This is a genomic window from uncultured Aquimarina sp. (assembly GCF_947492965.1).
In the GTDB taxonomy this organism is placed as follows: domain Bacteria; phylum Bacteroidota; class Bacteroidia; order Flavobacteriales; family Flavobacteriaceae; genus Aquimarina.
The window spans coordinates 57,672-115,342 of record NZ_CANLOZ010000012.1; the positions used below are offsets into that span (position 1 = coordinate 57,672).

At 32.5% G+C, this 57,671-nt stretch carries 57 protein-coding genes (2 of these 57 cut by a window edge); 26 read left to right on the top strand and 31 right to left on the bottom strand.

All coding sequences use genetic code 11. The features are described from left to right. On the top strand, positions 1–308 hold the 3' end of the coding sequence (locus Q1B37_RS21720) for an aldo/keto reductase (RefSeq protein WP_299902472.1). 724 nt of this gene lie to the left of the window's left edge; only the last 308 of its 1,032 coding nucleotides appear in the window; its start codon lies off the left edge, out of view; it ends in the stop codon at positions 306–308. A 3-nt stretch (positions 309–311) separates the two neighbouring features. Here Q1B37_RS21720 and radA read toward each other — a convergent pair whose 3' ends face one another. From radA to panC, 5 genes are all read right to left on the bottom strand, one after another. Continuing rightward, a complete protein-coding gene (gene radA, locus Q1B37_RS21725; RefSeq protein ID WP_299902477.1) occupies positions 312–1,679 on the bottom strand; it encodes a DNA repair protein RadA in 1,368 nt (455 codons plus the stop codon). Positions 1,680–1,799: 120 nt separating this feature from the next. Then, positions 1,800–2,948, bottom strand: coding sequence for an alpha/beta hydrolase-fold protein (locus Q1B37_RS21730; protein WP_299604883.1), 1,149 nt, complete (start codon positions 2,946–2,948; stop codon positions 1,800–1,802). Between the two features lie 108 nt (positions 2,949–3,056). After that, positions 3,057–4,034, bottom strand: a complete 978-nt coding sequence (locus tag Q1B37_RS21735; RefSeq protein ID WP_299902480.1) for a lysylphosphatidylglycerol synthase transmembrane domain-containing protein — start codon at positions 4,032–4,034, stop codon at positions 3,057–3,059. A gap of 4 nt (positions 4,035–4,038) precedes the next feature. Then, a complete protein-coding gene (gene panD / locus Q1B37_RS21740; RefSeq protein WP_299604885.1) occupies positions 4,039–4,389 on the bottom strand; it encodes an aspartate 1-decarboxylase in 351 nt (116 codons plus the stop codon). Positions 4,390–4,408: 19 nt separating this feature from the next. Beyond that, positions 4,409–5,260 (bottom strand): pantoate--beta-alanine ligase, encoded by an 852-nt coding sequence (gene panC, locus Q1B37_RS21745; RefSeq protein WP_299902482.1) that lies wholly within the window; start codon positions 5,258–5,260, stop codon positions 4,409–4,411. Positions 5,261–5,368: 108 nt separating this feature from the next. Here panC and Q1B37_RS21750 point away from each other — a divergent pair, with 108 nt between their 5' ends. From Q1B37_RS21750 to Q1B37_RS21795, 10 genes are all read left to right on the top strand, one after another. After that, positions 5,369–6,178, top strand: a complete 810-nt coding sequence (locus Q1B37_RS21750) for a glycogen/starch synthase (protein ID WP_299606336.1) — start codon at positions 5,369–5,371, stop codon at positions 6,176–6,178. A 13-nt stretch (positions 6,179–6,191) separates the two neighbouring features. After that, entirely contained in the window at positions 6,192–7,928 is a 1,737-nt protein-coding gene (locus Q1B37_RS21755; RefSeq protein ID WP_299902484.1) for a DUF4270 domain-containing protein, read from the top strand. Between the two features lie 18 nt (positions 7,929–7,946). After that, the gene (gene glmS / locus Q1B37_RS21760; RefSeq protein ID WP_299604888.1) at positions 7,947–9,794 is read left to right on the top strand and encodes a glutamine--fructose-6-phosphate transaminase (isomerizing); all 1,848 of its coding nucleotides are present in this window, start codon (positions 7,947–7,949) and stop codon (positions 9,792–9,794) included. Between the two features lie 200 nt (positions 9,795–9,994). Next, positions 9,995–12,670, top strand: a complete 2,676-nt coding sequence (locus Q1B37_RS21765; RefSeq protein ID WP_299902486.1) for a TonB-dependent receptor — start codon at positions 9,995–9,997, stop codon at positions 12,668–12,670. Between the two features lie 294 nt (positions 12,671–12,964). Continuing rightward, entirely contained in the window at positions 12,965–15,730 is a 2,766-nt protein-coding gene (locus Q1B37_RS21770) for a TonB-dependent receptor (protein WP_299902489.1), read from the top strand. A 22-nt stretch (positions 15,731–15,752) separates the two neighbouring features. After that, positions 15,753–17,225, top strand: coding sequence for an SGNH/GDSL hydrolase family protein (locus Q1B37_RS21775; RefSeq protein ID WP_299902491.1), 1,473 nt, complete (start codon positions 15,753–15,755; stop codon positions 17,223–17,225). Positions 17,226–17,581: 356 nt separating this feature from the next. Then, the gene (atpD, locus tag Q1B37_RS21780; RefSeq protein ID WP_299604892.1) at positions 17,582–19,090 is read left to right on the top strand and encodes a F0F1 ATP synthase subunit beta; all 1,509 of its coding nucleotides are present in this window, start codon (positions 17,582–17,584) and stop codon (positions 19,088–19,090) included. An 83-nt stretch (positions 19,091–19,173) separates the two neighbouring features. Next, a complete protein-coding gene (locus Q1B37_RS21785) occupies positions 19,174–19,449 on the top strand; it encodes a F0F1 ATP synthase subunit epsilon (protein WP_219010889.1) in 276 nt (91 codons plus the stop codon). A gap of 425 nt (positions 19,450–19,874) precedes the next feature. Beyond that, positions 19,875–20,594, top strand: a complete 720-nt coding sequence (locus Q1B37_RS21790; protein WP_299902494.1) for a phosphatase PAP2 family protein — start codon at positions 19,875–19,877, stop codon at positions 20,592–20,594. Between the two features lie 82 nt (positions 20,595–20,676). After that, the gene (locus tag Q1B37_RS21795; protein WP_299902497.1) at positions 20,677–22,191 is read left to right on the top strand and encodes a glycosyltransferase family 39 protein; all 1,515 of its coding nucleotides are present in this window, start codon (positions 20,677–20,679) and stop codon (positions 22,189–22,191) included. 10 nt (positions 22,192–22,201) lie between these two features. Here Q1B37_RS21795 and Q1B37_RS21800 read toward each other — a convergent pair whose 3' ends face one another. Genes Q1B37_RS21800 through Q1B37_RS21810 form a run of 3 tightly spaced genes read right to left on the bottom strand, consistent with a single transcriptional unit; the run spans position 22,202 to position 25,539 of the window. After that, positions 22,202–23,674, bottom strand: coding sequence for a glycosyltransferase family 39 protein (locus Q1B37_RS21800; protein ID WP_299902499.1), 1,473 nt, complete (start codon positions 23,672–23,674; stop codon positions 22,202–22,204). A gap of 49 nt (positions 23,675–23,723) precedes the next feature. Continuing rightward, the gene (locus Q1B37_RS21805) at positions 23,724–24,605 is read right to left on the bottom strand and encodes a lysylphosphatidylglycerol synthase transmembrane domain-containing protein (protein WP_299902501.1); all 882 of its coding nucleotides are present in this window, start codon (positions 24,603–24,605) and stop codon (positions 23,724–23,726) included. Beyond that, complete coding sequence (locus Q1B37_RS21810; protein ID WP_299902504.1) at positions 24,565–25,539, bottom strand: glycosyltransferase family 2 protein; 975 nt, start codon at positions 25,537–25,539, stop codon at positions 24,565–24,567. The genes Q1B37_RS21805 and Q1B37_RS21810 overlap by 41 nt, the downstream gene beginning before the upstream one ends. Before the next feature lie 195 nt (positions 25,540–25,734). On the opposite strand from Q1B37_RS21810, the gene Q1B37_RS21815 reads away from it, so the two are divergent. Further along, a complete protein-coding gene (locus Q1B37_RS21815; protein ID WP_299902507.1) occupies positions 25,735–27,408 on the top strand; it encodes a glycosyltransferase family 39 protein in 1,674 nt (557 codons plus the stop codon). A gap of 22 nt (positions 27,409–27,430) precedes the next feature. Here the strand turns inward: Q1B37_RS21815 and Q1B37_RS21820 are convergent, their stop codons facing one another. Further along, positions 27,431–28,483, bottom strand: a complete 1,053-nt coding sequence (locus tag Q1B37_RS21820) for an NAD-dependent epimerase (protein WP_299902510.1) — start codon at positions 28,481–28,483, stop codon at positions 27,431–27,433. Positions 28,484–28,514: 31 nt separating this feature from the next. Next, entirely contained in the window at positions 28,515–29,129 is a 615-nt protein-coding gene (locus Q1B37_RS21825; RefSeq protein ID WP_299902513.1) for a dual specificity protein phosphatase family protein, read from the bottom strand. 311 nt (positions 29,130–29,440) lie between these two features. Here Q1B37_RS21825 and Q1B37_RS21830 point away from each other — a divergent pair, with 311 nt between their 5' ends. Next, positions 29,441–30,442: a hypothetical protein gene (locus Q1B37_RS21830; RefSeq protein ID WP_299902516.1), complete on the top strand. Its 1,002-nt coding sequence runs from the start codon at positions 29,441–29,443 to the stop codon at positions 30,440–30,442. Between the two features lie 172 nt (positions 30,443–30,614). After that, the gene (locus Q1B37_RS21835; protein ID WP_299902519.1) at positions 30,615–33,485 is read left to right on the top strand and encodes a prolyl oligopeptidase family serine peptidase; all 2,871 of its coding nucleotides are present in this window, start codon (positions 30,615–30,617) and stop codon (positions 33,483–33,485) included. Here Q1B37_RS21835 and Q1B37_RS21840 read toward each other — a convergent pair. The 3 genes from Q1B37_RS21840 to Q1B37_RS21850 form a co-directional block, all read right to left on the bottom strand. Next, on the bottom strand, positions 33,466–34,002 hold the full coding sequence (locus tag Q1B37_RS21840; protein WP_299902522.1) for a GNAT family N-acetyltransferase: 537 nt from the start codon (positions 34,000–34,002) through the stop codon (positions 33,466–33,468). The two genes, Q1B37_RS21835 and Q1B37_RS21840, sit on opposite strands and share 20 nt — an antisense overlap. Positions 34,003–34,067: 65 nt before the next feature. Continuing rightward, positions 34,068–34,271 carry a helix-turn-helix transcriptional regulator gene (locus Q1B37_RS21845; RefSeq protein ID WP_299902525.1) on the bottom strand — a complete coding sequence of 68 codons (204 nt, stop codon included), beginning with the start codon at positions 34,269–34,271 and terminating at the stop codon, positions 34,068–34,070. Positions 34,272–34,273: 2 nt separating this feature from the next. Then, entirely contained in the window at positions 34,274–34,777 is a 504-nt protein-coding gene (locus Q1B37_RS21850; RefSeq protein ID WP_299902528.1) for a DUF2975 domain-containing protein, read from the bottom strand. Positions 34,778–34,932: 155 nt separating this feature from the next. Here Q1B37_RS21850 and Q1B37_RS21855 point away from each other — a divergent pair, with 155 nt between their 5' ends. From Q1B37_RS21855 to bioA, 3 genes are all read left to right on the top strand, one after another. Continuing rightward, a complete protein-coding gene (locus Q1B37_RS21855) occupies positions 34,933–36,087 on the top strand; it encodes a pyridoxal phosphate-dependent aminotransferase family protein (RefSeq protein ID WP_299902531.1) in 1,155 nt (384 codons plus the stop codon). A 73-nt stretch (positions 36,088–36,160) separates the two neighbouring features. Then, positions 36,161–36,793 (top strand): dethiobiotin synthase, encoded by a 633-nt coding sequence (gene bioD / locus Q1B37_RS21860; RefSeq protein WP_299902534.1) that lies wholly within the window; start codon positions 36,161–36,163, stop codon positions 36,791–36,793. After that, positions 36,790–38,055, top strand: a complete 1,266-nt coding sequence (gene bioA, locus Q1B37_RS21865; protein WP_299902537.1) for an adenosylmethionine--8-amino-7-oxononanoate transaminase — start codon at positions 36,790–36,792, stop codon at positions 38,053–38,055. The genes bioD and bioA overlap by 4 nt, the downstream gene beginning before the upstream one ends. Here bioA and Q1B37_RS21870 read toward each other — a convergent pair. The 3 genes from Q1B37_RS21870 to Q1B37_RS21880 form a co-directional block, all read right to left on the bottom strand. Next, positions 38,048–39,070: a hypothetical protein gene (locus Q1B37_RS21870; protein ID WP_299902539.1), complete on the bottom strand. Its 1,023-nt coding sequence runs from the start codon at positions 39,068–39,070 to the stop codon at positions 38,048–38,050. The two genes, bioA and Q1B37_RS21870, sit on opposite strands and share 8 nt — an antisense overlap. Positions 39,071–39,086: 16 nt before the next feature. Next, positions 39,087–39,524: a cytochrome c oxidase assembly factor Coa1 family protein gene (locus tag Q1B37_RS21875; protein ID WP_299902542.1), complete on the bottom strand. Its 438-nt coding sequence runs from the start codon at positions 39,522–39,524 to the stop codon at positions 39,087–39,089. Positions 39,525–39,586: 62 nt separating this feature from the next. Beyond that, on the bottom strand, positions 39,587–40,546 hold the full coding sequence (locus tag Q1B37_RS21880; protein ID WP_299902545.1) for a hypothetical protein: 960 nt from the start codon (positions 40,544–40,546) through the stop codon (positions 39,587–39,589). Between the two features lie 207 nt (positions 40,547–40,753). On the opposite strand from Q1B37_RS21880, the gene Q1B37_RS21885 reads away from it, so the two are divergent. The 8 genes from Q1B37_RS21885 to Q1B37_RS21920 all read left to right on the top strand — a co-directional run bounded on the left by Q1B37_RS21885 (position 40,754) and on the right by Q1B37_RS21920 (position 47,962). Beyond that, on the top strand, positions 40,754–41,833 hold the full coding sequence (locus Q1B37_RS21885; RefSeq protein ID WP_299902547.1) for a histidine kinase: 1,080 nt from the start codon (positions 40,754–40,756) through the stop codon (positions 41,831–41,833). After that, positions 41,830–42,543, top strand: coding sequence for a LytTR family DNA-binding domain-containing protein (locus tag Q1B37_RS21890; RefSeq protein WP_299902550.1), 714 nt, complete (start codon positions 41,830–41,832; stop codon positions 42,541–42,543). The genes Q1B37_RS21885 and Q1B37_RS21890 overlap by 4 nt, the downstream gene beginning before the upstream one ends. An 82-nt stretch (positions 42,544–42,625) precedes the next feature. Then, complete coding sequence (locus tag Q1B37_RS21895; RefSeq protein ID WP_299902591.1) at positions 42,626–43,789, top strand: beta-ketoacyl synthase N-terminal-like domain-containing protein; 1,164 nt, start codon at positions 42,626–42,628, stop codon at positions 43,787–43,789. A 111-nt stretch (positions 43,790–43,900) separates the two neighbouring features. Beyond that, positions 43,901–45,004 carry a biotin synthase BioB gene (bioB, locus tag Q1B37_RS21900; RefSeq protein WP_299604940.1) on the top strand — a complete coding sequence of 368 codons (1,104 nt, stop codon included), beginning with the start codon at positions 43,901–43,903 and terminating at the stop codon, positions 45,002–45,004. A gap of 54 nt (positions 45,005–45,058) precedes the next feature. Continuing rightward, entirely contained in the window at positions 45,059–45,922 is an 864-nt protein-coding gene (locus tag Q1B37_RS21905; protein ID WP_299902553.1) for a cupin-like domain-containing protein, read from the top strand. Positions 45,923–46,109: 187 nt separating this feature from the next. After that, positions 46,110–46,778, top strand: a complete 669-nt coding sequence (locus tag Q1B37_RS21910) for a hypothetical protein (RefSeq protein WP_299902555.1) — start codon at positions 46,110–46,112, stop codon at positions 46,776–46,778. Between the two features lie 161 nt (positions 46,779–46,939). Next, entirely contained in the window at positions 46,940–47,122 is a 183-nt protein-coding gene (locus tag Q1B37_RS21915) for a hypothetical protein (RefSeq protein ID WP_299902558.1), read from the top strand. A gap of 129 nt (positions 47,123–47,251) precedes the next feature. After that, entirely contained in the window at positions 47,252–47,962 is a 711-nt protein-coding gene (locus tag Q1B37_RS21920; RefSeq protein ID WP_299902561.1) for a GLPGLI family protein, read from the top strand. A 27-nt stretch (positions 47,963–47,989) separates the two neighbouring features. On the opposite strand, the gene Q1B37_RS21925 is transcribed toward Q1B37_RS21920, so the two are convergent. The 15 genes from Q1B37_RS21925 to Q1B37_RS21995 all read right to left on the bottom strand — a co-directional run bounded on the left by Q1B37_RS21925 (position 47,990) and on the right by Q1B37_RS21995 (position 56,957). After that, positions 47,990–48,421 (bottom strand): regulatory protein RecX, encoded by a 432-nt coding sequence (locus Q1B37_RS21925; RefSeq protein WP_299902564.1) that lies wholly within the window; start codon positions 48,419–48,421, stop codon positions 47,990–47,992. Between the two features lie 76 nt (positions 48,422–48,497). Further along, positions 48,498–48,974: a hypothetical protein gene (locus Q1B37_RS21930; RefSeq protein ID WP_299902567.1), complete on the bottom strand. Its 477-nt coding sequence runs from the start codon at positions 48,972–48,974 to the stop codon at positions 48,498–48,500. A 101-nt stretch (positions 48,975–49,075) separates the two neighbouring features. Then, a complete protein-coding gene (locus Q1B37_RS21935; protein WP_299604967.1) occupies positions 49,076–49,279 on the bottom strand; it encodes a hypothetical protein in 204 nt (67 codons plus the stop codon). Positions 49,280–49,313: 34 nt separating this feature from the next. Continuing rightward, on the bottom strand, positions 49,314–49,523 hold the full coding sequence (locus Q1B37_RS21940; protein WP_299604968.1) for a hypothetical protein: 210 nt from the start codon (positions 49,521–49,523) through the stop codon (positions 49,314–49,316). Between the two features lie 288 nt (positions 49,524–49,811). Next, positions 49,812–50,030: a hypothetical protein gene (locus tag Q1B37_RS21945; protein ID WP_299604969.1), complete on the bottom strand. Its 219-nt coding sequence runs from the start codon at positions 50,028–50,030 to the stop codon at positions 49,812–49,814. A gap of 160 nt (positions 50,031–50,190) precedes the next feature. After that, positions 50,191–50,415, bottom strand: a complete 225-nt coding sequence (locus Q1B37_RS21950; protein ID WP_299604970.1) for a hypothetical protein — start codon at positions 50,413–50,415, stop codon at positions 50,191–50,193. Between the two features lie 71 nt (positions 50,416–50,486). Next, a complete protein-coding gene (locus Q1B37_RS21955; RefSeq protein WP_299604971.1) occupies positions 50,487–50,663 on the bottom strand; it encodes a hypothetical protein in 177 nt (58 codons plus the stop codon). Between the two features lie 160 nt (positions 50,664–50,823). Beyond that, positions 50,824–51,168 carry a CPBP family glutamic-type intramembrane protease gene (locus Q1B37_RS24255; RefSeq protein ID WP_366944337.1) on the bottom strand — a complete coding sequence of 115 codons (345 nt, stop codon included), beginning with the start codon at positions 51,166–51,168 and terminating at the stop codon, positions 50,824–50,826. A 318-nt stretch (positions 51,169–51,486) separates the two neighbouring features. Then, positions 51,487–51,654 (bottom strand): hypothetical protein, encoded by a 168-nt coding sequence (locus Q1B37_RS21965; protein ID WP_299604972.1) that lies wholly within the window; start codon positions 51,652–51,654, stop codon positions 51,487–51,489. Between the two features lie 80 nt (positions 51,655–51,734). Next, on the bottom strand, positions 51,735–51,932 hold the full coding sequence (locus Q1B37_RS21970) for a bacteriocin (protein ID WP_299902570.1): 198 nt from the start codon (positions 51,930–51,932) through the stop codon (positions 51,735–51,737). Positions 51,933–51,975: 43 nt separating this feature from the next. After that, positions 51,976–52,167, bottom strand: a complete 192-nt coding sequence (locus tag Q1B37_RS21975; protein WP_299902573.1) for a hypothetical protein — start codon at positions 52,165–52,167, stop codon at positions 51,976–51,978. An 879-nt stretch (positions 52,168–53,046) separates the two neighbouring features. After that, positions 53,047–53,199: a hypothetical protein gene (locus Q1B37_RS21980; RefSeq protein WP_299902577.1), complete on the bottom strand. Its 153-nt coding sequence runs from the start codon at positions 53,197–53,199 to the stop codon at positions 53,047–53,049. Between the two features lie 16 nt (positions 53,200–53,215). Next, on the bottom strand, positions 53,216–53,548 hold the full coding sequence (locus Q1B37_RS21985; RefSeq protein WP_299604976.1) for a hypothetical protein: 333 nt from the start codon (positions 53,546–53,548) through the stop codon (positions 53,216–53,218). 45 nt (positions 53,549–53,593) lie between these two features. After that, on the bottom strand, positions 53,594–55,777 hold the full coding sequence (locus tag Q1B37_RS21990) for a peptidase domain-containing ABC transporter (RefSeq protein ID WP_299604977.1): 2,184 nt from the start codon (positions 55,775–55,777) through the stop codon (positions 53,594–53,596). Between the two features lie 10 nt (positions 55,778–55,787). Further along, positions 55,788–56,957: an HlyD family efflux transporter periplasmic adaptor subunit gene (locus Q1B37_RS21995; RefSeq protein ID WP_299902579.1), complete on the bottom strand. Its 1,170-nt coding sequence runs from the start codon at positions 56,955–56,957 to the stop codon at positions 55,788–55,790. Positions 56,958–57,405: 448 nt separating this feature from the next. Between Q1B37_RS21995 and Q1B37_RS22000 the strand changes: the two genes are divergently transcribed. Beyond that, a protein-coding gene (locus tag Q1B37_RS22000; protein ID WP_299902582.1) for a helix-turn-helix domain-containing protein crosses the window boundary here: on the top strand, positions 57,406–57,671 show its start. Its footprint extends 1,504 nt past the window's final position; only the first 266 of its 1,770 coding nucleotides appear in the window; the start codon lies at positions 57,406–57,408; the stop codon falls past the right edge of the window.

Genomic DNA, 57,671 nt, shown 5'->3' on the forward strand with positions numbered 1-57,671 from the left:
AGTACCTAGATGAAATCCCTAAGAACTCTAGAGTTGATCTTTTTCCGAATTACAATCGATATATGAATGAAAATAGTTATAGAGCTACTCGATTGTACAATGAAATTGCAAAGAAGTATGATATGAGTTTAACCCAGATGTCATTGGCTTTTGTGAATCAACAACCATTTGTTACTAGTAATATCATTGGAGCGACTTCGATACAGCAATTAGAAGAAAATATAGGGAGTATTGATTTGGTATTGTCTGATGAAATACTCAATGAAATTAATGGAGTTCATGCGCAAATTCCGAATCCAGCTCCTTAAGAATCACCCAAATAAATACTCAACAACATCTTCAATTTTACCAACAAGTTGAATATTTATACTGCTATCAGGATTCGAAATTTTATTGTATTTAGACACAAAAATGGTAGAGAAACCTAGTTTTTCGGCCTCCTGAATTCGTTGTTCTACTTTTGTAATTGGTCTAATTTCTCCGGCAAGTCCAACTTCTGCAGCAAAACAAAAATCCTTGGCAATAGGGATGTCTTCATTGGATGAGAGTATTGCCGTAACCACCGCTAGATCAATCGCTGGATCATCCACAGAAATACCACCAGTAATATTAAGAAATACATCTTTAGCTCCTAATCTAAATCCGGCACGTTTTTCTAATACTGCCAAGAGCATGTTTAATCGTTTTAAGTTATATCCAGTAGCACTGCGTTGTGGAGTTCCGTACACTGCGGTACTCACTAATGCCTGAATTTCTATCATTAAAGGACGCATACCTTCAACCGTAGCGGCGATGGCAGTTCCGCTTAGTTCTTCTTCTTTCTTGGAGATCAGAATTTCACTCGGATTAGTAACTTCTCTAAGGCCACTTCCTAGCATCTCATATATTCCCAGTTCTGAAGTTGATCCAAAACGATTTTTTAATGCTCTAAGTATTCGATAGACATGATTACGATCTCCTTCAAACTGAAGGACAGTATCTACCATATGTTCTAATATCTTAGGTCCTGCTATATTTCCATCTTTGGTGATATGACCAATAAGAATTACAGGAGTAGCGGTTTCTTTTGCAAACTTTATTAACTCCGTAGTGCATTCTCTGATCTGAGAAATACTTCCAGCACTACTTTCTATATAATCACTATGAAGGGTTTGAATAGAATCAATAATTACAATATCAGGTTCTGTAGCTTCGATTTGTCTAAAGATATTCTGAGTTTTCGTTTCTGTAAGGATTAAACAATTATCTGTTTTAGACTGAATACGTTCCGCTCGCATTTTTATTTGTTTCTGGCTTTCCTCTCCAGATACATATAAAGTTTTATAGGGTAATTTTAGACTAATTTGTAATAGTAATGTACTTTTTCCAATACCAGGTTCGCCACCTAATAACGTAAGAGACCCTGGTACTAATCCACCACCAAGAACTCGGTTTAATTCTGAATCATCGGTATTGTATCTTGCTTCGTGACTCGTATCAATTTCTGAAATTTTGAGTGGTTTCGAAACTCTACGTTCTTTAGTTGAAGTATTAGGGTCTTTCCAATCATTTTTTGAAGCCTTTTGAACTACTTCTTCCGCAATGGTATTCCATTCCTTGCAAGAAGTACATTGTCCTTGCCATTTGGCATATTGTGCACCACAATTCTGACAGAAAAAAATAGTTTTTGTTTTGGCCATATCTTATTAATTGAAGGTAAAAATACTATTATTTATATTGTCTTTTCAAAAAGTATAAAAAAGAAAAGACCCCAAAATAGGGATCTTTTTATTCTTTAGTTTTAAAAGTAGAGATTTCTACTAATAACCAAAATCTTCTTTGATTTTATTTACTTTTTCTAACATATAATCCTTGGTAAGAAATGCGATTTCGTTTAACAAGAATCCATTTTCATAAGCTCGCATTGCTTTTTTAGGTTCTCCAAGTTGTTCGTAACCTAAACCAAGATAATAGTATCCTAACATAGTCTCAGGATGTTCTTTGATGGCTAATTTACCTAAAGGCTCTAGTTCTTCCCACAATTCTTTTTTCTCTATTGCCGTAGAAATTGCAATGAAATCATTAATTCTAATTTGTCGTTTGAATCCATATAATTTTTCGGTAGTATCATATATATCCACAAGATGATCATATAAGGAAGTCTCTAAAGTAAGAATGTCTTCTTTGTATGTTTTCTTACTAATTGGGCGATACATCTCAAAAATGGTTTCTAAAGCTTTTGGAATCGCTCTACCTACCAAAGTGTAATGAGAAGATTCGTCGAAATTGTCGAAGAAATAATTAACCTCTGGATTCTCTATAGTGGATAGCTTTTCATCAACTTTTACTAGATTCTTTTTTATAACCTCTGCATCATTGGTTGCTGTAGCTAAATAGTACCACATATCCGATTTTGCACTGCTTAATACATTAAAGATACGTTCTTCCATTGGTGGTGCTAACTCAGGACTAAGATTAATATATGCTTGAAAAATAGGATTGTCTTTAAAAAGAAAATAATTTATAAAATTAGCTGTATAATCATGTCCAACGATCATTTTTAACTGAGCAGTTCTATAATTTTCGTCGATGTATGGCAAAAGTTCCTGGCCTATAAACTCAAAAAATGCAGCACCTTTTCCTTCAGGCAAATAACTTGCTAGATCATACCTACAATCATCTTCTCTTGTTTTTCTTTGTAACACACCTACCACAATAGATTCTGGCATATCTTCCCAATAAGAAAAATAATCTACATTACCAGCTACTGGTTCGAACAGATGATCACCATCTAGGACAATAATAACTGGGTAGATCTTATCTTCATTTTTTTCATAATTACGAGGTAATTGAATTTTTAAATCTCTATTCTGATCTAATTTTAGTGATCTAAATGTTTCATATTTTACCTGACCGTTTGAGATAAACGTAAAGAAGGTGACGAGAATTAAAAATATACTTTTCTTCATAAGTAGTAAGATTAAGGTTAAGCGAGGGCAAGATATAAATTATTTTAGACCTTTAAAATTAGTCTTCAAAATAATCAATGTATTGTTTGTAAGGGGTTTATAATTCTGTTATTTTGTTTTGCTTCTATTTAAAATTGGAAGGAATAAAAATGATAACGCTCCAACTACAATATTTATTGCGGTTTGAGAGCCCCAAAGAATCCAACCAAAAGCTTCTCCATCACTCTTTGCATAACCAAAGAAAACAAAAACTGCGCCAACTACAATCGGAAACGGTAAGATACCAATTCCTCCATTGGTGGTTGACATAGAAAAGGATCCTACTACAAAAGCTACGAGTATAATTCCAATAGATGCATTGTGTAAATTAGGAACTGCAAATTTTATTACATAAAACATTAAAACATATAAAAACCAAATGAGTATGGTGTGAAATAGAAAAGCCCATTTTTGTTTCATGCTAAATATGCTTTTCATCCCATCTAAAAGCCCCATTCCAAAATCTTTGATTTTTACAATCCATTTATTGGATGACTTTTGCAGAAGTTTTAATCCTAAAAGGCCAATAAAAATTAACCCTAAAATTGCTCCTAACGTAAAAAGAGGGTTTATGTTTTTTTCTTCTAGAAAGTTTAATAAATACTCTGTTTGCAAGATACCTGCTGTAGAGGTAATGATGATAAGCATGATGAGATCTGTAATTCTCTCAGAAACAATAGTTCCAAATGCCTTTTCAAAGGGAATTTTCTCATAGGTAGATGTAGTTATTCCTCTGAGAACCTCACCTGATCTTGGAACGCCAAGATTAGCAAGGTATCCAATCATAATAGCCATAAAACTATTGTGAAACTTAATAGAGTGTCCAAGAGGATTTAGTAAAAATTTCCATCGATAGGCTCTAGAAAGATGAGAAATAATTCCTAAGATAAGAGAAGCAGTTATCCAAATAGGATCTGCATTTTTTATATTTTGTAATAATTGTGTTCTGTATTCTGGGGTTGCCGAACTAAGAAAATACCAAATTAAAAAAACTCCCAACAATAGTGGGAGTACAATTTTTAAAATTTTAATGAGTTTAGGATTCACTCTATTATTTTAGTAAATTATTTTCTTCATTAGGAAATAAAAGTGCTGGCTTAAATTTTTTAGCATCTTCTATATCCATCATCGCATAGGTAATAAGTATTAAAACATCACCTTTAGCTACTTTACGTGCTGCGGCTCCATTTAATGTTATTTCACCACTATTTCTTGGTCCTGGAATGGCATAAGTTTCCAATCTTTCCCCGTTATTATTGTTTACGATCTGAACTTTTTCTCCTTCTATAATATTAGCAGCGTCCATAAGATCTTGATCAATCGTAATACTACCTATGTAGTTAAGGTCTGCGCCAGTTACTTTAACGCGATGAATTTTTGATTTTACAACGTGTACAAACATGTTACAAATTTAGTTATTTTTAATTTAGGGCAATGTTATCAATAAGTCTTACTTCTCCTGCAAACACCGCAATAAAAGCTCGATATTTAGTGTTCTTTTGTTTTCTTTGAATCGATTTCAAATCAGATACTTTAGCAATTTGGAAATATTCTAATTCGAGTGTTTCGTTGGCTTCGAATTGTTTTGATATCCATGCTGTTAATGATAGTACACTTTTTGTGCCAAAGTCATTTTTAACTTGTTGTAATGTTTTATAGATTAAAGGAGCTTCTTGAAGTTGTGTTTTATTAAGTCTTTTATTTCTTGAGCTTAGAGCTAATCCGCTTTCTTCTCGATAAATAGGGCATCCTACTATTTCTACTGACATTTTTTCAATCTCTACCAATTTTTTGACAATTTGTAACTGCTGAAAATCTTTTTCTCCAAAATATGCCCTAGTAGGAGATACAATTGTAAAGAAATGTTTCAAAACCGTTCCTACACCATCAAAATGTCCTGGCCTAAATTTCCCTTCCATTTCATTTTCCAATCCTTCAAAGTCGTATGAAATGGAGTCCAAATTATTTCCATAAACTTCGATTGGGTCACTTGGCGCAAAAACAATAATATCTTTAGATAATTTGGAAAGTAATTTGATATCTGCATCCAGTGTTCTAGGATAATTAACAAGATCCGCAGAATTATTGAACTGATTGGGGTTTACAAATATACTTACAACAACAATCTGATTTTGATTAATTGCTCGTTGTACCAAAGCAAGATGGCCATCGTGTAAAGCTCCCATTGTAGGGACAAAACCTATTGTTTTATTTTGTTTTTGTAAGTCTGCAACATCCTTTTCAATGTCCAGTCTTTTCTCGTGTACCCGCATCTATCTAAAAGTTAAAGGCGTGCAAAAATAAGATATTACTGGCAGACTACATAAATTTTCGTAATTTTGCAAAAATTTATTCCGAAGGAGACGAGAAAAGTAGATCATATGAAAGATAAGAGGATATTGTACGTATCATCAGAAGTAATACCTTACCTACCAGAGACTGAGATTTCATCCATGTCTTTTGAAGCGCCAAGAATGGTAAATAGCAAAGGCGGGCAAATTAGAATTTTTATGCCAAGATATGGAAACATTAATGAGCGAAGACATCAATTACACGAAGTAATTCGTCTTTCTGGAATGAATCTGGTTATTAATGATTTAGATATGCCGCTAATTATTAAGGTAGCGTCGATTCCTAAAGAAAGGATGCAAGTTTATTTTATTGATAATGAAGACTATTTTAAAAGAAAGGCAACTTTAACGGATGAAGAAGGAAACTTGTTCCCAGATAATGATGAGAGAGCAATATTCTTTGCAAAAGGAGTAATTGAGACCGTTAAGAAATTGAATTGGTCGCCAGATGTGATTCATGTTCATGGTTGGTTAGCATCTATGTTACCATTGTATCTAAGAAATTATTATGCAAATGAGCCATTGTTTAATGATAGTAAGATTGTGACTTCAGTATATGATCATGGTTTTAAAGGTACTTTGGATAGTAATATGTTGGAAAAAGTAAAGTTCGATGGTATCGATGAAGAAAAAATCGCTGATTTAGCTAAGCCTACTTACGATAATGTAATGAAGGTTGCAATTGATAACTCTGATGCCATTATAGTTGGTTCAGAGGAAATACCTGAGGAACTTTCTAAACATTTAAAAACAATAGATCAACCTGTATTAGAATATAAAAAACCAGATGAATTTGCAGATGCCTATGAAGCCTTCTATCAAACAGAGGTGCTGGTGTAGCAAAAAAACTATTATGAATTTGAAGAAAGTTTTGATCAAAGTAACAGCTATGGTAGCTGTTGTCTTTTCCGTGGTGTCGTGCGATGATGATTTTAATTCTGTGGGAAGTGAAGTAATTGGAGGTGTTAATTTCCAAGATAACGAATACAATGCCACTCCGATAGCTTACAGTAAAAGGTTCGAGAGAGTACAAACAAGTGCGTTGCCTAATTATTTAATAGGTGTTTATAACGACCCTGTTTATGGTCAATCTACGTATAATGTTTTATCTCAAGTGTTGCCTGATAGATTTAGTCCTACTTTTGGCAGGGATGCTATCTTGGATAGTGTGGTTTTAAGATTACCCTATTTTAGTGATCTTACTGAAACGGAGACAAACGATGATGGAGATGTGGTAAACACTTTTGAAATAGATTCAGTGTATGGTTCTTCTGCTATAAATCTTTCCGTTTATAAATCAGATTATTTTCTTAGAGATTTTGATGTAGATCAAGGTTCAGAAGTTAGACAAGTATATTTTTCTAATGATATAATCGAAAACTTTGGGCCTACTGTAGAAGAGAGATTATTATTTTCCGAAGATAATTTTCGTGTGAGTTCCAATGAAATCCGTTTGTTATCGGAAGATACGGATATTGATGAAGATGATGATCCTCAAGTCTCAACAATTACTCCTGGATTAAGGTTAGCACTTCTCTCTACGGATGCAGCTGCGGCTGCTACCGCATTGAATCCTGATCCAGATAATGATGGTAATACTATGGAAGATATCAGGGAAGGAAATCAGGAGCTTATTAACTATTTCACTACTTTGTTTTTAGATAAAGAAGGTAGTTTGGAGTTGAGTAATGCTAATAATTTTCATAACTTTTTTAGAGGGATCTATTTTAAAGCAGAAGCAATTACAACCGAAGGAACTCTTGTTTTTTTCGATATTGCCCAAACAAATATAACATTACACTATTCATTCGAAACAGATAATGCAGATACTGAAGATGAAGATGGAGATGGAGATGTAACAGAGTTATTGAGGGATACCGGAGAGTTGGTATTAAATTTTTCCAATAACGTTGTTAATAGTATTGAGACTAATTTTAATACAACCATCGAAGATGAGTTAGCAAGTCAGGATGAGATTAATGGAGAAGAGAATTTATACTTAAAAGGAGGAGAAGGTTCATATATTGTTGTGGATTTGTTTAATGGTGATATCTTAAATGAAGATGGAGAATTGGAAAATGAATTAGACTTTTTAAGAAGACAAAATTGGCTTATTAATGAAGCCAGTATGAAATTTTATATAAATCAGGATGCTGTTATTTCTGGAGATGCAGAACCAGAAAGAATTTATATTTTTAATGTTGATACAGGAGAAGTACTGGTAGATTATCAGGCTGATCCGACATCAAATGCAGCTAATCCTATCGTTTCTATTATCGAACATTTAGAGCCTATTGCTAGAGATAGTGATGATAATGGAGAGTTCTATAAAATTAAGTTAACAAGGCATATCATTAACTTGTTAAATGAGGATGAAGATAACTTAAGACTAGGAGTGTCTGTTTCTCAGAATGTTAACGTTATAAATACTGCTGAAGGATTTACCCCCACGAATACAGAAGACGAAATTATCCCCTTTTCGTCAGTAATTTCTCATGAAGGAACAATTCTTTATGGGAACGGAGCAAATGTTCCGGAAGAAAAGCGATTAAAGCTTGATATTTTTTATACAGAATCAACAACCAATTAATCAACAAAAAATTAAATTATGTGTGGAATAGTAGGGTATATAGGTCATAGGGAGGCCTATCCAATTGTATTAAAAGGGCTTAAGAGGTTAGAGTATAGGGGTTACGACTCTGCAGGGATTGCTCTATATGATGGAAATGAGATAAAATTATCTAAAACCAAAGGTAAAGTGGCTGATCTGGAAGATAGGTTAGTTAAAGAAATTTCTACAAATGGAAGTGTAGGAATTGGTCATACCAGATGGGCAACGCATGGTGTGCCTAATGATGTCAATTCTCATCCTCATTATTCAAATTCAGGGGACTTAGTTATTATTCATAATGGAATTATTGAAAATTATGAATCTCTAAGAAAAGAGCTTATCAATAGAGGTTATACTTTTACTTCAGAAACTGATACAGAGGTTCTTGTGAATCTAATAGAAGATGTAAAAACCAAAGAAAATGTCAAGTTAGGTAAGGCTGTTCAGATAGCATTGAATCAAACAATTGGAGCATATGCTATCGCCGTTTTTGATAGGCGCAAACCTGATGAAATTGTAGTGGCTAGATTAGGAAGTCCTTTGGCAATAGGTGTTGGTGAGGACGAATTTTTTATAGCTTCTGATGCATCTCCTTTTATCGAGTATACGAATAACGCTATATATCTTGAAGATGGTGAAATGGCAATCGTTCGTAGAAAGAAAGGTATAAAGGTTCGTAAAATAAAGGATGATAGCTTAGTAGACCCTTATCTTCAGGAGTTGCAAATAAATCTGGAACAGATTGAAAAAGGTGGTTATGATCACTTTATGTTGAAAGAAATTTATGAACAACCAAATGCTATTAGTGATACCTATAGAGGAAGAATAAGAGTAGCGGAGGGAATCATAAAGATGGCAGGAATCGATGATAATCTGGCGAAACTTCTTAATGCAAAACGTATTATCGTGATTGCTTGTGGTACTTCTTGGCATGCTGGTTTGGTAGCAGAATATATTTTTGAGGAACTTGTTAGAATTCCCGTAGAAGTAGAATATGCTTCTGAATTTAGATATCGAAATCCTGTAATTCATCAAGATGACGTTGTAATTGCGATCTCACAAAGTGGTGAAACAGCAGATACTATGGCGGCTATTAAATTAGCTAAGGAGAGAGGAGCATTTGTATTTGGAGTATGTAATGTTGTTGGTTCTTCGATTTCACGAGAAACACACGCTGGTGCATACACACACGCTGGTCCAGAAATTGGAGTAGCTTCTACCAAAGCCTTTACTACTCAGATAACAGTACTCTCACTGATTGCATTGAAGCTAGCGGAAAGAAAGGGAACAATTTCTAATAGTGATTTCCATTACTACCTTCAAGAATTAGAACGTATTCCAGAAAAGGTAAAAGATGCATTAGAATCTAATGATCATATTAAATTGATTGCTGATACTTATAAGAGCGCGAGAAACTTTCTATACTTGGGACGAGGGTATAATTTTCCGGTAGCCCTAGAAGGAGCGTTAAAATTAAAGGAGATTTCTTATATACATGCAGAAGGATATCCTGCTGCAGAAATGAAACATGGACCGATTGCTTTAATTGATGAGCATATGCCTGTAGTTGTCATAGCTACGAAAAAAGGTCATTATGAAAAGGTAGTAAGTAATATTCAGGAAATTAAATCCAGAAAAGGAAAGATTATCGGAATTGTTACCGAAGGAGATGAAACAGTAAAAGCTTTAGCAGATCATGTTATTGAAATACCTGAAACTATAGAATTCTTAACGCCGCTTTTAACTACTATACCATTGCAGTTATTGTCATATCATATTGCGGTAATGCTTGGTAAAAATGTAGATCAACCAAGGAATTTAGCTAAATCAGTTACAGTAGAATAAGATTTACAATCGATAAAATACATCATTTTTATACAAAAAAGTACGATATATCGTACTTTTTTGCATTTTATCGATAAAAAAATGAAAAAACATTATGCGTGAATAATATTTTTTTGTTAGTTTCGCGACCGAATCTGAACAGATTCATTTTCAATAATTTAAGTTCCCCAAATAAACTTAAAATTAAAATAACCTATTTTATGAAAAAAATTACATTCATTGTAGCTTTATTGATGTGCTTCATTAGTAATGCTCAAACTACAATTAATGGTAAGGTAGTTGATGATTTTAATCAGCCAATACCAGGAGCCAATATCTCCTTAAAAGGAGAGTCTATTGGGACGGTTACCAATTTTGATGGAGTGTTTACACTGACAGTTACCAAAAAACCACCATTTACAATTACAGCAAGTAGTATTGGATATGAAGAAAGTTCTATAGAAGTGACTTCTGCGGCAGAAGAAGTGGTAATTGTGTTGACAGAAGGAAATGTATTAGACTTGATTGTAATCTCTGCTTCGAGAGCTCCAGAAAGATTATTCGAATCACCGGTAAGTATTGAACGATTTGGTGTGAAAGAAATTAAAAATACACCATCAGTTGATTTTTATGATGGTTTAGAAAACCTTAAAGGAGTTGATGTAAATACTAATAGTTTAACTTTTAAATCAATTAACACAAGAGGTTTTGCTTCATTTACCAATACTCGTTTCGTGCAATTGATTGACGGAATGGATAATACGTCTCCATCCCTAAATTTTGCCTTGGGTAACCTTATTGGTATGAATGAATTGGATGTAGAGAATGTCGAGCTTCTTCCAGGAGCTTCTTCTGCGTTATATGGAGCAAATGCATTTAACGGTATATTATTTATGACGAGTAAAAGTCCTTTTGATAAGCAAGGAATTAGTGCTTATGCTAAAGGAGGATTTACCTCTCAGGATGCAGCGGGGACTAATGATTTCTATGATGTTGGTGTTAGAGTGGCTCATGCTTTTACAGATAATATAGCAGCAAAAGTGAACTTCTCATATTTAACAGCAACTGATTGGTTTGCTGTAAGTGAAGAAAATATAGAAAACCCTGGAGAAAGCAGATTAACAGATCCTGCCTATAATGGATTAAATGTGTATGGAGATGAAGTAAGAGCTATTCTTCCTGGTGCAGGAGTTGTTACCAGAACAGGTTATAATGAATCAGATTTAACAGACTATAATGCAGAAAGTATTAAGTTTGATGGAGCTGTGCACTATAAGCCTTTCCATAATGACTTTGAAATTATATATGCCGGTAAATTAGGAAAAGGACAAACAATATTTCAGGATTCTAATAGATTCTCTCTAAATGATTTCTTTTTTCAACAACATAAATTAGAGGTAAAAAATGATAACTTCTTTGTAAGAGGTTATATCTCAGCAGAAGATGCTGGAGATACTTATGACTTACGTTTTACTGGAATCAATATTAACAGAAGATGGAAAAGTGATGAAGACTGGTTCAGTGATTATGCTACAGCTTTTGCTACAGCAGCTGGAACGGATCAACAAAGACATGAGGCAGCAAGAATAGCTGCTGATACAGGACGTTTTGTGCCTGGATCTACTGATTTCCGAAATGCATTTAACGAAGTTACTAACACTCCTGATTTCCAGACGGGATCTAGATTTAAATCCAAAACTGAGTTAAGACACGTAGATGCAAATTATAATCTTGGTCATATCACGAATAACTTTGCAGATATTCAGGTTGGAGGATCGTTTAGAGAATACTCTTTAAATTCTGCAGGGACTTTTTACACTGATTTTGATGGAGCAATTAATTATTCTGAATTAGGAGTTTATTCTCAAATTCAAAAGAAGTTATTAGATGATCGATTAAAGCTTACGGGATCTGTTCGTTATGATAAGTCTCAGCTTTTTGATGGTAATTTTTCACCTAGATTTTCTATTGGATATACTTTAGGTAAAAATAGAAATAGAAATCTACGTGCCTCAATACAAACTGGATTTCGAAATCCTACTACACAGGATTTATACTTAGGTCTTGATATCGGTGAAGGAGCAATTGTTGGTTCTGCTCCAGATAACTTAGATAGATATTCTAGAGATATTAATGGAACGACTGTAACTGGGCGTGCTGCTTACGAAAATTCGTATACTGCAGAGTCTGTAGAAGCTTTTATCAGATCTGGTGGAACAGCTCCATTAGAAATTGCAAATCCTGATATTGTACAACCTGAAAAGGTTACAGCAATCGAAATTGGATATCGAGCTGACTTCGGTAAATTATTATTAGATCTTAGTGGATATTATAATATGTATCAAGATTTTATCTCTACTGTTGATGTAGTAAGTCCTCTTGATGGTTCTGTGGGTAGCGCAGAGGCTCAAGCTGCAATTGCAACTGGTAATTTTGCTGGTTTTCAGGCGATCACTAACTCTGATGTAGATATCAATTCATACGGTGCTGTTCTTGGAATTAGTGCTAAAGTATTTGGAGATTTTGATTTAGGAGCTAGTTATACGTATGCGAAGCAAGATTTTGATCAAGAAGAAGATCCAGGTTTTAGAACTAACTTTAATACACCAGAGCATAAGGTAAAAGCAAACTTTGGACATGATAACTTATTTACAAATTTCGGATTTAATACCGTAGTTAAATGGAGTGGAGATTATGTTTGGGAATCTGCTTTTGCTGTGGGAGAAGTGCCATCATTTACTGTTTTTGATGCGCAGCTTAATTATAGGATTCCTTCTCTTAAAACTACGCTTAAATTAGGTGGAACAAATATTGGAGGAGGTGAGTACTTTACTGCTGTAGGAACTGCTCCTATTGGTTCACAGTATTACCTAGGTCTTACGATTAATAATTTTTAATTTGAAATATTATTATATTACAATCTTCAGGTTGTAAAAATCAAAACAAATATAGAAAGCCCGTCCAAATTTATTGGACGGGCTTTTTTTATGAAAAAAGATGAATTTTCCCTGATTAATTTCACTGAGTCATTAAGGTTGTAATTATATAAAAAGTAAGTATAGCTTTAATAAAAAGAATAATTGTCATAATAGAAGGCTTAAGATTAGGAAAAACACATGATTTTAACTTTTTTTTAAAGAATTGATAAAAAAACGTATATTGTTGTCATAACATAAAAACTAATTTAGGATATGAGGACAATTACGTTAGTAATAGTGCTTTTAATAAGTATTATTTCTACTGCACAAACAACAATTAGTGGGAAAGTTGTTGATAATAACAATCAACCCATTCCTGGAGCAAATATAGCTTTGCAGGGGGCTTCTGTCGGGACTGTTACGGATTTTGATGGTCTATTCACACTTACTTTAGAGGAAACGCCACCATTTACGATTATCGTAAGTAGTATAGGTTTTGAATCTGCTACCGTAGATATTACATCGAGCACCTCTGACATTACGATCACATTAAAGGAAGGAACAGAATTAGATGAAGTAGTTATTTCAGCTTCTAGAACACCAGAACGGGTGTTTGAATCTCCTGTAAGTGTAGAACGTTTTGGAATCAAGAAAATAAAAACTACTCCTGCAGCAGATTTTTATGATGGTTTAGAGAATTTAAAAGGAGTTGATATCAATACCAATAGTTTAACCTTTAAATCAGTAAATACCAGAGGATTTGCGGATTTTGCTAATACCAGATTTGTACAGTTGGTTGACGGCATGGACAATGCAGCACCTGCTCTAAATTTTGTTTTAGGAAATCTGTTAGGAATGACAGAATTAGATGTAAATAGTATAGAGTTACTGCCAGGAGCTTCTTCTGCACTTTATGGAGCAAATGCTTTTAACGGAATTTTATTTATGACTAGCAAGAATCCTTTTGATCATCAAGGGATAAGTGCGTATTTTAAAGGTGGTATTACCTCTCAAGAAGTCGGAGGTGACAATGAATATTATGATTATGGAATTAGGATTGCTCATGCATTCTCTGATAAATTTGCTGCTAAAGTTAATTTTTCTTATCTCAGAGGTACAGATTGGTTTGCTACAAATGAAGTCAGTGTTTCTAATGATATTATTACTGGTACTAGATTAGACCCAAACTATGATGGACTGAATGTATATGGAGATGAAGTAAGTACTAATATTAGAGGAGTTGGAGTTGCATTGGTGAATGCTGGGTTGTTGCCAGCTGGAGCAGAAAATATATTACCCAATCAAGAAGTTAGTAGAACAGGTTACTTAGAAAGTGATTTAAACAATTATAATGCAGAAAGTATAAAGTTTGATGCAGCACTTCATTATCGTCCTTTTGCAAACGATTTCGAAATTATTTATTTAGGTAAAGTCGGAAGAGGAACAACTATTTATCAAGGAGCAAACAGATATTCAATTCGAAATTTCTTTTTACAGCAGCATAAATTAGAAATTAAAAATGATAACTTTTTTGTAAGAGGATATATTACAGATGAAGATGCAGGAGACTCATACGATTCTAGATTTACAGGAATTAATATTAATAGGTTATGGAAAGATGACCAAACTTGGTTTGGAGAGTACGCAGGAGCCTTTGTACAGGCAAGTTTAGCAGGTCAATTACCGGAACAAGCTCATTTAATAGCCAGACAAACCGCAGATACAGGCAGATTTTTACCAGGAACACCGGAATTCGAGAATGCATTTAATACGGTTACTACAGATCCAGATCTTACAACCGGATCTAAATTTCAAGATGCTAGTCAATTAAGGCACGTAGATGTTAATTATAACTTTAGTCATATTACTAGTGATTTTGCAGATATCCAAGTGGGAGGGTCTTTTAGAGAATACAAATTAAATTCATCGGGAACTATATTTACAGATTTTGACGGACCAATTCGTTATTCGGAGTTTGGGGTGTATACTCAAGTACAAAAGAAATTAATTGATGATCGATTAAAAATTACAGGTTCTATTAGATATGATAAATCGGAGTTATTTGATGGAAATATATCTCCTAGATTATCCCTTGGTTATACAGCGGGAGCAGATAGAAATCATAATATTCGTTTATCGGCTCAAACTGGTTTTAGAAATCCAACAACACAAGATTTGTTTATTGGTTTAGATGTGGGGAGGGCAATACTTGTAGGATCGGCTTCAGAGAATTTAGATCGAGATGTTAGAAACTTTGATCTAAGTGGAGATGGTCAGTTGTTAACAGGAAATAGTTCTGTAGATGTAGTAGGTAGACAAGCATATGAAAACTCTTTTTCGTTAAATTCTGTATTGAATGGTACTCCTACGGTTTCAAATGTTGATCTGGTTGAACCTGAAAAAGTTGTTGCAGTAGAACTTGGTTATCGTGCTAAAATCAAGAAGTTTGTAATTGATCTAAGTGGATATTATAATATATATACGGATTTCATATCTACAGAAAATGTTTTAGTGCCTCTTTATGGACAGGTTGGAGATGGTACCTTATCACTAGCAGCTTTGCAAAATGGAGATACAGAAGTGTACCAAGCATATACCAATTCTGATGTAGATATTAAATCATTTGGTGGTACTATTGGTGTAGATACTAAGATCCTAGGAAATTTTGATTTTGGAGTTAATTACACATTTACAAAACAAGATTTTGATGAAAATGAAGATCCGGATTTTAGAACAAATTTTAATACTCCAGAGCATAAAGTAAAAGCTTCTTTTGGTCATACAAGTTTGTTTAAGAACTTTGGGTTTAATACGAGTTGGACTTGGAGTGATGCATATTTTTGGGAAGCAGCATTCGGAGATGGAGATGTTCCTTCTTTTAATGTTCTTAATGGACAAATTAACTATACCATTCCTAAATTAAAAGCAACACTTAAAGCAGGAGCAACAAATATTCTAGGCGAAGAATATTTTACTGCCTTTGGTACAGGGTTTATAGGATCGCAATATTATATCGGTATATCTATAAACAACTTATAATTAATCTAAAAATATTTTAAATATGAATATTCAATATAAATGGCTATTGATTCTGTTAGTTTTTGGATTTATAGCTTGTGAATCTGATGATGATTCAACAACAACTGAGGAAGTTGTTCTTACAGCTGGAACAGCAGATTTTTCTAATTATGTAGCTTTAGGAAATTCTTTAACGGCTGGTTTTACCGATGGAGCTTTATTTATAGCTGGACAAGAAAATTCTATGCCAAACATCTTGTCTCAACAATTCGGATTAGTTGGAGGAGGTACATTTTCACAACCGTTGATGAGTGATAATGTTGGAGGAGCATTACTTGGAGGGAATCAGATATTAGCTCCAAGATTCTTTTTTAATGGAGCTGGTCCTGCAGTATTGCCAGGAACACCAACAACTGAAATATCATCTATATTATCAGGTTCATTTAATAATATGGGAATACCAGGAGCTAAAAGTTTTCATCTTTTAGCCAATGGATATGGAAATATAGCAGGATTACCTAGCCTTGCAAACCCTTATTATGTTAGAATAGCTTCAAGTCCAAATGCATCGGTAATAGAAGATGCTATGGCACAGAGTCCTACATTTTTCTCACTATGGATTGGTAATAACGATGTGTTAGGATATGCATTATCTGGTGGTGACGGTACAGATCCAATTACAGATACTGCTACATTTAGTCAAGCTTACAATGCGTTAATCGCTACATTGACTTCTGGAGGAGCAAAGGGTGTAATTGCTAATATTCCAGATGTTACATCAATTCCGCATTTTACAACAGTGCCTCATAACCCTGTTCCTTTAGATGCAGCTACAGCGGCCTTTTTAAATAGTGCTAGTGCTTATGGAGCATACAATGCTGGAATTGCACAAGCTTTTGCTGGTCTTGTAATGGCGGGAGCGATTTCACAAGAAGACGCGGATGCAGAATTAGCTAGAAGGACAATAACTTTTTCGGAAGGAGAAGGAAATGCTGTGGTTATTTTAGACGAAGATTTAACAGATTTAACAGGTCTTAATCCGGCACTGATTAATATAAGACAGGCTACTTCAGAAGATTTATTGGTGTTAACCGCTGCATCATTTATCGGTACGGAAGCGGTACCTGGAAATCCACAAACAGTAAATGGAGTGGCAATTCCATTAGCTGATAAATGGGTGTTAACTCCAGAAGAGCAGGCTGAAATAGCAACAGCAACAACCGCTTTTAATGCTACTATTGCAGAGGCTAGAGATCAAGCTGGTCTGGCTTTTGTAGATGCAAATGCTTTATTAGAGCAAGTAGCTTCTAATGGAGTAACATTTGATGAATTTCTTCTTCAGGAAGATTTAGTTTTTGGTGGAGCTTTCTCATTAGATGGAGTGCATCCAACTGCCAGAGGATATGCTTTATTAGCAAATGAAGCGCTTAAAGCAATTAATATGACTTACGAATCAAACTTACCAATGGTAAAGGCTGCGGATTATCCAACATTTTATTCGCCAACTTTACAATAGTAAGTATATTATTAAATTATAATAGCCAGTACTTCTTAGGTAGTACTGGCTTTTTTTGTTGTGATATTTAAGAAAATGCGAATTACATTTAAGTAAAAAAATGAATTGGAATAGTAAATTTTTGTCTATGAAAAATTAAAATGTAATAAGTTTAAACGAAATAATATAATCGAATAATCTATACTTTTTAATGGGTTTGACGCCTTTAAATTTGCACAAGAAAAAAACAAAATGAAACAGGCTATGTTATTCATTTTAAAAGCCTATATTTGCAGCCTGAAAAAAGGTCGTATTCTACATGTAAGAAAAATGGGTCTTTTTTAAATATTAAATACTAAACATTAAATAGTTATATAATGTCTCAAGTTACGGGTAAAGTATCACAAATTGTAGGTCCGGTTATAGACGTAGCATTCGCTGCCGGTACTGAATTACCAAAAATTTACGATTCGTTAGAAATTAATAAAGCAGACGGTACCAAAATAGTGTTAGAGATTCAGTCTCACATTGGTGAAGATACGGTACGTACAATTGCGATGGATTCCAGTGATGGATTAAGTAGAGGAATGGAAGCTGTTGGAACAGGAGCTCCTATTCAAATGCCGATTGGTGGAGATGTATATGGACGTCTATTTAATGTGATTGGAGATGCTATTGATGGATTAGGAGATCTTCCTAAAGCTGGAGAAAACGGTCTTCCAATTCACCGTCAAGCACCTAAGTTTGAGGATTTATCAACTTCTACAGAAGTTTTATTCACAGGAATCAAAGTAATCGATCTTATCGAGCCTTATGCAAAAGGAGGTAAAATTGGATTATTTGGTGGTGCAGGAGTTGGTAAAACGGTATTGATTCAGGAATTAATTAATAATATCGCGAAAGGTCACGGTGGACTTTCTGTATTCGCAGGAGTAGGAGAAAGAACACGTGAAGGAAATGATCTTCTTCGTGAGATGTTAGAGTCTGGAATTATCAAGTATGGTGATGATTTTATGCATTCTATGGAAGAAGGTGGATGGGATCTTTCTAAAGTAGATAAGGAAGCTATGAAAGATTCTAAAGCAACTTTCGTATTTGGTCAGATGAATGAGCCACCAGGAGCACGTGCTCGTGTTGCACTTTCTGGACTTACGATTGCAGAATATTTCCGTGATGGAGCCGGAGATGGGCAAGGAAAGGATGTACTTTTCTTCGTAGATAACATTTTCCGTTTTACCCAAGCAGGTTCTGAGGTGTCTGCACTTCTAGGTCGTATGCCATCTGCGGTAGGATATCAGCCTACATTAGCAACCGAAATGGGTGTGATGCAGGAACGTATTACTTCTACTAAGAAAGGATCTATTACTTCTGTACAGGCAGTTTATGTACCTGCAGATGATTTAACAGATCCAGCACCAGCAACAACGTTTGCTCACTTAGATGCAACAACAGTATTATCTCGTAAAATTGCAGAGCTTGGTATTTATCCAGCAGTGGATCCATTAGATTCTACATCTAGAATTCTTACTGCCGATATCTTAGGAGATGATCACTATAACTGTGCACAAAGAGTAAAAGAGTTGTTACAGAGATATAAAGAATTACAAGATATTATTGCAATTCTTGGTATGGAAGAATTATCTGAAGATGATAAGTTAGCAGTAGGACGTGCTCGTCGTGTTCAGCGTTTCTTATCTCAGCCATTCCACGTAGCAGAGCAGTTTACTGGTATACCTGGTGTTCTTGTAGATATTAAGGATACAATCAAAGGATTTAATATGATTATGGATGGTGAGTTAGATCACTTGCCAGAAGCAGCATTTAACCTTAAAGGAACTATCGAAGAAGCTGTTGAGGCTGGTGAGAAAATGTTAGCTGAAGCATAATCTAGTTAATTGTTGGTAGTTGATAGTATCTTATTGAATTAAGTACACAATCAACCGACAACTAACAATAAACAACTATAAATATGTATTTAGAAATAGTAACTCCAGAAGCAGTATTGTTTAGCGGCGAAGTAACTTCGGTTGCTGTTCCAGGTGTGAATGGAGAGTTTCAGATGTTGGATAATCACGCGCCAATCGTTTCTTTATTAGGAAAAGGAAATGTGAAAGTGTACGGTGATATGAATTTGGAAGAAGAAGTAGTAGAAAAATTTACGAAAGAAAATGGTGTTACACTTCTAGCGATAAATTCAGGTACAATTGAAATGAAAGATAATAAAGTGATTGTACTTGCAGATTAAGTAGTATTTACAATCTAGATCATTATATTAAATCCCTATTATTATATGTAATAGGGATTTTTTATTTTTTATAAAGTTTACTAGTATACTATTTAATACCAGTGAAGATGTAAAAAAAGAAATATAAGAGTTATCGCAACGATGATTTTTATTTTAAATCATAACCTAAAAAAACTAATTTCAATGGGGACTTTTATGTATAAAATATAACTTCACTGTTATTAAGGGTTTTGGTAAATTCAAGGAAAACATATCGCTATACTGTTTGATTATGGAGGAAGATTATATATAGAAATTTAGGGATCTAGTAAAGTGATTTATAAGTAACAATTAGTTAAGAAATGGGTTGTTTTTTAACGTCTTAGATTGCGAACGATAACATATGGATAAAGGGGTGATTTTAACTATGTGATATTTTCGTATCTATGAAAGCTAAACGATATCAATCTATTATTCCTTTTATAGTTATATTGGTAATACTTAGCCCTTTTTTATGTGTTCCTAAAGAACAAAGTTTACTTTTTATAAATAGATTTAATTCTCCTCTTAGAGACGGATTTTTTAAGAACCTTACTTGGTTTGGGGAAGGTTTTATGGTTGTCTGTGCAGCTTTAACCCTTTTGTTTCTTAGAGTACGTTGGTTTTTTGTTTTTGTAACAGGGCTTTTTTTGCATGTTTTCTTCATTCAGTTTAATAAGCAAATTCTTTTCAATGACATTTATAGACCGTCTGTTTATATGAGTTGGATTTGTCAAGATCATTTACTTCATTTTGCCGAAGGAATAAGAATAAGACGAGAGGTAAGCTTCCCTTCTGGTCATACAACGGGGGCAGCTTTTGCCGCATCGTTTATTGCGTTAATTTTTAATTCTAATCGCTCTTCGATTACACTTGCTCTATTAGCAATAAGTGTTGGGTTTTCTCGAGTGTATTTAGCTCAGCATTTTCTAATCGATGTATATTTTGGATTTCTGTTTGGAACCTTATCTTCGATAATAGCATTTACTTTGATTGAAAAAATTGCGTCCAAATATTTTTGGATGGATAAATATCTGATACCTGTTACGTCTCGAAAACTAAAAGTAAGACTTGTGTTTTTAAGGCAGTTATTTATTAGAAGAATAAGATCATATCCAAAGTATTAATTTTTTACTACTCATTTTGATTACCAAGTTATATAATCATCAAAACTTTCTAATTGTTTTTTCTATTAGTCTTTTTCTTTGTTTGATAGGATCATGGGCATATCCAATTTATATTCTAGATGAAGCGAAAAATGCAGAAGCTGCAAGAGAGATGTTAGTTCATTCTGAGTTTATTGTTCCAAAATTTAATCGGTTACTAAGAGCAGATAAGCCTCCTCTACATTATTATTTTATGATTTTGGGATATAAGCTTTTTGGAGTGAATGCATTCGGTGCTCGTTTTTTTTCTGGAATATTCGGAGCATTAGCAATTAGTATATCGTATTACTATATAAATAAATTTTCTCAGAGAAATATTGCTTGGATTTTTGTCTTGGTATGCTGGTCATCTATCTTCTTTATTCAGGAATTTCATTTGGCTGTTCCAGATCCTTATTTAATTTTTTTTATAAGTATTGGGCTTTGGATGTTTTATGACTTTTATGCGACCAGTTCTAAGTTTTCATTATGGATAATGTATGTGCTTTTTGGTTTGGGAACACTTACCAAAGGTCCTGTAGCAATTGCTTTACCAGGTTTGATTTGCATCATATTTTTAGTTAGTACTAAAAATTTCAGTATCCAAGCGATTCTTAAATTTAGACCTCTTTTAGGGTTAATTGTTTTTTTATTAGTAACAACACCGTGGTATATTTTAGTGCATTTCGAAACCGATGGAGATTGGACAAAAGGCTTTTTTCTGGATCATAATGTAAATAGATTTGGAAGTAAAATGGAAGGCCATGGAGGTATATTTCTAATTACATGGGCTTTTGTTTTATTGGGTTTAATGCCATTTTCTTTTTTTCTTTTAAAAGCATTTAAAAACTCATATATAAACAAATCTAAAGACTCATTACTTTTATTTTCTACTATTGTATCGGTTGTATTTATTGTGTTTTTCAGTATTTCAGGAACTAAATTGCCTAACTATACGATGCCGTGTTATCCTTTTTTGGCATTGGTACTAGCAGTGGCTTTTTGGGAGTTTTACAGAGGAAAGGATAAAGGTATCCACAATACTATTGCTGTAGGATTAATTGGACTACTGGCTATAGGCTTGCCAATAGCAGGAAAGTTAGTATTATTACAAGAAAAGGAATTAAGTGATGTAAGTGATATAGCCTATTGGCTAATACCAACGTCAACAGCTACTTTAGTTGGCTTGGTTTTTTATTTCAAAGGATATTTACAAAAGGCTTTTATCACCATTGCTTTGGGTTGGGTTATCATTACACCAATTTTATTTCTTGGAATTTATCCTAGATTAACTTCGCGAAACCCTGTAGAACAAGCAAAGTCAATATTAAAACAAAATGATACAGTTAAAGTATATAAAAGTTTTGATGCGGCTTTCCCAATTAATTTTCAAAGGACCTTCACGATTATTCATAAGGAAGCTGAGATAGAGGAGTATTTTGAAAAACACCCACAAGGCTTTTTAATGACAAATACACGTGAGGTAGATGTTTTAGAAAACAGAATGGATATCGTCAAGATCATGGAAGTAAAAGCGCTATTTGAATCACATACTACCCGAATTTATAAAAAGAAATGATAACTAAATATTAGTTACATATAGTAATAAAGGTGTAATAAAAGGTGTAGGTATTTTTATTGCTATAGTTATAAAAAAAGGTTTTGCTTGAGGATTCTATTATAGATAGATTACTAACTTTTGACTTAATGCTGTCAACTAATTTTTGATTGTTTTCTGATGTTCCAAGTAAGAGAATTGTCTTGTTGTTATACTGATCAATAGCAGTGTAAAAAAGATCATTTTTAGCCGTAAATGCATCATAAAAATGATTAGGCATGAGCACTTTCATAGTGCCTGTAAAATCAATTGCATCACAGATAATGAGATTTGATTTCTCTAGTTGTGATGAGTGATTTTGTAATAGGAATTTTGCAAATTTGAAGTAAGGCCGATTGATTCGCTCTGTAAAACCTAAGGATGGTCCTAAACCAATACTCAGTGGCTTGTATACGAGTGTTAGAGCTGCTATAATTATTAAAATATTTTTAAAAACCTTATATCTTTTTATTGATTTTTCATGCTCATCAATACAACAAAACACGTAAATCGGGGTAATAATAAGCAATGGTTGAATCCATCTCTCATGCGCATTCGTTGCTTTGGTAAATACTAAAATGATAGCGAAGATCAGTACTGAAAGAGTCAAAAACCTACCTAAAAAATTAACAAACCTATTTTTTTGTGTTTCGAAAACAGACTTGATTTTCCCTTTAAAGAGTAATAACATAGAGACAAAAAACAAACCTGCAAATGATAAAACCCCTTTACTAATAGCCCAGATACTTGGAGTTATAGTTGATATATATGAAAGGTTTTGTGTTGCCAGATCATTGATGGTTTCTTCACTGGTAGTTGTCATGTTTTTATACAGCCAAATAAAATGAGGTGTAATCAGTACTAAAAAAACAAGTATCGATAGACTAATCTTTTTATTCAGGATTATTTTTCTGTATTCTATATCTGATATAATAGCTAATAAAAATGCTAATAAGGAGATTACAAAATTGTATTTTGATAGGATTCCTAATGTAATAGTAATACCCAATATGATATAATTAAGATTCGATGGATTACGAATAAGTCTTATAAAAGACCAGATCATGAAGACAACAGAAAAGGTAATAAGTACTGTATGGGTTTGTCTAAAACTTTCAACCGATAACTGAAGAAATAAGAATAAGCTTAAAGTTGAAATATTTGCATCTAAAAAGGAGTCTTGATACTGTTTTGATATTGTAAAAACAAGTGTAAAAATACCAATCAACAATACCGTTCTAAATATAATGATGCTCAGTAAACTATATCCAAATAGTTTTGTAATAAAAATAATTATCCAAGTATATAAAGGTGGTTGTTGATTATAACCAAGTAAAAGCTTTTGACTTAAAAACACTTGCTCAGCTTCATCTACTTCTAACGAATTTGTAAGTAATAGTCTAAAAAAAAGATGTGTCAGAAAATAAGTAATGATTAAAAGAAAAAAAGATCTGTGGTTCTTCAAGGAGCCTATTTGTTTTAGGAAATGTAACTGACGGCTCATGCTCTATTCGTTAATGTAACGGATCTCTAAGTTTTAAATATGAATTTGCTTTTTTGAAATGGAATATAATTCCAAATAAAGATACAAGAGCAGTTATAGCAGAAAATAAAACCCCAATTGATACAGCAGTTACGGTATCGAATTGCAACATTGAAGAAGCTTGGTAAAAAATCATTTCTCTAACACCTATTCCTGAAAATGAAAAAATGGATAAAACCGAAGAAATTAAAAACACAAAAATATATAATGAATAGGATTCAACTTTTGTTATAGATGCTAGCAACGATAGAATACAAATGCATTGTAACAACTGAATAGCAATAGATTGTACTAAGGTTTTTACATAGTCAGACAAAAAAGCTGGAAATAACCTTTGTATAAATATATAGGAAGCTGTTATACCTAAGACTAATAATAGAATGATTCCTGCAATTATATTTGTCTCTTCAAATATGGGTATTATAAGAGCATAAATAAGTATTAAAATTCCAATAGCCGTCAATCCCATAAATCTATCTACAAATAAAGATGCTGTAAGTTTTTTGGTAGACCATTTAAAAGTCTTGTGAAGTAAAAATACTTTATAAGCATCTCCACCAATTCCTCCAGGAATAAAAAAATTATAAAACATTCCTATTAGATACAGTTTATAGTTGCTTTTTGGACTTATATAAAAACTTGAAGATGTAAACAATACTAGAAGTCGATCAGCAGAAATCCATTGGGATAAAATAAAACAGACTATCCCAATTAAAAGATAAAAAGTATTTACACGTTTTAATGTTTCCCAAATTTCTGTAAACGGAATTTTTGTAAAAACTAGGTATAGTAATAATACGGTTATTCCAATTTTAAGAAACGTGTAAAACAGGTTCTTTCTCTCTTGTTTCAAAAGTTGTAATTTTTCTAATGTTATAAGGAGTTTTATTTTGAGATTCGTAGTAAGTTCTCATTAATAAATCGGTGACAATCCCTATTGTAAAAAATTGAATTCCTACTAGTATTAATAACACACCTAATAATAGTAATGGCCGTGTTCCGATATCATTCCCCATCAATTTCAAAATGATTAGGTATACATTAATCAACAAGCCAACTCCAAAAAATAACATTCCCATATTTCCAAATAAATAAAGAGGCTTTTGCAGGTATTTACGCTGAAAAATGATCAATAAAAGGTCATTCATCACTTTAAATGTTCTTCCTAATCCATATTTTGAAACACCAAATTTTCTTGCGTGATGTTTTACAGGAATTTCTGTGATACGTGCACCGTCTATATGAGCGTTTAATGCAATGAATCTGTGTAGTTCTCCATATAAAGGAATCGCTTTAGCTGTTTCTGAAGTCATTACTTTAAGGGCACATCCAGCATCCGTGATATGAAGATTTGTAGCTTTACGAATAATGTAATTTGCTATTTTAGAAGGCAAGGTTCTAATAAAATTATCCTTTCTCTTTTGTCGTATGCCGGTAACAAGATCCCAATCCTCATTGATAGCTAATTCTAACATTCTAGGAATATCTGCAGGATCATTTTGCATATCACCATCCATTGTAATAATATATTCACCTCTTGCATAGTCAATACCAGCTGCTAAAGCAGAGCTTTGCCCATAATTTCTTTTTAATTCTACAAGAACAACGTTAGGATTATTTAGTGATTTTATTTCTTCTCTGGTATTATCAGAAGAGAAATCATCTACATAAATAATCTCATATCGATATCCTTTTAATCCATTTTCTATGGCTTCTGTTAGTAAGCTCGTATTTCCTTCTTCATTGTATACAGGAATTACCACTGATAATAATCTTATACTCTGCATATGGAATCTTCTTAAATCATCAAAGTTATAGTCGGAACATCAATTTAATATTGGGTAATTGATAATAAATTAATAAGGAATTCCGGTCGAGTTATATAATTGTTAAGTAGTTCGCTAGAGGTTGTTTTTAGAAACGCACTTACACTACTTTTGGTCGAATTAGATGCTATTAATTAAGATCTTATTGCTTTTTAGATGACAGATTTTCTTTTCAAAAAAGATTATATAATACTATACATATTATTGCTTATAGTATATATATCTGGATTATGGATTCCCTTAATGGAGAATGATTCCGCACAACATGCAACAATGGCAATGCGGATGTATCTGGAAAATGACTTCCTTAATATTTATAAAGCAGGAAGAGATTATCTAGATAAGCCACATATGCATTTTTGGCTTGCAGCTTTATCATTTAAAATATTTGGAATATCAGATTGGGCGTATAGAATTCCTGCTTTGTTATTTACAGGAATAGGAGCAATCTCTTGTTATGGATTGGCTAAAGAGTTTTATGGAAAACAAGCAAGACATATTGCTTCATTAGTTTTTTTATCTGCTCAAGCAATTGTTCTTTCTAATCATGATGTAAGAACAGATGCTGTTCTTACAGGCGCTACTATTTTTGGAATATGGCAACTAGTATTATATATAAATCATGAAAAAGTTGTTCATGCTATTTTAGGAGCGGTTGGAGTAGCCATAGCTTTTTCTACGAAAGGTCAATTAGGAGTCTTTGTTGCAGGAATCTGCATACTAACATATGTGTCATATAACCGAAGATGGTACGTGATTTGGTCTTGGAAAACTTTAATCGGTATTTTATCATTCATTATCTCAATATTACCAGTTTTGTATGCGTATTATGTTCAATTCGATTTACATCCCGAAAAAATTATACATGGCCAGTCGAATGTTTCTGGAATTAGGTTTATTCTTTGGGATCAAAGTTTTAATAGATTAACGGCCTCTGGTTTTAAAGAAACTAGCCCTGATTATTTTTTCTTTTTTCATACCCTTTTATGGGCGTTTTTACCATGGTCAATCATAGCATACTTAGCTTTATTTAATAGATGTAAAGAACTATGGATAAACAAATTTATTTTTAAACCTAAACTAGAAACATTAACCTCCTTAGGTGTTTTCGTAGTTCTGATAGTTATTAGTTTTTCAAAGTTTAAATTGCCGCATTATTTAAACAACATATTACCAATATTATCTGTTTTAGTAGCAGGTTATTTAACAGAATTGTACAACAAGAATAAAAAACGTACTTCTCAGGTATTTTTAGTGCTACAGTATGTTATACTAACCACTGGTAGTATTTTAGTATTGTTTCTTATATTTTGGGCTTTTCCGATGCCACACGTTGGTATTATTTTGTGTTATTTACTGTTGTTAGTAGGATTAAGTTATGTAATAACTACAAAAATGAAAACGATAAGAAAATTGATCATTCTATCGGTATCGTATATGATTTTGATCAATTTTTGTTTAAATACTCAATTTTACCCAAAACTATTATTATATCAGGCAGGTAACAATGCTGCAAGAGTAATTAATTCGGAGGATATTAATAAAACTGATGTCCTGATGTTAAATGGAAGACCTAGCTGGTCACTCGACTTTTACACCAAAAGAATTACCCCTACAGTTCATATTTCAGAAGTATCAAGTACAGTGAAAAGTGGTCAATGGTTATTTCTATATGGCAATAAGTTGGAGTCGTTGAAAGCTATGAATATAAGCTGGTCAAGAGAATATGAGATATATCACCATAGGATTACCAGGTTATCTTTAGAGTTTTTGAATCCTAATACAAGAGATGCTATCTTAGAAAAAGCATATCTAATCCAAGTTGAATAATTATTTGTGTAATGCAACCTGGTTATGCTAAGGTTTTTGATTTATTGATTCTTTGTTTTCGAATGAAATAAGAAATATACCATTCTGTAAAACGCTTCACTCCTTCTTGTAAATTGGTTTGTGGAGTGTATCCAACAGCTTCTGTTAGACTAGATATATCCGCATATGTTTTTTGAACATCACCTGGTTGCATTGGCATAAAGTTCTTCTTTGCCTTAGTATTCAAATTTTTCTCGATTGAATCAATAAAGTCCATAAGCTTAATTGGATTGCTATTTCCGATATTATGAAGCACATATGGAATGTGTCCTTTTTCGGCATCTGGAATATCAAATATTACTTTTACAATTCCTTCTACGATATCATCTATGTAAGTAAAATCTCGTTCCATATTACCGTTATTAAAGACTTGTATTGGTCTATTATTTATAATAGCTTCGGCAAATAGCGATGGTGCCATATCTGGTCGTCCCCAAGGACCATAAACTGTAAAAAAACGCAAGCCAGTTGTTGGAATTTTGAATAAATGGCTATAAGTATAAGCCATAAGTTCATTGCTTTTTTTTGTAGCTGCGTATAAACTAATAGGATGATCTACACAATCATCTATAGAAAATGGTGTTTTTTTGGTGTTACCATATACTGAAGAACTGGATGCATATGCAAGATGTTTAACAGGATAGTGTCTACACGCTTCTAAAATATTCAAAAAACCTTCTACATTACTTTTAATATATACGTCTGGATTTTCTAAGCTATAACGTACACCCGCTTGAGCAGCCAGATGTATAATAGCGTCAAAACGTTCATATCGAAATAAATCCATTAATGCGGCTTTCTGAGTCAATTCCATTTTAATAAATCGATACTGAGAATGGATACTTGATTGAACATATTTTTTTTCAACAATCAAGTTCTTAGGTATACCCACCTTTTTAAGCCTGTCATATTTTAGCTGAGGATCATAATATGAATTTATATTGTCAAAACCAATGACTTCGTGTCCCATGGTCAAAAGTCTACGGGTTACATGAAAACCAATAAATCCAGCTGCTCCTGTTACTAAAATTTTCATTTGATTATAGATTAGGTTAGTTAAGAATCAATTATTGAGATGAATTGTTTTCCGATACAACTTCTGATGATGCATATTCATTCGTTCTTCTTACTTCATAGGCTTTTAACCACTCTCCTTTAGGTGTCCCATTATCAAAGGAACTTAGAAGTACTGGGAAGACAGTTTTTTTTCTAGCTTCTTCATTAGAAAAGCCTTCATATTCAATACGGTACAAAGCTGTGTATAAAACCGCTCTACCAGTTCCATGATGACAATGAATCAATATTGGATAAGATATGTCCTTATCTAAAACATCAAAAAACTGTTCTAAATTTTCCTTACTAGGTATTTGGTGAGATGGAATATTAATATGTGTTACATTATCTATGGTTTCTATAATGTCATGCTCTCTAGTAATATCATTGGTGAGACTTGGATTTAGAGGGTCTATAACAGCTCCAATTCTTAAGTCAATAACAGTTTTTATACCATATTTGTTTAGATAACTCTCAATTTTATCAGCAGGAATCGCCGCAGATCTATATACCTTTCCAGATGTTACCTCTGTAAACCTATAATTAAAGTGTACATGATAAACATACAGAGTGGTAAATACAATAGCAATAGATAACAAAGAAAAAATAAACTTTTTGGTTGTTTTCATTACTGTGTTTTTTAAATTTCATTTACGAAGTTAAAGAATCAAAAGACCTAAAAACAGGAATAAAGACAACCCTAATAATTTAATAATGATTCATAAACAATTGCCTTGAAATTTATTTTTTATGATAACTTTTTAATAACAAAATTTGATTTAAAAAATTGATTATTAGAGTTTTAAAATTTTAAAATCAACCAATAAGTGTTTTTGTAGGGAAGAACAGTTTAGTTAAAAATTAATTAATCTACAGGTAATAAAAAGCGTTGAGGAAAACTATAATTTTAGATGCTTAACTAACTTATAAATCATTTAAAATGAAAAAAATTATTACACTTTTTATTATAGTGCTTATATTATGTGCATGCGAATCAAATGAGGATATTTATGTTTTTGAGGAGGATGTGTCTGAGAATAAAAATTCTAGTTTCTATTTAGATTTAGCTTATCAACATGCACCTGTACACTATCAAGATGTAGATAGAACGGGTTCTCATGGTTTAAGCGGAAAAGCGGATTACATTACTGCTTATGATTTTGATGGTGATCTAAATGCAAAAAATAATTGGGACAACATTGCCAATTCCTCCAGAAAAGGAAATGCAGTTGGTTATTATTCCGTTGTAGAAACAAGTACGCACTATTTTATTACCTATGCATTTTTTCATCCAAGAGACTGGACAGATATTTGGTTTTTATATCATTTTGATGAGCATGAAAATGATCTTGAAGGTGTACTTACAGTTGTAAAAAAAGACAACTCTACCTACGGTACAGCAATTGGGGCTGTAACCATATTTCATTCTGATTTTTATTCTTACAAAGCTTCAAACTCCGGATTAACTAATGGGAGTGAAGATATAGATGGTACTTTAACTACTCAAAATCATAATGGAATTAATAGATTTAAAACTTCTGCAGAGGCAAAAGGACATGGTATCAAAGCACATGCTAAACAACAACCTGGAGGGAGTGATTATGTAGTATATTTTCCTAGTAAAACCACTAGCGAACATCCATCTGATATTTATGATAGAAATGTAAAATATAAATTGGTGAATATATTTGAAAACGGTGGGATGTGGGATCAACGTTTTAATACAAACCTTTTTAGTAATGCCAAATCATTTCAAAAATCATACGGTAGTGGATCTGCCAATGCACCCTGGAACTGGGATGATAAAGATGATGGAGGTAATCAGGGACTATTAGCAGGAGGTATTGCATATTACCCCGCTCATTTGGTCGATGAGTATTTTAATGGGTTAGGAAACTTTAGTAAAACTTATATTTACAATCCGTATCTTGGGATAGAATAATTTTCTTAAAAGACCTATAAAAAGAGGAGTTATACCATGTGTTTAACTCCTTTTTTATATGGTAAATAAGTCAAATTTAAATAATTCCTTAGATTTTGTTTAAAATTATGTTAAACCATCATTTGTAGGTAAAACGTTTTATACTTTTCAGCTTCGTATACAACACAATAGCATGATTAAAAACATATTCACTTTTATTTTTTTGAGTTTTACTCTTGTGGCTTTTGCTCAGAAAAAACAACTAACTCATGATGATTATGACCTTTGGAAACGTATTTCAGATACTAAAATATCGAATACCGGGAAATTGATTGTTTCAGTAATTGAAACCACTACTAAAAGAGGTGATGGCTACCTAAAGATTTATAATACCGAGACTAAAAATGATTTTACCTTTTTTAATGGGTATGATACGTCAATTACTGAAGATGAAAGTTTTGTAATTTTTAAGCGAAAACCATCCTATCAAACCACTAGAAAAGAAAAGAAGAAGAAATTTAAGAAAGATCAAAAAGCTAAGGACGATTTATTTATCTACGATGTAATTAATAATAAGTTGTATGACTCTATAGGAAGGATAAGTTCCTATAAAATTTCAGAGAAATCTAATGGCTGGTTAGTTATTAAAAAAATTAAGGATACAAAACCCGATAAGAAAAATGATAAAGAAGAAAAACAGGAAAAAGATACTGTAAAAGTAAAATTAGGAAAAGCGTTTACACAAGATTATGCATTGGTATATGATCTAAAGGCCAAGAAAAAAGATACGATTTTTCAGATTAAAGATTTTATACTATCTAAAGAAGGAGATCAGTTTTATTACACCCAAACCGAGCATAGTAAAAAAGGAAAGAAAGATAAAGAAAATAGAAAAAGAGATTTGGGGGTTTTTGCATATAATGCGATTACAAAAACCAAAAATGTAATCGATACGACAAGGTATTTATATGATAAATTATCCGTAGACAAAACTGGTAATCATTTCTCTTTTATTGCGGTTAAAGATTCCACTCATGTAGATTCCCTGAAATATGAGTTATTCTATTATAGGGATAAAAAACTAATCAGTATTGTAGATAGTTTAGGTAAGAACCTTAGAAATAATTGGGAGCTTAGTAATGCAAAGACTTCTTTCTTTTCAGAGCACAGCAAACGACTTTACTTTTATTCAAAACCTAAAATAATATTTCATAATGATACTACACTTTTAGAAGATGAAATCCCTCAGGTAGATGTTTGGAATTGGAAGGATAAAATGGTACAACCCGAACAAAATGCTAGGTTAGAGGAATTAAAAAATGAAGCTTTTCTCTCTTATTATGATATCAAAAATCAATCGGTTGTAAAATTACAAGATGATTTTATAGACAATCTTATTTTAGATAAAGATAATGAGCAGAAATTTATACTTGGAGCAGCTGGATCTCCATATGATGTTCAAAGGTCATGGTATTTTCCTTGGTTTAGAGATTTTTACGTTATCGATACTAATTCTGGACAAAAACGTTTAGCGCTTGCAAAAGCAGCCTTACAACCAATATTGTCGTTAGATGGAAAGTATGCGTTGTATTATGATATAGAACAGAAAAACTGGTTTTCTTTAGAGTTAGCAAGTTTAAAAAAGACCAATCTTACAAAAGAAGTCAATGTGGCTTTTTATGATGAGGATGATGACCACCCAATGCAACCTTTTCCTCATGGATTTGGAGGATTCGATAAAAATGGTAATGCACTAATTTATGACAAGTATGATATCTGGAAAGTTACTTTATCAGGTGAGACAAAACCTGTAAATGTAACTACCAATGGTAGAAAACGTAATATCGAATATAGAACCTTGCAATTAGATGATAAAAATAGAAATCAGGCTTCTTATAGTAATGACAAATTGTTGATCACTAGTTTTGATAAAACTACGAAGGCCTCTGGGTTGTATACATTAGTGAATAATAAATTGAAGGAGAAAATAAAACCAACAGAATTTTTTATCAATGACTATAGTAAAGCTAAGAAAGGAGAACTAATTACGTTTACTAAGCAAAACTTCGATACGTTCCAGGATTTGCATTATACTAATGATGATTTTGATAAGACTGAACAAATAACAAATGTGAATCCTCAGAAAGAAAATTTTAAATGGGGAACTGCAGAGTTGTTTACTTGGAAAAGTTATGATGGCAAAAAGCTAGAAGGTATCGTATATAAACCTGAAAATTTTGATCCCTCAAAAAAGTACCCTTTGATCACGTATTTTTATGAGAAAAGATCCGACAGCTATCGAAACTATTATACACCAAGACCTAGTGCTTCCATTGTAAACCCTTCTTATCTGGTTAGTAATGGTTACATAATGTTTGTACCAGATATTGTTTATCAAGATGGAAAACCTGGTGCTAGTGCTTATAATTGTATTGTATCTGGTGTGGAAGCATTAGAACAGAAGGGGTATATAGATAGCGAAAATATGGCTATCCAAGGACAAAGTTGGGGAGGATATCAGGTAGCCTATTTAGTTACGGTTACCAATAAATTTAAAGCTGCAATGGCTGGAGCTCCAGTAAGTAATATGACATCAGCATACGGAGGAATTCGCTGGCAATCTGGATTGAGTAGAGCTTTTCAGTATGAACGAACGCAAAGTCGTATTGGTAAAAACCTATGGGATGGATTTGATCTGTATATAGAAAATTCTCCTTTATTCGGAATTCCGAAAATAGAAACTCCTTTGTTGATGATGCATAACGATAAAGATGGAGCAGTACCTTATTATCAGGGTATAGAAATGTTTATGGGAATGCGTAGATTAGGTAAACCCGCTTGGCTTTTGGTATATAACGATGAGGCTCATAATCTTAGAAAAGAAAAAAATAGACAAGACTTATCAATACGGATGATGCAATTTTTTGATCATTACTTGCAAGGAAAACCAGCTCCTATATGGATGACTAAAGGTGTTTCTAGAGTGGATAAAGGAAAAGACTTTGGGTATGATTTAGAGGAGACACCACTGAGTATGCAAAAAGCTACTCCCAGTCCCAACTAATGATATGCCACTGTATAGCATCAGCCTGATAAACGATTAAATCTTTAAAACCAATTGCACGATGTGCTTCTAATGATCTGTGATTGTTCGAAGCAACTTCAGTTATTAGCAAGGAATATTTTTCTTGTAAGGAGGATTTCATTTTTTGATAAAGACCTCGGAATATTCCTTGTCTTCTATATGCTTTGTCAACACATACTTGTCCCATGACAATGTAGTTGGTTTTTGGCTCAATCAAAGAGTCAATTTTCACAAACATCGGTTTGAGAACTTCAATATCATTTCCAAAATCCTTGGTCATACATAATGCGTATCCAACAACCTTATCATCATGTTTGGCAATGATATGTTGTTGCTGGGTGTTCATTTTTTTAAGAATATCAAAATTATGTTTTACAGTAACAAAACCTTCTTTTTGTTTCTCGTTGGAAGAGATGGATTCAGATAAATTGTTTTGCTGTAATGCTAGTATTTGATGTAATTCTTCATCTTTTGAGGCTATGGTGTATGTGATCATGGAGAACTGTTTTGATAAAAATAATATTTTAGATTTCTAATAAGTATATCAATTTATCAAAAATTTTAAGGTCGGTATTCTAAAATATCAGAGGGCTGACAATCTAGTTCTTTGCAAATTGCTTCAAGTGTAGAGAACCTGATCGCTTTTGCTTTTCCAGATTTAAGAATCGAAAGATTGGCAGTAGTGATACCTATTTTTTCAGCCAATTCTTTACTCTTCATTTTTCGTTTGGCAAGCATAATATCAAGATTAACAATTATAGGCATAATTAAATAGTTAAATCGTTTTCGTTTTGAAGTGTTCTTGCCTTGGAAAATACCTCGTGGAGATATAAAAAGAATAAACCTATAATTGGAAATAAAATAATAGAAGTATCTATTTCGAATATAAGTTTGTTTTCTAAAAATAAGTTTGTAAATATTTTTGCTGATATTTCTATGATACTAATCATAATAAATAGCTTTCCTGAGTTCTTAAAGTTTTTAATCACAGCGGGCGAAAAGTGATTTCCTTCTGACAAGTCAGAAAGACTTTTTGTTAAAAGTTCAATAGACTTAAAAAAAATAAAAAGCATACCTAGATATAATAGTTGAATAATTACAACTTTTATAGAATTAGAACTATATAACGTATCACTTTCTAAGAAATGTGGATTGATCATTTTGGGAACAAAGAATCGGTATACTAAAGAAATAAAACTAATTCCTAAGCCAAATCCTACAAAGTAATAATAAAAGTTAATTAGCTTTTTTAAAATATATATCGGTTTCATTATTGTAAAATTATTGTTTAACGATAACAAATATACAAAAATTATTGTTTTTCAATAATTTTTTATCAAAAAAGAATATTTAATTGTTGTTTTTGAAATCATGATTATAACTTTTGACTGCTGTTGTAAGTTCTATTTTGTTGTATTTTAGCGGTATGCAAGGAATACCAAAAAAACTTCATAAAAAGCTTCAGGAAAGAGAAGAGAAAGATGCTTTACGTGTATTAGGTTTTAAGAATAATTTAGTTGATTTTTCATCTAATGATTATATAGGTTTTTCTTCTTCCAAGGTTATTTTTGATCATGCTCATCAGTTATTAGTTGAGCGTGATATACATGAGAATGGAGCAACAGGTTCACGTTTGCTTTCGGGAAATCATACTTTATATAACGAAACTGAAGAAATACTAGCTAATTTTCATAATGCACCGTCTGCTTTGATTTTTAATTCAGGATACGATGCAAATATTGGTTTTTTCTCTTCGATTCCACAACGAGGTGATATAATTTTATATGATGAGCTCATTCATGCTTCTATCCGAGACGGAATTATAATGAGTAATGCGAAATCGTATAAATTTAAGCATAATGATTACATTGATCTAGAAAAAAGGATCACATCAATAAGATCTTCATCTAATGAAAGTCAGGAAATATATGTAGTAACAGAGTCGGTTTTTTCTATGGATGGAGATGTTCCAGATTTAGAAGCTTTTTCTCAATTATGTGAAACCAATGATTGTTATTTTGTTGTAGATGAAGCTCATGCAACAGGTGTGTTTGGAAATAATGGTGCAGGTTTAATTCAGGAGTTAAAACTCGAAGAAAAAGTCTTTGCACGTATTCATACCTTTGGTAAAGCAATAGGTTGTCATGGAGCGGTTATTTTAGGATCTTCACAATTGAAGCAATATCTGGTAAATTTTGCAAGGAGTTTTATCTATACTACCGGTTTGTCACCACATGCAATTGCTACAATTCAATCTTCATATCAGCAACTTAAAATAACAACAGAGATCGATAAACTGCGGAAGGTTATTCAGTTTTTTAATGAGCAAAAGGAGTCCATGCAATTAGAAAAGTTATTCATTAAAAGTGACTCTGCTATACATTGTTGTATCATTTCAGGAAATGAAAAAGTAAAGACAATAGCTTCAAAAATACATGATCAAGGTTTTGATGTAAAACCAATTTTATCACCAACAGTTCCTGAAGGAAAAGAACGATTACGATTTTGTTTGCATAGCTATAATACCAAAGAAGAAATAGTAGAAGTTTTGACCTTGTTAGCTACCTTTGTCAAAAAATAAATTAGCTCGTAGAAAGCGTTGAGATATTCAAGTTTTGATTATCGAGTAAAGAAGACAAATTATCACGTCTATTATGGCTAAAAAAGAACAAAAAAAGATATTTATAACAGGAATAGGTACAGATGTTGGTAAAACTGTAGTATCTGCCATCGTAGTTGAGGCACTGCAAGCAGATTATTTTAAACCTGTTCAAGCGGGAGATTTATCCTATTCCGATACCGATAAAGTAAAAGAGTTGGTTTCTAATTCTGAATCTACCTTTCATAAAAATAGTTATGCTTTGCATACACCAATGAGTCCTCATGCTGCGGCAGAAATTGATGGCATTACTATCGACATTAACAATATCCAGATTCCATCAACTTCAAATACTATAGTGATCGAAGGTGCTGGAGGTTTGCTAGTTCCGTTAAATGATGAAGCTACAATTTTAGATATTATTGATGCCGATTGTAAAGTTATTGTAGTATCCAGACATTACTTAGGGAGTATAAATCATACATTGTTGACTGTAAAATTATTACAAGAGAAAGGATTTGATCCAGTGATTATTTTTAGCGGAGATGAACATATAACTACCGAAAGTATTATCAAAAAAATGACGAAGGTAAAAGTTATCGGTAGAGTGGATAACGAACCTTATTTTGATGAAATGGTAGTTAAAGAATATGCCTCATTGTTTAAGGATGAATTAGAAACGTTATGAGTTTACAACAGAGAGATAAACAACATCTTTGGCATCCACTTACACAGCATAAAATCCATCCAGATGCCTTACCTATTGTAAAGGCAGAAGGAGCTTTGCTTTATGATGATCAAGGAAAGGAATATATCGATGGAATTGCTTCTTGGTATACAGCAATGTATGGACATTGTAATCCATTTATTCTAGAAAGAGTAAGTAAACAGATGCAAACCTTGGATCAGATTGTTTTTGCAGGTTTTACGCACGAACCAGCAATCGAACTGTCCGAAAAGTTAATTGAAATACTACCTGATAATCAAGAAAAAATATTTTTCTCTGATAACGGATCTACTGCTAACGAAGTGGGAATTAAGATGGCATTGCAATACCATTTTAATAAAGGAGAAAAAAGAAATACAATCATTGCTTTCGAAGACGGATTTCATGGAGATACTTTCGGAGCAATGTCGGCTTCTGGATTATCCGTATATAATGGTCCTTTTGAAGATTTCTTTATTGATGTTCGAAGAATCCCTACTCCTACTAAAGATAATTTTGATATAGTCATAAAAACACTACACCAAATTGTTGATGATAATGCAGTTGCTGCTTTTATTTATGAGCCATTGGTTCAAGGGGCAAATGCAATGCATATGTTCGAAGAAAAATACTTAGATCCGATTCTTAAAATTTGTAAGGAAAACAAGATTATTACTATTGCAGACGAAGTAATGACTGGTTTTGGGAAAACAGGAAAAAACTTTGCATCAGAATATATGGAGACAAAACCAGATATCATTTCTATGTCCAAAGCGTTAACAGCTGGTTTTGTGCCTATGGCGGTAACAAGTTGTACCCAAGAGATATACAATGCATTTCTGGATGATTCTATTGGCAAAGCATTTTTTCATGCGCATACGTATTCTGCAAACCCAATTGCATGCTCCGTTGCAATTGCTGGAATTGATCTGCTAAGTACAAAAGATATTCAGGAAAATATTGCTAGAATCATTAAGTCCCATCAAGAATTTAATGATCTTATAAAAAATCATCCAAAAATAAAAAGCACAAGACAAAAAGGAGTTATTTATGCTTTGGATTTAAACATTGAAATGGATCGATATGGTAAAAAGAGATATGAAATCTTTGATCATTTTATGCAAAACGGAGTGTGCTTACGACCGTTAGGAAAAACGATTTATATCTTACCACCTTACGTGATTTCGGAGCAACAGTTAGGCAAAATTTATAAAACGATTACCGAACTATTGGAGACTATTTAGACAGCATCAATTGTTCTAGATCATCTTTAAATTGGTTCTTTTGATCAACATGGAATGCTATAGCTTTAAAGTTACGTTTTATTCCATAGAGTCCTATTTTAGTTCCTGCTGATTGCTTTTTTAATCTAATAAGCATATTATGAGGATCTAGTTCTCCCAAAGGAGATAATCTTCTGGTTTCTTTATCAAAAACAGTTGAAGAAGAAGAAAATTCAATGGTGTCAATATCAGATATGGGAATAATTACTTCACTCATTATTCCATATCGGATATGTAGTATTTCTCCATCTATAGTTATAGGTCTTTTGGTTATTGATTTAACAAAACCAAATATCTGAACAAAAGAATAAACACTCATTATTCCTACTATCCATGCAATAGAAGGATTCGATTTTAATATCATTTTATGTAAAACAAAAGTCTCTATAATGACGATCATAAGAATACCTATGAAAATACTAATAGAGTTACCATCTTTATGATAAGTGTATTCATTTTCTCTTGGAGTTTTCTTTTTCCAGGAAATGAATCCGTAATAAAACACAGCAATTTCCATTGCTAATACCTCTGATATTTTTTTAGGAAAAACATCTGAACAAGTCTTTTTAAGGATTGTAAAAAAATCTGGTGAACTATTTTTAGTGAGCCTATACACCTGAATGGTTTTTCGAATTTTGAAGAGAATAGCAGTAACGATTCCCAACTCGATAAAAGGTAATATCCAATTCTTGATAAAGGAGATATAGGATTGATTTTCTTCTGGAATAACAAAAGAAGCAATAAGGATACCTATTACGAAAAAAGAAAGCACCGAAAACTTAGAAATATCTTTTTTCCGAATTAAGACCCAATGAATAAAGGGAATAGTAATTATCAAGTCTAATGTAATACTCTTAGAAATAAGAGAATTAGATAATGCTATATCTGAACTGGCAAATAATGCTAAAGAAACTAATATACATAAGGGTAGTCCAAATACTAGTAAGGTTTCTTTTAAACTAAGATTGCCAGTCATAATGATACGTTTTTAGTTAATTTTCATTATTCTCTTTTCCCCATAGCAAGTCAACTTGCTCATTGGTTTCATCTAGGATGACATATAATGCGGAATATGTCCAAGTATCATCTTTTTTGGTTCCTACGATATACACTCTTGCTTCTCCATCTGGACCTTTTATAGGTATAGAAATATCGACCGAACCCTCATCGTTTTCAAACTTTAAGCTTCCGTTCATAATACCATTAGTTTCTATAGGTTCTCCAAGCATTTCGACAATATAATCGTCTTCTTGAGCTTTGGCAAGTGCATCCTTGTAGGGACCAGAATTTGTAAATGCTTGAGAAACACCGAAAATTACAGAGCCTAAAAAGACAAAAAATATGACGATGATCGTTAGGCATCCTCCTACGGGAACAACCCATGGCCAATTTCTACTAAACCAACTTTTTTTTGCTGTCTGAATTTCCATTATATAGTGTATTTTAAGATCACTATATAAGTATCAATTCCAAAGGTTTTGTTACAAGAAATTTACTCGTATAAATAAATTCCTGCTGCATTTCCCATTTTTCTCATATGGTGGCCAACATTTGGAATCACTTTTAGAGTCCAGTTAAATTTGCAATTCATTTTGGTAGCTTGGGTTTTAGCAGTTTTGTAAAAATAACGCGCTCTGGCAAGTCTATGTAACCCTTGCTTGTCTACTGTTTTAGAACGTAAAAGAATTCCTCCTTTTTCATTTTCATTATCTAGCTCACCCACAAAAATCGTTAGTTGTTGTGCAAAGGATTTTTTGAGATTTTCAATAGATAGGTTAAGGTCTTCAATACCGAAGGGAAATTTTGTTTCAAAATCGGGTAAGGTGTAGCTTCCAGCATTGGCAGCAATGATTCTTTTTGCTTTAGAATTGGTATGAAGAATTGCAAATCGGTGTAAAATTTGTCCACCAGCAGAATGACCAAATATATCATAACCTCTTTGTGATCCATTTAATGCTTTTATAGCAGACTCAAATATTCTGTCAAAATCTTCATATATCCAGCTAGCGTTGTCTAAATTTAGTTGTATTGAAGTCTTTTCTTCGTCTAGAAAAACTTGGTTAGTATTTTTTATAAATGTGATACTCTCTCGAGTATTGACATCTGCTACTACTCCACCCAAATGATAATCTTCATAAGGATATGCTGTTTCTGGATAACTTGGTGAGAGGATAAGAATATTATATTTTTCGGATTCTTCTATCCAACTATCTCTGTAGCTATCTCCATTTCTTCCCGATCCTGGAATAACGAGCAAGACTTCAGAAGAACCATTAAATCCTTTAGGTTTATAATAATGAATAGTAATTTTTTTATGCTCATTTCCTTTGCCTCCATGCAATGTAAATGCTCCAGAACCTTCATTGATAATAATGTTGCTTTCTTGATTGTAAGCTTGGATAGTAAATAGGAATAAAACCATTAAAACCAGTATGTATGTGACTTGTTTCATTTTGATATAAATTTTTGTTTTGTCAAAAATTGAAAATAAAGAGGTTCTTAATTTAGCATGTCGATAGATACATTTGTAAAGCATGTGTTTATGCTTTTTTAATGGATAAAAAACATTTGTCATTTAAATCTGAAAATTCATCTGTTTTTAACTATAGTTTGTCGACTATGAATCGTAGATATCCTTACATTAGTTATTTTAGAGGATATGTTGATAGATAAGATTTGGATCGAAGAAATTGTATTTCAAGTACAAAAAAAGAAATGGGTTAAGCATTTGATTTTTTGGAGTGTTATCGTTTTTGCATTTACGACCAGAGATAGGGTATTGGATCTCTATTCTTTATATACTTCTTTTGTTAGACAATTATGTTATTTGATCCCACAAATGATTGCTTCTTACTTTTTAGGATATTATTTGATCCCAAAATATGCTCTTTCCAACAGAAAGTTTGTTTACATCTTATTATTTGTTGTTAGTGTATATTTTACTAGTGTTTTGGGAAGAATTCTTATCGTATACCTGTCAGAAGGTTTAACAAGAACGCCGCCTTTTCCGCAAGAATCCATATGGCAGATTATGACACAATGGAAGCATCTCGTTTTAAAGTATGTTCCTCATATTTATAGTGTTGTTTTTGGTTTCCTTTTTTTGAAGTTTTTCCTGCATTACACGAACACCAAGCAAATAGCATTAAAAGCGGATAAAGAAAAGGTAGCAACCGAATTAAAGCTGCTAAAGGCACAATTAAACCCTCACTTTTTATTCAACACTTTGAATAATATTTATGTTCTGGCATTGGAAAAGTCTGATAAAACTGCGTATTCGATAGAAAAACTGTCAGAGATTTTGGATTATATTTTGTATCGATGCACAGAAAGATACACTTCGTTGGTATCAGAGGTTACGATGTTAGAGAATTATATTGCATTAGAAAAGCTGAGATATGATGATCGATTAGAAGTTACATTTGATAAACATATTGAAGAAGATATTAAAATAGCACCACTTATTCTGCTTTCGCTTGTGGAAAATGCTTTTAAACATGGAGCTGGAGAGGATAGTGGTTCTCCACGAATTGAAATATTTGTGGCATATGAAAAGAGAATATTTATATTTAATATTTCTAATACCGTAGGAACGATTCCAACAAAAGATCGACAAGCCAAAATAGGATTAGCAAATATTACAAAACAACTGGATTTATTGTATACGGATCAATATGATCTGAACATAATAAATAATAAGGATGGTTTATTTTCGGTAGCGCTAAAAATAAAAATATGATGAAGATTAGGTGTTTACTCGTGGATGATGAACCTTTAGCAATACGTTTACTCGAGAATCATATTGCTAAAATAGAGTCTTTGGAAGTTGTTGCTACATGTAATAATGCAATAAAGGCAATGGAAATAGTAAAACAACAGCAAATCGATTTGTTGTTTTTAGATATAAAGATGCCAAATATCACAGGTTTAGAATTTTTAAAAACGCTAAAAACGCCACCTAAAACTATAATAACTACGGCTTATAGAGAATATGCGCTAGAGGGATATGATCTCGATATTCTGGACTATTTGCTCAAACCCATTACCTTTCAGAGATTTTTTAGAGCGGTAGAACGTTATTTTAGAAGCGAGCACAAAGAGCCTTTGTCATTGAGAGATAAAACTATAACCTCAGAAGAACCTTTAGTAATTAAATCAGGGAGTAAGTATCATAGAATTAAATTAGATGAAATTACGTATATCGAGAGTTTGAGAGATTATGTTAAAATTCATATTGGTGAAAAAGAAATACAAACAAAATGTAAAATCAGTGATTTTGAAGAAAAATTACAAAACACCCCGTTCTTGAGAGTTCATAGATCCTTTATAATTAATACAAACAAAATTACCGCCTATACCCAAAATGATATAGATTTAGGCGTGATCGAAATTCCAATTGGGGTTAGCTATAAGGAAAAGGTGTATTCTTATCTAAAAATAAAGAAATAGTATGATATCTGATAACTATCAATTATAATTTTACTATTGAACATACCAGAACAAACCCCTACATTTGCCCAAAAATTACGTATTGCAAAATCCAGTATCCATAACCGGAATTTCATCTATTTCTCCTTTAGGTATTTCCTCGAAAGAAATATGGAAGTTATATAAGGAATCTTCTCATTGTATTACTTTTGAAGATATGGCGGGAAATCTGGCACCAATTGCCAGATTAGATGTAGCATCCAGAGCAGCGATAGAAACACTTAGGAAGGAAAATTCTAGCTATGCATCGTTGGATGATTCTGTATTATTTGCATTGTTTGCTTCCAGAAACGCTATAAAAGAGGCTGGCTGGAAAGATGATGCTAATTTTGGAGTAAATGTAGGTTCCTCTAGAGGAGCAACGGGTCTTTTTGAAAAATATCATGAAGAATTTTTAAGAAGTAATCAGTCTTCTACGCTGAGTTCTCCAACTACTACTTTAGGCAATATATCTTCCTGGATTGTACAGGATTTAGGTGCTACAGGTCCAGATATCAGTCATTCGATAACCTGTTCTACCGCCTTACATTCTATATTAAATGGAATCGCATGGTTGCAATCTGGGCTGAGTGATAAGTTTTTGGTAGGAGGAAGTGAAGCGCCGTTAACACCATTTACCATTGCTCAGATGAAAGCACTGAAGATTTATGCGGCTGCGGATACAGTAGCGTATCCTTGTCAGGCAATGAATTGGGATAAATCCAGAAATTCAATGTTTTTAGGAGAAGGAGCTGGTATTGCTTGTTTAGAAAAAGGACGTACTAAAAATGCACAAGCGTTAATTACTGGAATTGGGTATGCTACCGAGACCTTAACTCATAACATATCTATATCTACAGATGCAGATTGTTTTCAAAAATCTATGAAAATGGCATTAGGAAATACCGATGTAAAAGAAGTAGATGCTATTGTATTGCATGCTCCTGGAACTATAAAAGGAGATCAAGCAGAATTCAATGCGATTAAGCAAGTATTTGGTAAACATATTCCAGCAATGACCACAAACAAATGGAAAATAGGTCACACTTTTGGAGCTAGTGGGATTCTAAGTTTGGAATTGGCTATGCTGATGATGAAACATCAGGAATTTATTCCAGTCCCTTTTGTAAAGAATATAGGAATTCCTCAAAAATTGAATAAGATTATTGTCAATGCTGTAGGATTTGGAGGAAATGCAGTAAGTATTTTAGTAGAACTTCCATCATAAAAGAACAATAATCAACAATAGATTGTTATTAAAACTCTCGAATTTGATAAAGCTAATTTGTGTTTTTTGATTTTAAACAATTACTTTTGAAAATTCACATACCATTGATTTATGAGCGTTATTAGACACGATTGGACATCAGAAGAAATTCTAGAAATATATAATAAGCCACTAATGGAACTGCTTTATGAGGCAGCTTCTGTACATAGAGAATATCATGATCCTAATACGGTTCAGGTTTCTACCTTGTTATCTATTAAAACTGGTGGATGTCCAGAGGATTGCGGGTACTGTCCACAGGCTGCTAGATACCATACCGATATTGAGGGGAATGATTTAATGAGTGTGCAACAAGTAAAAGCACAAGCATTGCGTGCTAAAGCTTCAGGAAGTTCCAGAGTTTGTATGGGCGCGGCTTGGAGAAATGTGAAAGATGGTCCAGAATTTGATAATGTTCTCGAAATGGTTAGAACTATTAATAAACTGGAGATGGAAGTTTGTTGTACGCTTGGTATGATTACAGAAAATCAGGCACAACGATTAGCAGAAGCTGGTTTATATGCTTATAACCATAACTTAGATACTTCTGAAGAGTATTATAAGGAAGTAATTTCTACCAGAGGTTATGAGGACCGTTTGCAAACTATTGATAATGTTCGTAAAACTAACGTTACGGTTTGTAGTGGAGGAATTATAGGAATGGGAGAAAAGACTGAAGATCGTGCTGGAATGCTGGTAGCTTTGGCAAAGTTAAATCCACAACCAGAGTCTGTGCCGATTAATGCATTGGTAGCCGTTGATGGAACTCCTATGGAAGATCAAAAACCAGTAGAGATTTGGGATATGATCCGAATGGTAGCTACTACCAGAATTGTAATGCCACAAACACAAGTAAGACTTTCTGCAGGAAGAACTGAAATGAGTAGAGAAGGACAGGCTATGTGCTTTTTTGCAGGAGCAAACTCGATATTTGCAGGCGATAAGTTGCTTACGACTCCAAATCCCGATGTTAATGAAGATATGGAGATGTTTAAGAAATTAGGTTTAAACCCACAAAAACCTTTTGTAAAAAAGGCACAACCAGAAACTGTAGAAGCCGAAGATTCTAAATTTGAAGCTAAAGGTGAAAAACCTAAATGGTCTAGACCTGATCATGTTATAGAAAAAAATGAACTAGCGAAGCAAAAAGGAAAAGAAGCGCTACTCAATAAATAATTTGTAAAGTTGATTAACTTTGAAAATCAAGAAATTAGAATTATTTCTTAGTTAATGGGGTTAAATTTAGAGGAAATATCAAGGGTAAAAACGATTACGAAAGAAGAGTTTTTGAGAGATTATTTTATACCTCAGAAACCTGTGGTAATTGAACGTTTAATCGAAGACTGGCCTGCTTTTCAGAAATGGAATTTAGATTATATAAATGAAGTTGCTGGAGATAAAGAGGTGCCACTTTTTGATGATAGACCTATCAATTCTGAGTTTAAATTTAATGAACCTCATGCTAGCATGAAAATGAGTGCTTATGTAGATTTATTAAAGAAAAAGCCTACCAACTATAGAATTTTCCTGTACAATTTATTAAAAGAAGTACCTGCGCTTCAGAAGGATTTTAAATATCCAAAGATTGGATTAAAATTCCTGAAAAAGATGCCTTTCTTATTTTTTGGAGGAGGAGGCTCTAAAGTGTTTATGCATTATGATATCGACCTTGCCAATATATTCCACTTTCATTTTCATGGAGAAAAACAATGTATTTTGTTTCCTCCTTCCGAAACGAAATATATGTATAAGGTACCACATGCATTGATATCTCATCAAGAAATTGATTTTTCGAATCCAGATTTTGAAAAATGGCCTGCTCTTAAGAAGGCGAAAGGATATATTACATACTTAAGTCATGGAGAAACACTATACATGCCAGAAGGTTATTGGCATCATATGACATATCTGACTCCTGGTTTTTCTATGAGTATTCGCTCTGTGCCTAAAAAGCTAAGTAATTTTATGCAAGCTACTTATAATGTGTTTTTTATGCGCCATTTTGATAATTTTATGCGAAGCAGAAAAGGTCAAAAATGGATGGATTATAAAAATAGTAAAGCAATCAGTAGAACAAATTCGTTGTTGAAATAAACTCTTTTACATACTTTCCTTTTTTTAAATAAGGTATTTCCGTAATATCTGATTATCAGCTCATAACACTACGTTAAAATATTTTTTTCCGACCTTTTTTTTAATAGTTTTAAGAGGGAAAATACCTCTTTTATTTCCTTGATTGACCTGTTCTGCCAAAACTTTAAAATTTAAGATAGGTTATATTATGGGTAAACAAATTTTGGAAGTGTTGATTATTGATAGTAATCAAATATTAGTTGAGGGATATAAAAGTATTCTAGCTAATTCCTCTAAATCGTCTTATTCTTTCTCCATTCAGGTTATTGAAGAAATAAATGATAGCTGGTTTAAAAAAGCTTCAAATATGAATCGTTGGGATGTTGTTTTGATAGAATTTAATCTTACTAGCAAAATTACGATAGCCAATAGTTTGATCGAAAATTTTCTCCTTAAAATTAAAAAAATCTCGCATCGAACTAAGGTTTTAATTGTAACTAAAACTACCGACCGATATAAAATCTACAATTATATTAAGAAGATAAATCCCGAAGGTTTTTTATTAAAATCAGAAGTAGATCCAGATATTCTTTTTCAAGCAATACATAATATCATAAATGGTAATAAATACTATAGTTCTTCTATCATACAAATTTTACAACTTCAGTTACAGTTACACCTTGATATAGACGATATAGACCGTAGTATTCTTCATAACCTATCCAAAGGTGTTAAAACAAAAGATCTGGTAAAGATAGTTCCATTATCTCTGGCTGGAATCGAAAAACGAAAGAGAAGATTAAGAGATTTACTTAAGGTGGAAGCGAAAAATCAAAAACTATTAATTGAAAAAGCCTCAGATTTAGGAATCATATAGGAGTTGCTAACCTTCCTTTTTTTATCGCAGAACCTTACTTTTTGTAAAGGAAAATGTATGCAAATTAAATATCCTCTATTGTAGCTTAGTCTAAGATTTGTGCAAATCATCTTAACTCTGATTTTTTTCAGATAATATTAACTTTTAAAACTTTTAAAATCATGAAAAACTTATTTTTCGCATTTGCATTTTTGTTTTCTACCTTTTTTATGACAACTGCTGCTACTGAGCTTAATGCCATTGAAAATGAAACTTGTGTAGAACAAACAGTTGAGGAAGAAGATATCTGTATCTTAATTATAGAAACTGATACCGAGGTTCTGATAGCAGTTTTTGAATGCTAGTTTAAATTCTTTTGACATGTTTTAAGACTACTTATAGGTATTGTAAGTAGTCTTATAGCTTTATATAAATTCCACAAACCTTCTAACCACTTAGCAGATAGGTTTGATAATTATAAAAAAATTATACAAATGAAAATCATACATAATTTAAGTTTCATTTTTATATTTTTCATAACTTCTACTATAACAAGTCAGACATACGAGGTGACCTATATAGAAAGTAAGAATATTGAAAGCAAGCTTAAAAAAATTAAAGACCCATTATTAAAAGCTAAAATTAAATCTCAACTGAAAGCTTCTGGAAAATTTGTATTGACTGCATATAATAAGCAGTCCCTTTATGAAGCTACTGAACAAATGGCTACTGCTGAGGTTCAGAATAATATCAAAGTTATTTCCATACGATCAAAGAAAAGTAAGGTATTCAAGAATTTAAAGAGTAATACGTATTTAGAAGAAACAAGTATTTTGGAAGATGAATATTTAATATCAGATGTACTTCCTGAAATTCAATGGGAATTGACAAACGATCGTAAAAAAGTGGGTGGATATAATTGTAAAAAAGCTTTAGGTCAGTTTCATGGAAGATCTATAGAGGCTTGGTATACAGTAGAAATTCCCATCTCGGATGGTCCTTACATATATCAAGGTTTACCAGGTTTAATATTAGAGTTGCATACACCATACAAATCATTTACTACCGAAAATATAGAAATTGGTAGCGCTCCTGTAAAATTTCAAAAGTTATCAATTGGAAAAAAAGTGACTCGTAATGATTTTGCCGTAGTAGAAAAGAAGAAAATTAAGGAAATGACATTACATGCTACAACGAAAATGTAAAGATTAAGTCATTTATAATACCTATGGTTATTGATTCAATAATTCCGTTACCTTATCAAAAACTAGTTGATTTTCCCAACCGCGATAGAGAAGATAATCAATTAGTTTTTTTCTTTTTTTGTAGCTATCTGTTACGGTGATGGATTCGAATTTTTTTTCTGCAATTTTATGAAATGTTTCCAGGTATTCATTTTCTGGAATTTCTTGTAGTGCTTTTTTGATGCAGTATTCAGAGATTTGCCTGAACTTTAATTCTCTAGTAATACGCTGTTTCCCCCATTTTTTGATTCTAAATTTTCCTCTGGCAAAACTCTTTGCAAATCGCTCTTCATTTAGAAAATTGTGTTCTATAAGATGAAGGATAATTTTTTCTTTTGCTTCGGGAATTAATTTCATGGTTGATAATTTCTCCGAAATATCTTTATGGCAACGATCTTGATAAGCGCAATAGTGTTCCATCTTTTTGATGGCTTCAGTAACGGTTATAGATTCAGGTGTTTTTTGATACATCGCCGTAAAAATACATAATCAAGAATTATATATTAAGTAATAACATTTTATTTGTAACCAGATCTTTTTTAGACGCTTTGTGTTTTAGTAAAAAGGTTTTGATTTTCTTCTGATAGGGTTTCCCTTCAAAACTTTGTAATAAATTTCTTCTACTTAACTTTTGAAGGTCTAATGGCAAGTGTTTTGCTTTGAAGTAATACGTGTTAAAGATATGCCAGTCAGGTAAAAATCTATTTATCTCCTTATAAATATGGATGATTCCATTACTTCCAATAAATTCACAAAATTTTCCATTAGGCAAAATACTAAAATAAAAAGGATCAATTTCTTCACTTTGTACTTCCGAAGTGATAATTTTTTTTACCTCAGTGAGATTCAATGGACCATTTGTATAATAGAGTAAAACTTCGATTTTATGAATAAGACTGAAACTATCTATTTTAGACATTCCTTCAAAATTTTTAAGTATGTCATATAGCATTTTTTGGTGTTTATTTTCCATAGAGTATAGGCAGTTAGAATTTAAATAAACAGGGAATAACAATTCCTTCTATCATGTGATAGAAGGAATTTTAGTTAAAGCAGAATGTCAGCTGCTATCTACTATCCGAAGATAGTATCTGGATCAGGGAATGTTGGTCCTGTAGATGGTCCGATAACGATAATTGGATCAGGAAAACCAGGAATCTGAGTACATCCTCCTCCATTACCATCATCCATTACTCCTGGATTATGAGTTCCACCATTGATCGTATTAATTTCTAAAGCTGTTAATGTTACCATTTTTTGATTTTTTAAATTTTTCATCGGATATGTATTTTAGTATGTAATTATTAATGGATTAAAAGTTAAATCCTGTAGTATTTGCTGTTTCGAAATCAGAAGTAGTATTTTCTGTAATTAAATCGTCAAAACGATTTATTGGATCTCCAAAAGGTACAATTTCTATTTCTGCTACTGTAGCATTAGATCCGGTTTGTAGTGAAATAGCTCCTCCGTTGTAATTTTCTAATTCTTGTGTACTTAATAAAGTAATGTTTAAATTTTCCATGATGTGCTGTTTTAATTTATTTTAATAAATGATACTGTGCAATTGCTTTTACAGTACAATAATACCAGCTTGTAGTCTCATTATTTGAGACCCTTGATTTTTTGTTTGTTTTTTTAAAGAATTTCTTCTTAGGTATTTAAAAAAATATGATAAATACAAAAGGTGAACTTTACTCACTAAGTTCACCTTTTGTTTATTGATGTTGCGCCCATACGGACTTGCCAGGTTCGACAAAATACTCAACAAATATGCCTGGCTATATTTTCTAAAAAGATAGGTTTGTCTCTACTATCCGAAGATAGAATCCCACGCGCTTTCTAATCCATCTATAATAGTTTCAGCGGCATCGGTTAATGCATCAACAGCTATTTCTACTACTTCTCCGAAATCTACAGATGATCCACTTGATCCGCCACTTCCCCATAAATAACCGTGGTTTCCGCCATCTGTTGTAGTTACTTCTTTATAATTCAATTCTACTACGCCTAAATTTTTTAAATTTTTCATTGTTATTATTTTAATTATAAGGTAAAAGTATTGTTTGCGAGCCTTATTATTTGAGCTCTTTTGATGATTGATATTGCATCCTTACGGACTTGCCAGTTTCGACAAAATACTCAACAAGATATTTCAGCTCTATTTTTCTAAAAAGATAGGTTTGTCTCTACTATCCGAAGATAGAATTCCAAGTATCTTTAATAACTTCGGTAGCTTCCGTAAATAATTCTACAGTAATTTCTATATTCATTTGTACTGATTCTGCGAAACCTATGGAAGATCCACCAGATGATTCACTATTAATTGCCCATAAGTAACCGTTATTTCCACCATCTATTGTTTCTATTTCTATGTTATTCAGTTCTACTATCCTTAAGTTTTCTAAATTTTTCATTGCTATTATTTTAATTATAAGGTAAAAGTATTGTTAACGAGTCTCAATTTTCGAGGCTGATAAAAAGATTTTTATCCTTCTCTATAACGAGTAATATCATCTATTACTTCATCGATAACTTCTTGGATCTTATCTACTACCAAATCTTCAAGGGCATCTAAAGCGTCTGTAAACCAGTTGCCTCCTTGGATTGTAATGATTTCTGTTCGGGTTAATTCTTCCATGTTACTGTTTTCTAAATTTTTCATTGATTTCTTTATTTTTAAAATTGTTTGTTTGTATGGTGGCGTATGTATGTAAGTATACCTTCTCTTCATAAAAGTGTATATTTTACTATTAGATGATTGATATAGATAATATCCCTGTGTTTAGAGGTATTCTCTTTTTGATTTGATAATCAGGGAGATATTAATGAAGCACCCAGCGCATAACGCCTAAGTATATAAAAGGAATAAAATTATTAATAGTATGCATCATATAGGATTTACCGATTCCATATTTATATGCTATATATCCTAGATACAGTCCTCCCGTAAGTCTAGGGATCAGTTTTAGATAGGTCTCTAGATCTCGAGTATCGTAATTAGTGATGTGAATAATAGCAAATATGATAGCCGATAGCACAATTAGTAATACCGTATGATTCTCTATTATAAAATGTATTTTGTGTCTTGCAGTTGTACTAATTAAGTAGATAGCTCCAAATGTTATCATACTGCATATAAGTACATAGCTTTTTGTGTCAAATTTCATGAATATACAGATAAACAGGATAATACTGATAAGTGTTGGGTAGATATAAAAATTTGATTTCGGTAACATAAATATACCTCTAAAACAGAATTCTTCAAGGATTGGAATCACAAAGACAAAACTGATAAAGGTACCTATATTAAAATAGGAAAGTTCACTTTCATCAAAAATGGGTTTATCAAAAATATAGTATTTTACTAATAAAAATGCTACATTAAAACCCATTACGATAATAAATAAGTACACAAAGTCAAAAGTTTCTTTTTTATGTGTAAGTGATAACCATCCCATATCTATTTCTCTATTGTATATATAAAACTATCCTTCACAACTGCATTCGCCGTAAGAATTCCATCCATCTACCAATCGGTCTACAAAATCATCAAAAGCATCTGCAATTCCAAGTGGATCCATATCTCCTATAAGATCATCAAATATACTACCTCCAATGATTACGTATATTTCTTCAAGTTTTAGTTCTTGCATAATAATTAGTGTTATTAATGTTATAATTTATAAACCTTCCCTACAATAGGGAAGGTTTATAACCTGTGGTTATGATCGGATTAACCAGTGATCCAGTCCCAAGCAGCAGAAGCTTGCTCGCCTACCCACTCTGCTGCATCAACTATTGCATTTCCTACGGCACAAACACCATCTACAACTGCATGAGCAACATATCCTATATCTTCTACAAGACCTCCACCGTTAATTTCGATTAATTCTTTTTCGCTTAAACCTTTGAATGAATTTAAATTTTCCATGTTTTATATATTTATTTTTTTGTTATTAATAGTTATGATTTTTTTATTCTCCTCCACAAGAACACTCTCCGTAAGAATCCCATCCATCAGCAAGTCTTTCTTTAAATCTATCCCATCCTGCGTCGATTTCTTTAAGAACATTCCAGATATCTGCAACGATACCATCACCTCCGTCGATCTGAGTAGTTTCTAATACGCTTAATTCCTGAACTCCGTAAGTTTCTAAATTTGTCATTTTATTTATTTTTATAATTAATATTTGTATGTTGTGTCAAACTCGTTTGGTGCACCTGTTTCGCTTTGACAATGTAAAAGTAGGTTTAGGGAGTCTCATTAATTGAGAGTGTCTTTTTAAAAATGTTAAAATTTGTTAATTTGATTCTTTTGTGTGAAAATCTGAAGCTATTTTCTTCTTCAATAAAGTGAATCAATTAAAGAAACTTTTTGTCTAGAAAATAAAATGAATTCCAAGCGCCACTGTTTTGCTGAGTCTGAACTCTATCTTTTACGAACATTTCCTCTTTGTTTTATATTATTTCTTTTGGATCATTTTTATTGATTTTAAAAAATTATTTAACTTTATAATTAAACCACATTGATGTTGGTATTTGCAGATATAAAATCGAAAAAATACAATGCCTTACAAGAAATTGGTGATTTCCCTATAATTGGAACAATTTTTATTTTATTATTCAGTACATTCCCTAGCTTTATTTTGCTTTTTTTCGATCTTCCTAAAGAATATGAGACTCCTATCTTTTATTATATATCTTCTCTGTGGTGTTTTATTCTTTATAGGTTAGAAATCTATATCAAGCTTTTTTTTATTCCGGCTTGGGTTCTATTTTTTATTTTGGGTATTTTAATAGGATACTCTAATTACTATGGTTAACCACAGAGTAAAGATCTATAACTGTTTTCACTAATAAGCTGAAGAACTAAAACGGTAGATACATATTCTTACTATGGGATTTGTTTTGTGACTAAAAATATGGAAGATGGTATATTATTAAACACTTGCTTATATGTACTTTGTAATTTTCATATTGCTAGCAATAAAAAAAGGAGCTGTATACATACAAACTCCCCTTTTACGAATCAAACTCAACAATTTTTAAAACCAGTCTGGTATATCTTCTTCTATAGGTATGTGATAATCCTCTGAGTATACCATTACATCTGAAATGATGGATTGCAATTCTGGATCATTTATATTTTCAAACCTATACTTCTTTTTAGTGCTATTTTCTTTTGTGTACTTTTTCATTAGTAATAAGATTAGGTTATACAATTTGTAAATATGGATAGTTAAAAGCAGGTTCTACCAAAACTCTCTGAAAGCTACCTCCACTAATTTCTAATACTTCTTCTCCTTGTAGATCTCTTGTATAGAATCCGAATCTAAAGCTTACTTGTTCTTCATACACATAACTTTGTAAACCAATATCAAATATGATAGGAGCATTCAATCGTTTCATTACTTCAAATATTCTAAATAATGAAGCCTTAGAAATGTCTAATCTTCTGGCCAGTTGTTGTGGGTTACCGGTAGCTTGCATTCGGATAAGGCGATCTAATCGTTCTATTAATTCTATTTGTCTTTCAATTTTTGTCATGATTCGAGTGTTTTTTGATTAAAATTTTATGTATACTAACAGTTGCTAGGCAACAGCTTCAATTTTATTGATATAATCTAGTGCTGGCATCTGCTGTTGCCATAGTTGATAATATTTTTCTTTACGGCCATAAAGTTCCTGATGATTTCCTTCTTCTAATACTTCACCTTTTTCTAAAACCACAATTTTATCAGCATCAATAACTGTACTCAGTCGATGCGCAATCACAATAATTGTTTTGTTTTCTGCACGTAAGTTTTGTATAGTTTTTTGGATGTAATTTTCTGAGGCGCTATCCAGAGAAGAAGTAGCTTCGTCCAATACCAGTATTTCAGGTTTTTTGTATAAGGCTCTGGCAATAGCAATACGTTGTTTTTGTCCACCAGATAATGACGCACCATTTTCGCCTAAATAAGTATTAAATCCATTGGGTAGTGCTTCGATAAACTCCAGAATCCCTATATCTTTGCAGATAGTAATGATCTCATCCATATTAGGATTGTATTCTCCTATAGCAATATTTTCGATAACATTACCAGCAAATAGATCTATTTTTTGTGGTACTACACTAACAATGTTTCTAAGACTATCGTTAGTAATATATCTTAGATCTTTATCTCCAATACTAATAATACCATTGCGAATCGGATAGATGTTTTGTAATAATGACATTAATGTAGATTTTCCAGATCCACTCTCACCCACAATTGCGGTCAATTCTCCTTGACGAATAGTAAGATTAAACTTTTTGAAAACTTCTTTTCTACTTCCATATCTAAAGGCAACATCGGTAAAAGAAATATCACCCACCGATTCTTTACGAAGTGCCATTTTATTTTCAGATTCTTCACGCTCTAGATCCATGATTTCAAAAAGACGATCGGCAGCAATCAATGCATTCTGTATCTGTTTATTTGCGCCTACCAAGCTAGCAACAGGTCCTGTAAAATATCCAACAATTGCGTAAAAAGACATTAATTCTCCAGCTGTAATCTCCCTATCGATAACAAAGAAAGAACCAGACCATAATAGGATAATGACGAATAATTGTGCTACAATACCAGTAGAAGTTCCTGAGAATACAGAGTTAAGAGCAGATTTATATCCACTTTGTAACAAGCTCACAAATCGAGTTTCTGTTTTGATATTGGCAAAGTCTTCTAATCCAAATCGTTTGATGGTGCCTACAGAGTTTAAGGATTCTACTAACTGACTTTGTAGGTCAGCACCTTTTTCCATCACTTTACGTTCTGCTTTTTTATTTAGCTTGTTCATGATGAAATAGATACCTGCATACAAAGGAATCACGCAAAGCATAATTAATGCAAGTTTCCAGTAATAGAAGAACATCAACCCAAAAGAGAAGAATAAGATCATTACATTTACAGTAAGTGATAATGCTACGCCATTGATAAAGCTTCTGATTTTTACAGCATCTCCAATTCTGGATGTAATTTCACCTACTCTCATGGTGTCAAAAAACTGTTGAGGTAGTTTTAATAAGTGTTTGTAATATCCTAATATTAATCGGGTATCGATTTGCTGACCCGTTTTGATCAAAAACACATCTTTATAAACCCCAATCACAAACTTTAGAGCTAATAATCCAATCATAATCACTCCAAGTAAGTTCAGTAGTTTCGTATTTCCACCGACCAATACATAATCCGTGATTTTCTGAATAAAAATAGAAGTAGAAAATCCTAGTAAGGTATATACAATGGCTCCAACTAGTGCTTGTAATACAACCAAACGATGTGGTTTTAATAGGAACCAAAAGCGTTTATAGGAAGAGATTTTTTCATTTCCTTGTTCGAAACTTTCATTTGGCGCTAGTAATACCAATACTCCAGTCCATTCTTTCTTAAACTCTTCGTATGATTTTTTATGCATTTTACCATCGCCAGGATCCATAATTGTAATGTGATTTTTGGTCACCTCATAGATGACTACAAAATGTTGTAGTTTCCCTCTCACGATCACATGGGCAATTGATGGTTTTGGAATTTTGGATAAGCTATCAAAATCTCCACGAACACCTTTAGCTGTAAAACCAATTTTTTGTGCAGCTTCCATCAATCCTAAGATATTGGTGCCTTTTTTATCGGTGCTGGCATATTGACGTATCCTAGCAATAGGTAGTTTTAATTTATAATGCGCAGAAATAGATGCCAAGCAGGCAGCACCACAGTCTGTAATGTCATGTTGTTTTATTTTTATTTTAGCCATGATACGTTTTTTATGGTTGAACTTGAGCAATAGTTGGAGTTGATGGATTTAACCAGTCATCTACTTTGTCATACAATAGATCAAAAAGGGTGCGTTCTGTTAACTGAAATCGAGCACTAAGTGTCATCCCTTTATTAAAATTTCCTTTAAAGCCGTTTTTTAACTCCAGATGTGTTTGATCAATAGCACAACGAACTTTAAAAACAGGTTCGTTATTTACGACGTCTACATCTTTACTAATATCTAGGATTTTTCCTGTCGCTAATCCCCATTGGTTATAGTTAAAGGCATCGACCTGAAAGCTTACTTTTTTCTCTTTGCTTACCAATCCTATATCAGAAGGAGATAAATAGCATTCTACAATGAGTCCAGTATCTGGTGATATTTCGGCTATTGGAGATCCGCTAATGATCATGCTTCCTGGTTCTATTCCTTTTACACTTTTTAGAATCCCATCTATCGGAGCAGTAATAATGTAATCTTTTTGATTTTGCTGTATCTGGGATACATTGCTTTGCAGCTCTCGTAATGCTACAGAGTAATCAGTTAGCTGGGTTTGCCAAGTGTTTTTTTGCTGTTTTCTGAATTGATGTAATGTGTTTATAGATAATTGATGCTCGAATTCGCTGTTTTCGAATTCTATTTTGGCAATCACTCCTTTTCCGTACAGTTTTTGATCTCTTTCGAAATCTATCAGTGTTTTGTCGAATCGGGTTTGTAGCTCTCCAATTTTTTGTGTGTAGTATAAAAATTCTTTTTGATAACGAGCTGATACCAGTTTCTCAAAACGTGGATGCGTAGCATTGATTAGATATTTGCAATCTGTAATGAATTGTTGCGTTTCTGAGATTTTGGAGGAAGAAAGTTCTATTTTTTCATCGAGAATTTCTTTATTGGTCATGAGAAGTGTATCTCCTTTTCGAACTTGCTGATTGTCTAGTAAATCTGCAAAAACTACCTTTCCTGATTGCAAAGGAGTAATGGTAATTCTTTCTTTACTGGGTTTTAGCATACCACGAGCCGTGGTATAAATGTCTACTTTTATAAAAGGTAAAAGGATAAACGCAATACAAATAGCAATTAGAATGATACCGTAAATCACTTTACTGCTATTGCGATGTTTAAACTGATGTACCTCTACAGTATTTTCGATAATCTCTTTTGGAAATAATTGTTTCATAAGATCCGTTTTTTGTGAGTTAAAAAATGAAATGATATATCGATATCATGACGTCTGCTAGATGAGTGATAATTTTTATGAGTACAGTAACCATCTGGTGTAAATTATTGATGGTTCAAATATAGTTTGGGTAATGACCTTATTACAAGGAGACTACATCGGGATTCTGGGAAATCAGACTCTGTATTCGCGGAATTCAGACATTGTTTTTTGGCGATAAAAAGCTGGTAGATTGCGACTTAAAAAAATAAGGATATCATTTTTTTAAAAAATGAAAGTGGTATATTTGCACCCTATTATTTAGGTAGACTATAGCCCCAAAGACACCGAAATTCCACCACTATTACAATGATTATTTTGTAGTATGGTTTATATAGATAAGGCATACTTATTGTGAATGGCTATGTATTAAAAATTTAATATTAGGTAGGTACATACCATGTATGAAATGATAAAACGTTACACCAATTACATTGCAGTTTGCATTATTTTCTTTTTACTCCACCAACTTTCTGCACAGCAAAATCAAGTTGCAGACTCTTTAGATGTAAAGAGTTATGAGCAACAGTTGATACAACTTCCTGTACCAGATTCTATTAGTAAAAAAAACTATTCATTTCGTGATTTATATGGACTTTATTATAGGTCCTTTGCTAAAAAAAAGGAAATCGCGGCATTATATGCTAATACTTATATTAAAAAAGCTAAGAGTAA

What these genes read in the sequence shown, in the direction of transcription:
- Q1B37_RS21855 (WP_299902531.1), top strand. Translation starts at nt 34,933, where the DNA reads ATGCAAGGAATACCAAAAAAACTTCATAAAAAGCTTCAGGAAAGAGAA.
- bioB (WP_299604940.1), top strand. Translation starts at nt 43,901, where the DNA reads ATGAGCGTTATTAGACACGATTGGACATCAGAAGAAATTCTAGAAATA.
- Q1B37_RS24255 (WP_366944337.1), bottom strand. Translation starts at nt 51,168, where the DNA reads ATGAAATTTGACACAAAAAGCTATGTACTTATATGCAGTATGATAACA.
- glmS (WP_299604888.1), top strand. Translation starts at nt 7,947, where the DNA reads ATGTGTGGAATAGTAGGGTATATAGGTCATAGGGAGGCCTATCCAATT.
- Q1B37_RS21885 (WP_299902547.1), top strand. Translation starts at nt 40,754, where the DNA reads ATGTTGATAGATAAGATTTGGATCGAAGAAATTGTATTTCAAGTACAA.
- Q1B37_RS21840 (WP_299902522.1), bottom strand. Translation starts at nt 34,002, where the DNA reads ATGATCACATACACCATAGCCTCAAAAGATGAAGAATTACATCAAATA.
- Q1B37_RS21970 (WP_299902570.1), bottom strand. Translation starts at nt 51,932, where the DNA reads ATGGAAAATTTAAATTCATTCAAAGGTTTAAGCGAAAAAGAATTAATC.
- Q1B37_RS21870 (WP_299902539.1), bottom strand. Translation starts at nt 39,070, where the DNA reads ATGACTGGCAATCTTAGTTTAAAAGAAACCTTACTAGTATTTGGACTA.
- Q1B37_RS21950 (WP_299604970.1), bottom strand. Translation starts at nt 50,415, where the DNA reads ATGAAAAATTTAGAAAACTTAAGGATAGTAGAACTGAATAACATAGAA.
- Q1B37_RS21955 (WP_299604971.1), bottom strand. Translation starts at nt 50,663, where the DNA reads ATGAAAAATTTAGAAAACAGTAACATGGAAGAATTAACCCGAACAGAA.
- Q1B37_RS21875 (WP_299902542.1), bottom strand. Translation starts at nt 39,524, where the DNA reads ATGGAAATTCAGACAGCAAAAAAAAGTTGGTTTAGTAGAAATTGGCCA.
- Q1B37_RS21755 (WP_299902484.1), top strand. Translation starts at nt 6,192, where the DNA reads ATGAATTTGAAGAAAGTTTTGATCAAAGTAACAGCTATGGTAGCTGTT.
- Q1B37_RS21985 (WP_299604976.1), bottom strand. Translation starts at nt 53,548, where the DNA reads ATGACAAAAATTGAAAGACAAATAGAATTAATAGAACGATTAGATCGC.
- Q1B37_RS21810 (WP_299902504.1), bottom strand. Translation starts at nt 25,539, where the DNA reads ATGCAGAGTATAAGATTATTATCAGTGGTAATTCCTGTATACAATGAA.
- Q1B37_RS21730 (WP_299604883.1), bottom strand. Translation starts at nt 2,948, where the DNA reads ATGAAGAAAAGTATATTTTTAATTCTCGTCACCTTCTTTACGTTTATC.
- Q1B37_RS21770 (WP_299902489.1), top strand. Translation starts at nt 12,965, where the DNA reads ATGAGGACAATTACGTTAGTAATAGTGCTTTTAATAAGTATTATTTCT.
- Q1B37_RS21920 (WP_299902561.1), top strand. Translation starts at nt 47,252, where the DNA reads ATGAAAATCATACATAATTTAAGTTTCATTTTTATATTTTTCATAACT.
- Q1B37_RS21975 (WP_299902573.1), bottom strand. Translation starts at nt 52,167, where the DNA reads ATGACAAATTTAGAAACTTACGGAGTTCAGGAATTAAGCGTATTAGAA.
- Q1B37_RS21890 (WP_299902550.1), top strand. Translation starts at nt 41,830, where the DNA reads ATGATGAAGATTAGGTGTTTACTCGTGGATGATGAACCTTTAGCAATA.
- Q1B37_RS21945 (WP_299604969.1), bottom strand. Translation starts at nt 50,030, where the DNA reads ATGAAAAATTTAAAAAATTTAGGCGTAGTAGAATTGAATTATAAAGAA.
- Q1B37_RS21750 (WP_299606336.1), top strand. Translation starts at nt 5,369, where the DNA reads ATGAAAGATAAGAGGATATTGTACGTATCATCAGAAGTAATACCTTAC.
- bioD (WP_299902534.1), top strand. Translation starts at nt 36,161, where the DNA reads ATGGCTAAAAAAGAACAAAAAAAGATATTTATAACAGGAATAGGTACA.
- Q1B37_RS21825 (WP_299902513.1), bottom strand. Translation starts at nt 29,129, where the DNA reads ATGAAAACAACCAAAAAGTTTATTTTTTCTTTGTTATCTATTGCTATT.
- atpD (WP_299604892.1), top strand. Translation starts at nt 17,582, where the DNA reads ATGTCTCAAGTTACGGGTAAAGTATCACAAATTGTAGGTCCGGTTATA.
- Q1B37_RS21850 (WP_299902528.1), bottom strand. Translation starts at nt 34,777, where the DNA reads ATGAAACCGATATATATTTTAAAAAAGCTAATTAACTTTTATTATTAC.
- panD (WP_299604885.1), bottom strand. Translation starts at nt 4,389, where the DNA reads ATGTTTGTACACGTTGTAAAATCAAAAATTCATCGCGTTAAAGTAACT.
- Q1B37_RS21820 (WP_299902510.1), bottom strand. Translation starts at nt 28,483, where the DNA reads ATGAAAATTTTAGTAACAGGAGCAGCTGGATTTATTGGTTTTCATGTA.
- Q1B37_RS21880 (WP_299902545.1), bottom strand. Translation starts at nt 40,546, where the DNA reads ATGAAACAAGTCACATACATACTGGTTTTAATGGTTTTATTCCTATTT.
- Q1B37_RS21940 (WP_299604968.1), bottom strand. Translation starts at nt 49,523, where the DNA reads ATGGAAAATTTAAACATTACTTTATTAAGTACACAAGAATTAGAAAAT.
- Q1B37_RS21815 (WP_299902507.1), top strand. Translation starts at nt 25,735, where the DNA reads ATGACAGATTTTCTTTTCAAAAAAGATTATATAATACTATACATATTA.
- Q1B37_RS21965 (WP_299604972.1), bottom strand. Translation starts at nt 51,654, where the DNA reads ATGCAAGAACTAAAACTTGAAGAAATATACGTAATCATTGGAGGTAGT.
- Q1B37_RS21905 (WP_299902553.1), top strand. Translation starts at nt 45,059, where the DNA reads ATGGGGTTAAATTTAGAGGAAATATCAAGGGTAAAAACGATTACGAAA.
- Q1B37_RS21790 (WP_299902494.1), top strand. Translation starts at nt 19,875, where the DNA reads ATGAAAGCTAAACGATATCAATCTATTATTCCTTTTATAGTTATATTG.
- Q1B37_RS21765 (WP_299902486.1), top strand. Translation starts at nt 9,995, where the DNA reads ATGAAAAAAATTACATTCATTGTAGCTTTATTGATGTGCTTCATTAGT.
- Q1B37_RS21930 (WP_299902567.1), bottom strand. Translation starts at nt 48,974, where the DNA reads ATGGAAAATAAACACCAAAAAATGCTATATGACATACTTAAAAATTTT.
- Q1B37_RS21925 (WP_299902564.1), bottom strand. Translation starts at nt 48,421, where the DNA reads ATGGAACACTATTGCGCTTATCAAGATCGTTGCCATAAAGATATTTCG.
- Q1B37_RS21830 (WP_299902516.1), top strand. Translation starts at nt 29,441, where the DNA reads ATGAAAAAAATTATTACACTTTTTATTATAGTGCTTATATTATGTGCA.
- Q1B37_RS21775 (WP_299902491.1), top strand. Translation starts at nt 15,753, where the DNA reads ATGAATATTCAATATAAATGGCTATTGATTCTGTTAGTTTTTGGATTT.
- bioA (WP_299902537.1), top strand. Translation starts at nt 36,790, where the DNA reads ATGAGTTTACAACAGAGAGATAAACAACATCTTTGGCATCCACTTACA.
- Q1B37_RS21990 (WP_299604977.1), bottom strand. Translation starts at nt 55,777, where the DNA reads ATGGCTAAAATAAAAATAAAACAACATGACATTACAGACTGTGGTGCT.
- Q1B37_RS21980 (WP_299902577.1), bottom strand. Translation starts at nt 53,199, where the DNA reads ATGAAAAAGTACACAAAAGAAAATAGCACTAAAAAGAAGTATAGGTTT.
- Q1B37_RS21910 (WP_299902555.1), top strand. Translation starts at nt 46,110, where the DNA reads ATGGGTAAACAAATTTTGGAAGTGTTGATTATTGATAGTAATCAAATA.
- Q1B37_RS21915 (WP_299902558.1), top strand. Translation starts at nt 46,940, where the DNA reads ATGAAAAACTTATTTTTCGCATTTGCATTTTTGTTTTCTACCTTTTTT.
- radA (WP_299902477.1), bottom strand. Translation starts at nt 1,679, where the DNA reads ATGGCCAAAACAAAAACTATTTTTTTCTGTCAGAATTGTGGTGCACAA.
- Q1B37_RS21995 (WP_299902579.1), bottom strand. Translation starts at nt 56,957, where the DNA reads ATGAAACAATTATTTCCAAAAGAGATTATCGAAAATACTGTAGAGGTA.
- Q1B37_RS21935 (WP_299604967.1), bottom strand. Translation starts at nt 49,279, where the DNA reads ATGAAAAATTTAAAAAATCAAAAAATGGTAACATTAACAGCTTTAGAA.
- Q1B37_RS21785 (WP_219010889.1), top strand. Translation starts at nt 19,174, where the DNA reads ATGTATTTAGAAATAGTAACTCCAGAAGCAGTATTGTTTAGCGGCGAA.
- panC (WP_299902482.1), bottom strand. Translation starts at nt 5,260, where the DNA reads ATGCGGGTACACGAGAAAAGACTGGACATTGAAAAGGATGTTGCAGAC.
- Q1B37_RS21845 (WP_299902525.1), bottom strand. Translation starts at nt 34,271, where the DNA reads ATGCCTATAATTGTTAATCTTGATATTATGCTTGCCAAACGAAAAATG.
- Q1B37_RS21835 (WP_299902519.1), top strand. Translation starts at nt 30,615, where the DNA reads ATGATTAAAAACATATTCACTTTTATTTTTTTGAGTTTTACTCTTGTG.